The organism is Stenotrophomonas humi, assembly GCF_001431415.1.
Classification (GTDB): domain Bacteria; phylum Pseudomonadota; class Gammaproteobacteria; order Xanthomonadales; family Xanthomonadaceae; genus Stenotrophomonas; species Stenotrophomonas humi.
The window spans coordinates 1-55,030 of the sequence record NZ_LDJI01000022.1 but is presented as its reverse complement, the minus strand read 5'-3'; the positions used below and the strand labels follow the sequence as shown (position 1 = coordinate 55,030).

Here is a 55,030-nt window from a genome sequence, read left to right as displayed (position 1 = left end):
TGGCGAGAACGGCATGGGCCGTCAGGCTTATGGCAAGGGCGGCGAAGACCTCATCATCACCGTGCCGGTCGGTACCGTGGTGATCAATGTCGCCACCGATGAAGTCATTGGCGACATGACGGTTCATGGCGATCGTCTGCTGGTGGCCAAGGGCGGCAAGGGCGGCCTGGGCAACATGCACTTCAAGAGTTCCACCAACCGTGCGCCGCGTCAGGCGCTGCCGGGCGAGGAGGGCGAGGAGCGCCTGCTCAAGCTGGAGCTGAAGCTGCTGGCCGACGTGGGCTTGTTGGGTTTCCCGAATGCCGGCAAGAGCACCCTGATCCGTGCCGTTTCGGCAGCGACGCCGAAGGTCGCTGACTATCCGTTCACCACGCTGTACCCGAATCTGGGTGTGGTGAAGGTGGAGAACTACCGCAGCTTCGTGATCGCCGACATTCCGGGCCTGATCGAGGGCGCGGCCGACGGTGCAGGCCTGGGTGCGCAGTTCCTGCGTCATCTGCAGCGCACCCGCCTGCTGCTGCACCTCGTGGACATTTCGCCGATGGAGGGTGGCGTGGAAGGCATTTCGCCGATCGAGCAGGTGCGCGCCATCGAGCGCGAACTGGGCAAGCACGATCCGGAGCTGCTGCAGAAGCCGCGCTGGCTGGTGCTCAACAAGGCCGACCTGATGTTCGAGGACGAAGCCAAGGTCGCGGCCGAGCAGATCGTCAAGGAGCTGGGCTGGAAAGAGCCTTGGTACCTGGTGTCGGCGCTGGGTCGTGAAGGCACCTGGCCGATCATGAAGGACATCATGGCCTTCTTCGATCACCAGAAGCTGCTGGAAGCCGAAGAGCGCGAGGCGCAGGGCGGCTGAGGATTGCCTCTTGTCGCAGGTGCCTGACGAACAGCAAAAACCCGGTGAAAGCCGGGTTTTCTGCACCTGCTGCTTCTGTTTCGCGCTTGAAGCGTCTCTCCCGCAAGGTGGGGGAGGGGGTGAGGGCGCTCTAGCTTTAAAGCCAAAGCCAAAGCCAAAGCCAAAGCCAAAGCCAAAGCTCCCCCATCCGTACTTCGGGCGCCTTCCCCTGCAAGCGGGAGAGGGTGGGGCTGCTGGATGTCTGCGCTTGGCCCAACAAAAAACCCGACACAAGGCCGGGTTTTTCATGTCGGGAGCCTTGCGGCACCCGCTGATCGCGCGAATCAGGCGGCCTTGATGGCCTTGATGCGGGCGGTCAGGCGGCTCTTGTGGCGCGCAGCCTTGTTCTTGTGAATCAGGCCACGGGCGCTGAAACGATCGAGAATCGGCTGGGCGACGGCGAAGGCTGCCTCGGCGCCAGCGGCGTCGTTGGCGTCCAGAGCCTTGATCACCTTCTTGACGGCGGTGCGCAGCATCGAACGCTGAGCCGTGTTGCGCGCGTTGCGCACAACGGTCTGCTTGGCGCGCTTCTTGGCGGACTTGATATTGGCCACGGTGGTGGTTTCCTGAAAATCGGTGTGGTGGGAACAGCAAGCACGCAAGTATGATGGCAGGTCAAATGAACGTCAAGTCGAGTTGTCAAGGGGAAGTTTAGTGAGTGGTCGGTTGCTCAGGTCCACGGCGGTTTTCAGTGCCATGACCTTCCTTTCGCGCGTCAGCGGGCTCGTTCGGGACCAGGTTTATGCGCAGGTTTTTGGTGCCAGCGCCGCGATGGATGCTTTTGTCATCGCGTTCAGGATTCCCAATTTCATGCGTCGGCTCTCAGCCGAAGGCTCGTTCTCGATGGCCTTCGTGCCGGTGCTGGCCGAGTACAAGGCCAAGGGTGACCACGCGGCGGTCAAGGCGCTGGTGGACCGGGTAGCCGGGGCGCTGACCGCATCGATGCTGGTGGTGACCGCGCTGGCGCTGCTGCTGGCGCCATGGGTGATGCGGGTATTCGCGCCGGGCTTCGATCCGGACGGCGAACAGGCCCGTCTGGCCACGCTGATGCTGCAGATCACCTTCCCGTACGCGCTGTTCATATCGCTGGCATCACTGGTGGGCGGGGTGCTGAACAGCTACCAGCGCTTCGCCATTCCTGCGCTGTCTCCGATCCTGCTCAACATCTCGATGATCGCTGCGGCGCTGTGCCTGGTGCCGCACATGAAGGCCTGGGGCTACGAGCCGGTGCTGGCGCTGGCCTGGGGCGTGTTCGTGGCGGGTGTGCTGCAGCTCGCCTTCCAGTTGCCGTCATTGGCCAGGCTGGGCCTGCTGCCGCGACCGCGCCTGGATTTCGCGCATGCAGGCGTGCGAAAAATCATGAAATTGATGGTGCCGACGTTGTTTGGCTCCTCGGTGGCGCAGGTCAATCTGCTGCTCAACACCCTGGCGGCCTCGCTGCTGATGAGTGGCAGTGTCACCTGGCTTTACTACAGTGACCGGCTGCTGGAGTTCCCGCTGGGCATGTTCGGTGTGGCGATCGGTACGGTGATTCTGCCGCACCTGTCCGGGCGTCATGCGGCATCCGATCCGGACGGCTATTCCAAGGGGTTGGACTGGGGCTTCCGGCTGTGCCTGCTGATCGGTGTTCCGGCATGCATCGGTCTGGTGCTGTGCGCCGAGCCGCTGCTGGCCACGTTGTTCCAGTACGGCCGCTTCTCGGCGCAGGACATGCGCATGAGCAGCCTGAGCCTGATGACGCAATCGCTGGCGGTGCCGGCCTTCCTGCTGGTGAAGGTGCTGGCGCCGGCCTTCTATTCGCGGCAGGACACACGTACGCCGGTGAAAGCTGCGCTGGTATCCATTTCTATGAATGTCGCCTGCACCGCGCTCTTCTTCCTGGCGATGCTGTGGTTCAGTCCGATGGGGCAGGCGGCGCTTGCTGCAGCCAATGGCTCCTGGCTGGGCGCACTGAAGCAAGTGGAAGGGGCGCACGCCCTGCTGGCGTTGGCCATCGCCGTGGCGGGCTGGGTAAACGCCTTGCAGCTGTGGTGGTACCTGCGTCGTGCCCGGGTGTATCAGGTCCAGCCGGGCTGGGGACGCTTCCTGGTTCAGCTGGCGGTGGCCAGCGTACTGATGACGGCGGTGGTGCTCGGGCTGCGCTTGTTCTGGGCGGACTGGGCGCAGTGGGTCTGGTGGGAGCGTGGTTGGCGACTTCTGGCCATGGTGGGTGCCGGCGGCCTGGTTTATGCGGCAGGTCTGTTGCTGACGGGATATCGCCCCCGTGAACTGCGCGGGCATTGAGGCGACCGCTATACTTCCGGGCTACACACGACAGAACCGGCCCGTATGGGCTGGATCCGGATGGAATGAGCAGGCTTTTTAGAGACGTCGAAGGCGGGGTGTTGTTCCCGCAGGGAAGCGTGGTCTGCATCGGTGCTTTCGACGGCCTGCACCTGGGCCACCGGGCGCTGGTGCGCCACGCGGTCGCCCGTGCGCGCGCATCGGGGGTGCCGGCGGTGGCGCTGGCTTTCGAGCCGCTGCCACGCGAGTTCTTTGCCAGGGACAACCCGCCGCCGCGACTGATGCTGGCGCGTGACAAGGTGGCAGCGCTGCGTGGGCTCGGCGTGGATGGCGTGGGTCTGCTGCGCTTCGACGCCAAGATGGCAGCCATCACGGCCGAGGATTTCGTGCGCGACATGCTGGTGCGCCGGCTGGGGGCGCGTGAAGTCTGGATCGGTCCCAAGTTCCACTTCGGAAACCGCCGTGGTGGCGATATCGCACTGCTGCGGGCCATGGGGGATGCGCTGGGCTTTGTTGCCGGCGAGATCGAACCGGTGCATCTGAACGGCGAGCGCATCTCCAGCACCCGCATCCGCGAGCTGCTGCGGGAGGGCAACTTCGCCCACGCCGGTGACCTGCTGGGGCGGCCGTATGCCATCGGCGGTCGGGTGGTGCGGGGGCAGCAGCTGGGCCGCACGCTGGGCTTTCCAACCGCCAACTTGCGATTTCCGAAAACACCCGCACTTTCTGGTATCTACGCGACGTGGGTGCACGGGGTTTTCGAGCAGCCGTGGCCTTCGGTGTCGAGCTTTGGCACGCGGCCGACGGTGCAGGGCGTGGAGCCTTTGCTGGAGGCGCACCTGTTCGATTTCCAGGGCGACCTTTATGGTCGCCACATCGAAGTGGAGTTTGTCGCAAAGTTGCGCGACGAAGAGAAATTCAATGATCTGCCGGCGCTGACCGAACAGATGCACCGCGACGCCGAACAGGCGCGTCGCATCCTTTCCGAACACAGATTGCGAGCCACTGCGTGAGCCAGGACTACAAAGCCACCCTTCATCTGCCGGCAACCGAATTCCCGATGCGTGGCGATCTGCCCAAGCGCGAGCCGGGCATTCTGTCGCGTTGGGAGGACGAGGGCCTGTATGCCCGTCTGCGCGACAACGCGCAGGGTCGCCCGCTGTTCGTGCTGCACGACGGTCCGCCGTATGCCAACGGGCAGATCCATCTGGGCCATGCGGTCAACAAGATCCTCAAGGACATCATCGTCAAGTCGCGTTATCTGGCCGGCTTCGATGCGCCCTACGTGCCGGGCTGGGACTGCCACGGCCTGCCGATCGAAATCGCGGTCGAGAAGAAGTGGGGCAAGGTCGGCGTCAAGCTGGATGCCGAACAGTTCCGCCAGAAGTGCCGTGAGTACGCTGAGGAGCAGATCGAGCTGCAGCGGCGGGACTTCAAGCGCCTGGGCGTGATCGGCGACTGGGACAACCCGTACAAGACGCTGAGCTTCGATTTCGAGGCCAATGAGATCCGTGCACTGTCCAAGATCTTCGCCAACGGCCACATCGTGCGCGGTGCCAAGCCGGTGCATTGGTGCTTCGATTGCGGCTCGGCGCTGGCCGAGGCCGAGATCGAATACCAGGACAAGACCTCGCCGGCCATCGACGTGGCGTACGCCGCGCGCGATTCCAAGGCGCTGGCGGCCAGCTTCGGTGTTGAACTGCCGGCCGGTGTGGAAGTGGCGGTGCCGATCTGGACCACCACGCCATGGACGCTGCCGGCTTCGCTGGCCGTGTCGCTGGGTGCGGATATCGAATACGTGCTGGCAGAGGGCCCGGCCCATAACGGCCAGCCGCGCTGGCTGGTGCTGGCATCGGCGTTGGCCGAGCGTTCGCTGGCCCGCTACGGCGTGGCCGAGCGGGTCGTGCACGGCCATGCCAAGGGTTCGGCGCTGGAGAACCAGTTGCTGGCGCACCCGTTCTACGCCAACCGCGACATCCCGCTGCTCAACGGCGACCACGTCTCCGACGAAGACGGTACCGGTGCGGTGCATACCGCTCCCGGCCATGGTCAGGAGGATTTCGTGGTCAGCCAGCAGTACGGGCTGATGGACCGGTACAACGCCGGCCAGATCAATCCGGTCGACGGTCGTGGCGTATACCTTTCGTCGACGCCACCGGCGGGCGAGGTGGAACTGGCTGGCGTGCACCTGTGGAAGGCGCAGCCGTTGATCGTCGATGTGCTGCGTGCCTCCGGTGCGTTGCTGGCATTCGTCGAGATCCAGCACAGCTACCCGCATTGCTGGCGGCACAAGACGCCGGTGGTGTTCCGCGCTACCCCGCAGTGGTTCATCTCGATGGACAAGGCCAACCTGCGCAGCGATGCGATGGCCGCGATCGACAACGTCGGCTGGTTCCCGAGCTGGGGCAAGGCGCGCATCGGCAGCATGGTCGATGGTCGTCCGGACTGGTGCATCAGCCGCCAGCGCACCTGGGGCGTGCCGATCGCACTGTTCACCCACCGCGAAACCGGTGAGCCGCATCCGCGTACCGTCGAGCTGATGCAGCAAGTGGCTGACCGCGTGCAGGCGGGCGGCATCGACGTCTGGTATTCGCTGGATACGGCTGAACTGCTGGGTGAGGAAGCGTCGCAGTACGAAAAGGTCACCGACATCCTTGATGTCTGGTTCGACTCGGGTGTCACCCATGAAGGCGTGCTGCTGGAGCGTGGTTTCGGCAAGCCGGCCGATCTGTATCTGGAAGGCTCGGACCAGCATCGCGGCTGGTTCCAGTCCTCGCTGCTGACCGGCGTGGCCATCGACAAGCATGCGCCGTACAAGCAGTGCCTCACCCATGGTTTCACCGTGGACGAGCACGGCCGCAAGATGTCCAAGTCACTGGGCAATGGCATCGAGCCGCAGGACATCATGAAGACGCTGGGCGCGGACATCCTGCGCCTGTGGATCGCCTCGGCCGACTACAGCAATGAAATGTCGCTGTCGCAGGAGATCCTCAAGCGCAACGCCGACGCCTATCGCCGTCTACGCAACACCGCGCGCTTCCTGCTCGGCAACCTGGACGGTTTCGACCCGGCCCAGCACCTGGTGGCCCCGGCCGACATGGTCGCGCTGGACCGCTGGATCGTGCATCGCGCCTGGGAAGTGCAGGAGAAGATCAAGGCCGCCTACACCAGCTACAACATGGCCGAGATCGTGCAGCTGCTGCTGAATTTCTGCAGCGTGGATCTGGGCTCGTTGTATCTGGACGTGACCAAGGACCGCCTGTACACGATGCCGACCGATTCGCGTGGCCGCCGTTCGGCGCAGAGCGCGATGTATCACATCGCCGAAGCGTTCACGCGCTGGGTTGCGCCGATCCTGACCTTTACTGCCGACGAGCTTTGGGGCTACCTGCCGGGCGAGCGCAAGGACAACGTGCTGTTCGCCACGTGGTACGAAGGCCTGGCCCCGTTGCCGCAGGATGCGCAGCTTGGCGCGGCCGATTTCGATCAGCTGCTGGCACTTCGCGAGCAGGTGGCCAAGGTGCTGGAGCCGATGCGTGCCAATGGCGCCATCGGTGCGGCACTGGAAGCGGAGATCACCGTGGCGGCAAGTGAAGAGCAGGCCGCGCGCTGGCAGCCGCTGGCCGAGGAGCTGCGCTTCCTGTTCATCAGCGGTGACGTGAGCGTGCGCCCGGCGACCACCGATGAGGTGTTTGTCAGCGCGCAGCCGACCGAGAAGGCCAAATGTGTGCGTTGCTGGCATTACCGTGCTGACGTGGGCTCGGTGGCGGCGCATCCGGAACTGTGCGGCCGCTGCGCCGGCAATATTGACGGTGCTGGCGAAAATCGCCGCTGGTTCTAAGCAGGGCCTCACGCGAAGCGGGTGGGTGGCGAAAAGCGCCCCATCCGCTTCATCGCAGTCCACTACAGGCGTATTACATGCAAGCAAAGGCTGTTAAACCCAATGCGTTGATCTACCTGCTGGTATCCGTCGCCGTGATCGGTCTGGACCAGTGGAGCAAAGCCTGGGTGCTGTCCAGCCTGCCTGAGTTCCAGGCGGTCAAGCTTCCCATCAGGTTCCTTGGGGAGTACTGGAACTGGTACCGCACCTACAATACCGGCGCCGCGTTCAGTTTCCTCAGTGATGCCGGCGGTTGGCAGCTGTGGTTCTTCACGTTCCTGGCAATCGCTATCAGTGGCCTGATGGCGTTCTGGCTGTCGCGCACCCCGCGTGCCAACTGGCGGACCGCATTGCCGTATGCACTGGTGATCGGGGGTGCCATCGGCAACGTCATCGACCGCCAGATTCACGGTCACGTGGTTGATTTCATCCAATGGCATATTGGTGATTACAACTGGCCGTCGTTCAACATCGCCGACTCGGCGATCGTGGTCGGTGCCATCGGTATCGCTTTGATGGGCTTGCTTGACGGCAAGGCCGAAAAAAAAGCCGGATGATTCCGGCACCTGTTCCCGCATTTGCGACCGTCAGCGGTCGGAGTCGTTGAAGATGGACGTATTGCTCGCCAATCCCCGTGGTTTCTGTGCCGGTGTAGACCGTGCCATCGAGATCGTCAAACGCGCCATCGAAACCCTGGGCGCGCCGATCTATGTGCGCCATGAGGTAGTGCATAACCGTTTCGTGGTGGATGACCTGAAGGCGCGCGGCGCCATCTTCGTCGAGGAACTGGACGAAGTGCCGGATGGTAATACGGTCATTTTCAGTGCGCATGGCGTCTCGCAGGCGGTGCGTACCGAGGCGGATCGCCGTGGCTTGAAGGTGTTCGACGCGACCTGTCCGCTGGTGACCAAGGTGCACCTGGAAGTGGCCCGCCACTGCCGTGCCGGCCGTGACGTGGTGTTGATCGGCCACGAAGGGCACCCGGAAGTGGAAGGCACCATGGGCCAGTGGAGCCGCGAACGCGGCACCGGCCAGATCTACCTGGTCGAAGATGTGGACGACGTGGCAACGCTGGTCATCGATCAGCCGGAGAACTTCGCCTACACCACCCAGACCACGCTGTCGGTGGACGATACCCGCAGCATCATCGATGCGCTGCGCGCGCGTTTCCCGGCGATGCAGGGCCCGAAGAACGACGACATCTGCTACGCCACGCAGAACCGCCAGGACGCCGTGCGCGATCTGGCCAAGCGATGCGATCTGGTGCTGGTGGTCGGTTCGCCGAACAGCTCCAACTCCAACCGGCTGGCCGAACTGGCACGCCGCGAGGGGGTGGAGTCCTACCTGATCGACGGTGCGCACGAGATCGACCCGCAGTGGGTGATGGGCAAGCGGCACATCGGCCTGACCGCCGGCGCGTCCGCGCCGCAGGTGCTGGTGGATGGCGTCATTGCGCGTCTGCGTGAGTTGGGCGCGGAAGGTCTTTCGGAACTGGATGGTGAGCCCGAGTCGATGGTGTTCGCCTTGCCCAAGGAATTGCGGCTGAGGCTGGTGGACTGACTCAACGGTCCAGGCCACATAGGGAGGTGTGGTGTGTCCAATGGATATCGTGCGGGATGGTTGGGGAAGTGCGCTGTGCTGGCGCTGTGCGTGGCAGGATCGCCCGCAGCGGTAGCACAGCAACCTCCGGTGGCGGGGCCCTTGCCTGCAGTGTTGGCCCCCGTGCCTGCGCACCCGGATGAAGCTGTCGCGGGCGAAACGGCGCGGCGCTATCAGATGTTGCTTCCCGGTTATCGCTGGCAGCTGAGCTCGGCGCTGGATCGTGATGGAAAACCGTACAGCTGGTTTTCGTTCGGCAAGCACGCGCCTGTTCTCGAGTTCATGCGAGAGGATGCTGCCTCGTCGTCCACAGCTTCGTTGCTGGTATACAGCCAGCTGTGCCAGCGCCAGGTGGATGGCCGTCTGACGCTTCGGCGATTCCAGATGCAGGGCGCCGACCCGCAGCGGGACGTGGCCTGGGAGCTGACGTTGCGCCGCGCGGCACATGAGCGTGTGCCCGCGCTGACCTGCCAACAGGCTGCCTACCGCACTGAACAGCGTCTTGTGCAGATGCTCTCGGGTGGTCACGCCCTGCGCATGCGGGTTGATCAGACGAAGAACGACCGACCGCAGCTCGAAGTCCAGGATGGCTTCGGAGGGGTGCTGCGCTTCGAGGGCCGAGCTCTGGGCGAGGCGGACCGGCTTCAGTTGCAGGCGCCTGAACTGCTGCTGCAGGTCAAGGAAACTCCCGCTCCATGCAGGGTGACGTGGCTGCCGGGCGAGCGCTGCCTGCGGTTCCGTGAGGTGCTGCTGGGTACCGCTGGCGCAGACGGTGCCCATGTTTCGGATTGGACGGACACGGTGCTCGGCGTTGACCGCTATTCCCATGTGGCTGGCAGCGAGGTGATGCTGCGGGTCAAACGCTATGGAAAAGCCACTGCCGGTGCCGATGATCATCCGGCGTATCGTGCCGAGCGTCTGCTGTGGACGCGCGGCGCGGACCTGGGGCCGGACACGATGCCGGCCGTGGCCGGTGTGACGGCCGCGTCCGTGCTGGATCCTGATGCGGCGATGTTCTTCCCCGCATTGCAGGTTCGTTTTGCCAGTCGCGACCGCAGCCTGACGGCGGCGGCATTTGCTCATCTGTACTACGGCAATTGGTTGCAGCGTGAGTTGGGTCCCACGCGCCTGGATGCGGAGTCGGGTTTTCCTTCCACCGAGGCGATGATGGAGGTGGCGGAGTATCTGGCGCTTCGCAGGCAGCTCCATGCGTTGGCCCAGGCTGATGCTTCAGCGGCCGGTGCACTGAACCCGGTCGACGTCCGTAAGCAGGGATATCGTGACTTTCTGGGGCGCTACCCCCTGCATCTGAATGCGCTGGAAGACCTTGCGACAGGCGAGGGTGCAGCGGCGGCTGAAGACCCGGATGTCCGGTTTGTCTTCGATGGCCTGCTCGACGCGATTCTGGCTACCGGCGATGGCGCAACGTGTGACTCGGCGTATGTCGTCACCACATCGGCCGACATCGGCGTGGTGCTTCGCCGGTTGTCGTTGCCACGCCGCCCCGACGAGGATCTCAGGCAGGGCGCTGGCTGCGTGCGTGCGGGCGTCGGACAGGCGGTGAAGTACTTTCTGGCGCTGGATCTGCAGTAACGGCGAGGTGGGGCTGGGTGCGACGGCCAGTTCCGGTGCGGCTGGGCGATTGCCTGTTCATCCGTGCCGAGGGCGCATGTTTGCGGGCTCAGCGGCGTGCAGGTCGCGGCTTCGGAACAATTCCGCCCCAGGTGCATTGACCTTCAAGTTCAGGTTCGCCTACAATTCGCGGCTCGCCGGAATAGCTCAGTTGGTAGAGCGGCGCATTCGTAATGCGTAGGTCGTAGGTTCGATTCCTATTTCCGGCACCAGTAACAGAAAGCCGACTGCATGCAGTCGGCTTTCTGCTTTTCCGGGTGCGTGAAAGTGCGCGCGGTGCGACAACATGTCGCACGCCGGAGAGCGGCTTTGCTGTGTGAAATCATTGTCAATGCCTATCTTAAGTGCTGTACGAAGCCTAAAATTGCGTTGCTGAAATCTGGCACTCCCCTGCACGCGTTCCCCCGGCGGCATTCTCCGGGCGGGCGTTCGCGTTAGCGCGCATGGGATGCCGGATCAGGTACTCCCTCGCAATTGGATCGACCGATGATTCCGTTGAAAACCCTTGGGCGCATGCTGCGCCCGGGCCTTATTGTTGCCATGGCCGTCATGATGACGGGCTGCGACTGGGCCTTGTTTGACCCCAAAGGCCAGATCGCCCGGGACGAACTCACGCTGCTGATCACCTGCACGGTGCTGATGCTGCTGGTCGTCATCCCGGTGATCGTGATGACACTGGTGTTCGCGTGGAAGTACCGCGCATCCAACACCAAGGCCCGTTATGAACCCAACTGGTCGCACTCCACCGCCATCGAAGTGGTGGTCTGGTCGATCCCGTGCATGATCATCCTGGTGCTGGCAGTGCTGACCTGGCGCTCCTCGCATGCGCTTGATCCGTACAAGCCGTTGGAATCCGACACCAAGCCGGTGCAGATCGAAGCGATCTCGCTGGATTGGAAGTGGCTGTTCGTTTACCCGGAAGAGAACATCGCCGTGGTCAACGAGCTGACCTTCCCGGTCAACACGCCGTTGAACTTCAAGATCACGGCTGATTCGGTGATGAATGCGTTCTTCATTCCGCATCTGGGCAGCATGATCTACTCGATGGCCGGCATGGAAACCAAGCTGCACCTGATCGCCGACGAGGCGGGCAGCTACGAAGGCCGTTCCTCGCATTACAGCGGTGCGGGCTTCAGCAAGATGCACTTCATTGCCCACGCAGTGAGCAATGAGGAATACCAGGCCTGGTTGGCGAAGGTACGCGGCGACGCCAAGGTGATGGACCAGAAGTCCTTCACCGAACTGGCCGCCGAGAAGAACCATGACTACTACCCGGTGACCTACTACGGCAGCACCGAGGCAGGTCTGTTTGGCGCGATCATGGCCAAGCACATGGGCGAGAGCCACCACTTCGGCATGAAGCATGACGGCAAGGCGAAGTCGCACGAGGCCATGGGCCACGAAGCGATGAACCATGAGTCGATGGATCACGACGCCATGGACCATGAGGCAATGAACCACGAGGCCATGGGCCACGAAGGTCACGATGCCGCTGCCGCTCCTGCCGCCGTCGAGGCCGCTGGCCACGCCGGTCACAATGCAAACGAGTCCGCCGAAGCCGCAGCTGCGGGCAACGGCCCCTCGGGAGAATGACGATGCTTGGAAAACTCTCTCTTGATTCACTGCCGCACGATCCAATCGTGCTCACCACGCTGATCGGCGCGATGCTCGGTGGCCTGGCCGTTGTTGCGGCCATCACCAAGTTCAAGCTGTGGGGCTACCTGTGGAAGGAGTGGTTCACCTCGGTGGATCACAAGAAGATCGGTGCGATGTACCTGATCGTGGCGTTCGTGATGCTGCTGCGCGGCTTCTCAGACGCGATCATGATGCGTGCCCAGCAGGCCATTGCCGCCGGTGGTGCCGAAGGCTACCTGCCGCCGCACCACTACGATCAGATCTTCACCGCGCACGGCGTGATCATGATCTTCTTCGTGGCCATGCCGCTGATCACCGGTTTGATGAACCTGGTGGTGCCGTTGCAGATCGGCGCACGCGACGTTGCCTATCCGTTCCTGAACTCACTGAGCTTCTGGCTGTTCGTCGCAGGCACCGCCCTGATGATGATCTCGCTGTGGATCGGTGAATTCGCCGCGACCGGCTGGCTGGCGTTCCCGCCGTTGTCGGGGTTGGAGTACAGCCCAAGCGTCGGTATGGATTACTACATCTGGGCACTGCAGGTCGCAGGCCTGGGTACGACGCTGAGCGGCATCAACTTCTTCATCACCATCCTCAAGATGCGTACCCCGGGTATGCCGCTGATGAAGATGCCGGTGTTCAGCTGGACCGCACTGGTCACCAACCTGTTGATCATTGCCGCCTTCCCGGTACTGACCATCACCCTGGTGCTGCTGACCCTGGACCGTTACCTGGGCACGCATTTCTTCACCAACGATGGTGGCGGCAACGCCATGCTGTACATCAACCTGATCTGGATCTGGGGTCACCCGGAAGTCTATATCCTGGTGCTGCCGGCATTTGGCGTGTTCTCTGAAGTCATCGCCACGTTCTCGCGCAAGACGCTGTTCGGCTACAAGGGCATGGTCTACGCGACCTGTGCCATCGGCGTGCTGTCGTTCCTGGTGTGGCTGCACCACTTCTTCACCATGGGCTCGGGTGCCAACGTCAATGCCTTCTTCGGCATCACGACGATGATCATCTCGATCCCGACCGGCGTGAAGATCTTCAACTGGCTGTTCACGATGTACCGCGGTCGCGTGCACTTCACCTCACCGGTGCTGTGGACGATCGGCTTCATGGTCACCTTCACCATCGGCGGCATGACCGGCGTGATGTTGGCGATCCCGGCCATCGACTTCGTGCTGCACAACTCGCTGTTCCTGATCGCGCACTTCCACAACGTCATCATCGGTGGCGTGGTGTTCGGCATGTTCGCCGGCATCACCTACTGGTGGCCGAAGATGTTCGGCTTCAAGCTGGATGAAACCTGGGGCAAGCGTGCGTTCTGGGGCTGGTTCATCGGCTTCTATGTGGCCTTCATGCCGCTGTACGCACTGGGCTTCATGGGTGCAACGCGTCGCCTGCAGAGCTACCCGAACATGGAGTACCAGCCGTTCTTCATCGTTGCCGCCGTCGGCGCCGCGATCATCGCCTTCGGCATCCTGTGCCAGGTGATCCAGATCGCCGTGTCCATCCGCGACCGCAAGAAGAATGCCGACCTGACCGGCGATCCGTGGGATGCACGTACCCTGGAGTGGGAAACCGCTTCCCCGGTGCAGTTCTACAACTTCGCCGTCCTGCCCAAGGGCGAGGAGCTGGACGACTTCTGGCAGCGCAAGCAGCGTGGCGAAGCGTGGCCGAAGCCGGCCAAGTACAGCGACATCCACATGCCCAGGAACACCGGTACCGGTGTGGTCATCGGCGCCTTCAGCCTGGTGCTGGGCTTTGCGATGGTCTGGCACATGTGGGTGTTCGCCATCATCGGCCTGGTCGGCATGATCGGCACCTTCATCTACCGCACCTTCGACAAGGACGTGGACTACTGGGTGCCGGCTGCTGAAGTCGAACGTATCGAAAATGAACACCGCAAGCACCTGGTTGCCCAGGGCCTGGTGAAGACCGAGGTGAAGGCATGAGCCACAACGCCCACACGATGACCCACGGTTCCGCCGCGCACGCGGCGGGCCATGGGGATGATCATCACGAGCATCACGACGCCGGCGAGAACACCGTCTTCGGTTTCTGGGTGTACCTGATGAGTGATCTGCTCATCTTCGCCACCCTGTTCGTCACCTACGTGGTGCTGTCTGGCGGCACCAACGGTGGCCCGGCGGCGAAGGACCTGTTCGACCTGTCCTTCGTGGCATGGGAAACCGCGCTGCTGCTGGTGTCCTCGCTGACCTTCGGCCTGGGCATGATTGCCCTGCACCAGTCCAAGAAGGGCCTGATGTTCTTCTGGCTGGCCGTTACCTGGCTGCTGGGTGCCGGCTTCATGGGCATGGAAATCTGGGAGTTCAACCACCTGATCCACCAGGGTCACGGCCCGGACAAGAGTGCTTTCCTGTCGGCGTTCTTCGCCCTGGTCGGTACCCACGGTCTGCACGTCAGTGCCGGCATGCTGTGGCTGCTGGTGATGCTGATCCAGCTCAAGAACGATGGTCTGACCCCGCGCAACAAGACCCGCATGGCGTGCCTGAGCCTGTTCTGGCACTTCCTGGATCTGGTCTGGATTGGCGTGTTCTCTGTCGTCTACCTGTCGGGAGCTATGTAATGTCCGCACATGACAATCATGCACACGGTGCCGGCGGCGAGAGCCACGGCAGCGTCAAGTCCTACCTGGTTGGCTTCCTGCTGGCAGCCGTGCTCACCATCATCCCGTTCTGGGTGGTGATGAGTGGCGGGCTGTCCTCGAGCTTCGCCACCGGTGCGGTGATCGTGGTCGCCGGCATCCTGCAGCTGCTGGTGCACCTGGTGTTCTTCCTGCACCTGGACCGCTCCTCGGCACAGCGCTGGAACGTCAGCGCCGGCCTGTTCACCCTGGTGGTGATCGGCATCATCGTGCTGGGCACGCTGTGGGTCATGTGGAACATGAACTACCACATGATGGGCTGAGCCATCAGTCCGTTACCGCAGTAGAAAGAGGCCGCCGTGAGGCGGCCTTTTTCGTGAGTGGGCTGAAGCCGGAGTGGAACGCGCGCGGTGCGGGCCCGCGCACCCATCGAGCTGCTCGAATCGACGATGCAGCGGGCTGCCTCACGGGCGGCAGCCCCGCGCTGCCATGTATTCCCCAGTGCGCTTCACTCACTGCCGCTCTTTGCTACCCTGTCCCTCTTTCGGACTAGTCCCCGGTATTTCTATGGTGTGGTTGCGTGTCGCTCTGGTTCTGCCGCTGGTTGCCATCAACACGGTGGTGCATTGCCTGCCGTTGTTCGTGGTCGCGCTGGTGAAGGCAGTGTTGCCGTTTGCAGCGGTGCGCCGGGCCTGCAATCCGCTGCTGACCGGTCTGGCGGAGAGCTGGATCGGCGTGAACAGCGCCATGATCCGGATGTTCACCCGGACCCGTTTCGAGGTCAGCGGGCTGGCCGATCTTGATCGCGATGGCCACTACCTGGTGCTGGCCAACCACCAGAGCTGGGTGGATATCCTGGTGCTGCAGAAGGTGTTCAACCGTCGCATCCCGCTGCTGCGCTTCTTCCTGAAGCGTTCGCTGTTCTGGGTGCCGATGCTGGGGCTGGCGTGGTGGGCGTTGGATTTCCCGTTCATGGGTCGCTACACGCGCAAGCAGATCATGAAGAACCCGGAGCTGGGGCGCCGCGATATGGAAGTCACCCGCAAGGCCTGCGAGAAGTTCAACAGCATCCCGGTGGCGGTGATGAACTTCGTCGAAGGCACGCGCTTCACCCAGGAAAAGCATGACGGGCAGAATTCGCCTTTCAAGTATCTGCTGAAGCCCAAGTCGGGCGGCGTGGCATTCGTGCTCGACGCGATGGGCAAGGGCCTGCACGCGCTGCTGGACGTGACGATCGTCTACCCGAAGGGCATCCCGTCGATGATCGACCTGATGGCCAACCGCCTGCCGGAAGTGAAGGTGCTGGTGCGCAAGCTGCCGATTCCGGCCGAGCTGATGGGGGGCAACTATCAGGACGATCGCACCTACCGTGCGCAGTTCCAGCAGTGGATGAACAGCCTGTGGGTGCAGAAAGACGCCGAGATCGCCGCGATGCTGGAAGGCAAGGCCTGACGCCATATGACGGTCATCGAACGACAAAGGCCCCTTCGGGGCCTTTGTCGTTTTCAGGGGGATGGGGTGGTCTAGCGGTAAACGCGTTCGCAGCGTGTCTCGACGACCCGCTGGCCGTTGCGTTCCTGGTTGCGGCCCTGGACATTGCGGCCGACCAGACCGCCTGCCACCGCACCTGCAGCGGTGGCGACCTTGCGGCCACTGCCACCGCCAACCTGGTTGCCGAGCAGGCCGCCGACCACCGCACCGGTGGCGGTGCCGGCGATACGGTTCTGGTCACGGGCATTGTTGGCCACTTCGACCTTGCGGCATTCGACCCGGCTGCCATCGTTGAAACGGCGGCCTTCATCGCGAGGGCCGTAGGTCTGCGCCTGGGCACTGGCGGCGACCAGCATTCCCAATCCGACGAGAGTGGTGGCAAGTGTGTTGTGGAAAGTGCGCATGATCTTCTCCTCCGAGTGTTGGCAACCGGGATGGGGATCCCTGGCGACAACCCTGCGCGCTTGCGGGAAAACCGGAAGTGAAGGCCGGGCACCCGGGTTGAAGCGGGGTTCATCCTGCATGGCTTTCGGCAACTGAACGCAGCGCGGCTTGGGTGTAGAGTGCGCGCCTGACCGTCATCTTCAACGAGGTACCGCATGAATACTGTTGCCGCTTTCTATCCGGTGGGTACGCCGGGCCAGCCGTGGGGTGCGTCCGAACGCGCGCAGTGGTTGGAGCGCCAGGTGGTGCAGCGCAGTCATGCCGATGAAGTGGTGGCGAAGATCGATGCATTGCGCGAACGTTTTGACGTGTCGCAATACGGTGAACTGGATTATCCAAGCGGTCGTTATCCGTTGTTGGCGGTGCGCAGCCGCAACTGGAACGATGCCTTGCCGGTGATGCTGGTCACGGGCGGCGTACATGGTTACGAAACCAGCGGCGTGCAGGGTGCGCTGCAGTTCATCGATCAGCATGCGGCTGACTATGCCGGGAAGTGCAACCTGCTGGTTGTGCCGTGCGTAAGCCCCTGGGGCTATGAGCGTGTCCAGCGTTGGAACGCATTGGCGTTGGACCCCAATCGTTCATTCGTGCCGAACAGTCCTGCACCGGAATCGGCTGCGTTGATGGCACTGGTGGCACCGTTGAAGGGCCACATCGTGATGCACATCGATCTGCACGAAACCACCGACACCGACGAGAGCGAGTTCCGTCCGGCATTGGCCGCGCGCGATGGCAAGCCGTTCGAGCCGGGCGAGATTCCGGATGGCTTCTATCTGGTGGATGACAGCGACAACCGTCAGCCGGCGTTCCAGCAGGCGGTCAATGCCGAAGTGGAGAAGGTCACGCATATCGCCCCGGCCGATGCGCGCGGCGAGATCATTGGTTCGCCGGTGGTGGCTCCGGGCGTGATCGAATACCCGCTCAAGGCGCTGGGGCTGTGCGCCAGTGTCAGCGGTGCGCGTTACACGACCACCACCGAGGTCTATCCGGACAGCGCCAAGGCCACGCCACAGCAGTGCAATGACGCGCAGGTGGCGGCGGTGATCGGTGCATTGGATTTCGCACTGCTCAAGGGCTGAGAGTGATTGCCGTTCGATGAGGGGAACGCGCTTTCTCCTCTCGAGCGACATGGGGCTGGACAGCGCAACCCGTCCCGGCTTCACACAATCACTGCGCGCCAGCATGGGAGCATCACAGTATGAAACGACGACTCGTGATGTTCCCGATCCTGGTCTCGGCCAGCATGAGTGCATGGGCCGGCGAGGCGCCCGAGTACGACCGCCCCGGCATCGGTTTTTCCACCAGCACGGTGGGCAAGGGCGTCTTCGTCTGGGAGCAGGGGCTGCCCGATGGTAGTCGCGACCGCAGCGACGGGGTCACCACAACGGCCTGGACAGCCGACACGCTGCTGCGGCTGGGTTTATCCGCAACCACCGAGCTGCAGCTGGGCGCTGACACCTGGGGCGGCCTCCGGGTACGCGGCGCTGGCATTCGCGAGCGTGATACCGGCAGCGGTGACGGCAGCGTCGCGCTGAAGTGGGCGCCGGCGATGCAGGGCGAGCAGTTCTCGCTGGCATTCAAAGGTGGTGCAACGCTGCCATGGGGCCGTGCACCGCTGGGCGACGGCTGTCACGACTATGACCTCGGGGTCACAATGGCCTGGGGATTGCCGGCCGATACCAGCCTGGCGCTGTATGCCGACCGGCAATGGGGTGACAACGGCAGCGGCTGGCTTTTCTCGCCGAGCTACGGCTTTCCATTGGGAGAAAGCGCGTCGGCGTATGTGGAAGGCGGTTACGGCACCGGCGCGCAGTACATGCGTGCGGCCGGTGCCGGCGTGACGTGGATGGCCACGCCACGGCTGCAGCTGGATGCCTCGTTCCTGCGCGGGCTGGACAACGAAACGATCGACTGGCAGGGCGGCGTGGGCCTGGCCTTGTACTTTGATTGATGGTCCCGCTCAGCGATTGACCGCAGGGCCATACACGCCGCTGTAGCCGGCGGCGCAATTGCTGGTGCAGTCGCTGGTGAGCATGTTGCGGACAATGACGCCGCTGTTGTTCTTCGAACGGAAGTGGCCAACGCCATTGCTGGTATCACCGCCACCGAAGTTGTAAGGGCTGCCGTCGCTCCAATCCCAGTCGAAACTGTAAGCGCTGCTGCCTGCGCCCACGTCCACCTGTGCGTAGACATTGGTGGACGTGTTGAACAGTGCGCCATCACCGCAACCGGCGCTGTAGCTGGTGGTGAAGCAATGCACCTGATCGCGAAGCCCGGCGGTGATCGTATAGAAGCGAATGCTGCTGTAGCTGGCCGGGAAGGTGCGCAGGCTGCCCGAGCCGCTGCCGGTCCAGCGGTTGTAGCCGTAGTAGGTCACGCCGGTACTCGGATACAGGCCGAACGTGTAGTAGTTGTACGGGAAGACATAGGCCTCGGCATTGCAGGTGGGTGCCAGGGCCGATTGATAGCCGGTGCTGCGGCAGGTCTGCAGGCCGCGCAGGCCGCCGGCGATGTTGATGAAACGACGCACGCTGCCCTGGTAGCCGTGGTACTTGATCGTCGCCAACGCCATCGTCGAACCCAGCGAATGCGTCACCAGGTCCACCTGGCTCTTGCCGGTATAGGCATTGACCTTGTCGATGAAGGTCTTGATGACCTGGTAGGTGGCCGGTGAGTGATAGTTGTTCTGCGGCGCGGCGCGCTCGCTGGCGCTCAGGTAGGTGATGCCGAACAGTTCGCAGTCGTTGTATCCGGCTGCCTTGAGTTCGGCATAGGTGGACAGCGGCGGCGTGCCGTAGCCGCTGACTGCGCCGGCAGGCATGTCGAAACTGATCGCGCTGTCGCCGTTGCCCGGGATGAACACCACCGGGGTCCGGGTGGCGGTGCAGGTACCACCGCCAAAGCCGCCCTGGCCGACGCCGGGGTTGAAGCCACCTGCGTACTGGGTGGCGGCACCGGTGCAGGTGTAGCCGTTGTTGCTGCCGCAATCCAATGCGGCGGCATTGGAGGGGAGCATGAGTGCCAGCGCGCCTGCGAGCGGAACGGCGACGGCGCCGAGAAACCATGAAGCAACGACGGGAATGGATCGGATGATCGACATGCGGCAGCTCCGGGCAGGTGGGTCCTGATGGTCCGGTCAGCATCCAGCTGCGGGCGGCGGTGCGGCACTGTCCATTGGGGCAACTTGCAGCGCAGCAAAGTGCCGGGTGGTGAGTGGCCGGTGCGGCTTACTTCCGTTTCCGCACCAGCATGGATGAGGCCTGCAGGATCGCGCGGGTCAGCAGCGCCATGGTCTTCACTTCGCCCTTCCAGTGCTGCCAGTACAGCGGTACATCCTCCCAGGCACGGGCTTTCACGTAGACCAGCCGGCCGCTTTCCAGTTGCTGCTGCACCAGCGGCAGCGGGTTCATGGTCCAGCCGAGGCCGCCGAGGTTGGCGTGGACGAAGGCGCGGGTGGAGGGAATCCACCAGGTCGGTGCGTTCAACGGCTGGTCGATGCCGGCAATGCGCCGGGCATAGCGGGCCTGCAGGTCGTCCTTGCGGTTGAACACCAGCACCGGTGCCTGGGCCAGCGACTGGGCGTTCACACCCTTGGCGAAGTAGCGCGCGTGGAACTCCGGCGTACAGGTTGCGGCATAGCGGATGCTGCCCAGCTCGTGGATCTGGCAACCCTGCACGGGCTCGGACAAGGTCGTGACCGCACCGAGCACGGCGCCTTGGCGCAGCAGCGCGACGGTGTGGTCCTGATCCTCGGTATGCAGGTCCAGGGTGGTGCTGGTGGTCTGGGAGAAGGAATGCACGGCCTGCGGAAACCAGGTTTCCATGCTGTCGTGATTGACCGCCACCGGGATGCTGGCGCGCGGCAGCTCGCTGTCGGAGATGCCGATGCGCTCGAAGGCATCCCGCTCCAGCAGGGCGGTCTGTTCGGCCAGCTGTACCAGCACCTGGCCTTCCAGCGTGGCCTCGGTGGGGATGCTGCGTTTGACCAGCAGTTTTCCCACCCGGTCCTCCAGCGCCTTGATCCGTTGCGATATCGCCGAGGCGGTGACGTTCAGTGATTGGGCCGCGCGTTCGAAGCTGCCTTCGCGGATGACCGCCGCCAGTGCACGCAGTTGCGAATGGTCGATGCGCATGAATTAAGTTTCGCTAAAGATGGTTAACGAAGTTTAGCTCTACTTTTTGATGCTGCATTGCGACAATTGCCGCGTCCGGTCGTGCCGGTGGGTACTTCCCGCTGCGACCCTCCCCCGAAAAAAGGCAGTTCCCCCATGTTTTCTGTTGTTTCCGCCCAAGCCGCCGGCAGCGCCTGGCTCAGTGGGGCAGGTATCGGTATCGGTCTGTTTGCCATTGTTGGTGCGCAGAGTGCGTTCATCCTGCGCCAAGGCATCATGCGCCAGCACGTGATTCCGATCATCGCCACCTGCTTTGCCATCGATGCGGTCTTCATCCTGGCCAGTGTGACCGGGTTGCGCACGCTTACCGAGCAGATGCCGTGGTTGACCACGGTGCTGTTGTGGGGCGGTGTGGCGTTCCTGAGTTGCTATGCGGTGATGTCGGCCCGGCGTGCGATGCAGGGTGGCGGAGGCATGCAGCTGGATGACAATGCCGAACAGTCCCTGCGGACGGCGTTGATGGCCGCAGCGGGCTTTTCGATCATCAACCCGCACTTCTGGCTGGACATGATGGTGATCGGCTCCATCGCCGAGAACTTCGGTGAATCGCGCATGGCATTCGCGGCGGGTGTGGTTACCGCCAGCGGCGTGTGGCTGACCGCACAGGGGTTGGGTGCACGGCTGCTGGCACCGCTGTTCACCAAGCCGTCCACCTGGCGCGTGCTCGATGGCACCATCGCGGTGATCCTGAGCGTGCTGGCGTTGACCCTGGCGCTGCGTGGGGTTGGCTGAGCGCAGGCAACGGCCATTGCGGGCAAAGACAGGGCGATCATGCGGAAAGCGTGATCGCCCTTCTTGTATCCCTTGTTGCCCGCTTCAACCGAGCAGATGCCTTCATTGGCGCCGCTGGCTGAACATCCATTCCCAGACGGCAGGATTTCGGTAGGTCGGATCCCAGGCGTTGTGCTGGGTGTCCGGATACTCGGTGTAGCGGAAGCCAGCCTGCCGTTTCTGGCTGGCCTCTGCGATGGCCCGATCGTCGCGCGGGGGCACCAGTGCATCGAGCGCGCCATGGAACATCCACACCGGTACCCCATGCAGGCGTGAGGCAACGGTTTCATAGGGATCGGCGCTGCCGGCCACCTGATCAACCACCAGGCCGGGGCGCTCCGCACGCGGTGCCAGGAGCGCGCCGCAGATCGGCATCACCGCGGCGAACTGCGTTGGCCGGGTCAGCGCCAGTTCCCAGGTGCCGTACCCGCCCATGGAAATGCCGCTGATGTAGTTGCGTGCAGGGTCGGTGGCGAATTCGGCATTGGCCGCATCCAGTGCCGCCAGCGCCATGCGCGCGTTGCGGCCACGCCACTCTTCGTCATCTGGCACCTGTGGGAACACCACCAGTGCCGGGAAGCTGTCCTTGTGCTGAGTGATCCACGGGCCGACGCCGGCCTGCGTGGGCTTGATGCCGTCGTCGCCGCGCTCGCCCGAGCCATGCAGGAACAGCAGCACCGGCAGCGGTCGTGGCACGTGCGCGGCTGGCACGAATACCCGGTAGCGGAACTGACGCCCTTCGATTGCCAGTTCACGGGCAACGAAATAGCCGCCCGGATCGCCAGTAACGGTGGAACTGCTGGCGCAGCCAGCCAACACGGACAGGAACAGCAGCATCAGGGTGCGTCGCATCGGGGCCGGCCATGGCGGGAAGGTCGCCGCAGCCTAACCCAACACCGGCAGCAGGCAGCAGGCGATATGCCAGAATTGTGGGCCAACGCCGTGGCTGCCACGGCAGCACCTTCTGGAAGATGCCCGCATGAGGAATTTGCTGATCGTCACCCTGGTCACGCTGCTGGCTGCCTGCAGCCAAGGCCCGCGTGGCACCTACAGCGATTCGGCGCAGCTGTTGCGTTATACCTTCGAGGCCGACGGCAAGGCCTCGGTGTCGCTGTTGGGCCAGGTGCAGCAGGCGCGGTATGTACGCGAGGGCGATACCGTGACGGTGCATGTGCCGGGATCCGAGGGCGAGCCGGTGGCTTTCACCGTCAACGAGGATGGCTCGTTGCAGGGGCCGATGGGGGTTCGCCTGGAGCAGATGAAGCCGTGATGCCGTGATGCCGTGCGGAATGGTCAGCGCCAGTCAGCACCGGGCTGTTGAAGAAGCCGAGCTGGCTGCCGATATGACATGCATTGGTCCGCATCGGCGTTTCCCACTTTCGGCATGGTGATCTTTTCGGCAATCCTGGCAGCAGTGATCGTGGGCGGTATCGCCTGGTTCTGGCTGCGTGGCCGTGTGCAGACGGCTACGCCGAGCGGCAGGACACGCGACGTCGCGCCCGTGGAAACCGACTTGCCGGTTGCCATTGCAGCGGTGGCCGTCGGTGACCTGCAGCGGCGTTTTCTGCTGCATGCGCTGGCCGTGGCGGACGATGCGCCATTGCGTGTGCAGCGCGCGGTGGTTGACGACGTGGATGCCGCGCTGACCCGCGCCGATCTTTCCTCGCGCTATACGCCTCGCCGCCCGAACCTGCTGCCGCAGCTCATCCAGAGCGTCAATGACAGTGCGGCGTCCTCGCGCTCGATCGCGCGCATCATCGGCAGTGACGCGGTGCTTGCCGCCACCTTGCTGCGCATCGCCAACAGCCCGCTGTATCGATTGCAGCGGCAGGATGTGCAGAGCATCGAGCGTGCGGTGACCCTGATCGGCAACGATGGCATCCGCCAGATCATTTCCGCCGCACTGGTGCAGCCGGTGATGCAGGCCGCCAGCGGCGAGGATGCGGTGTTCGCGCGCCAACTGTGGGATTACACCCTGGTCCTGTCGTTGGCTGCGGCTGACCATGCACGCAGCATGGAGCAGGAAGACGGCTTTGCCGCACAGTTGGCCGGGCTGCTGCTGGGGTTGAGCGGGGCGATGGTGATGCAGGCCACCGCCGACGTGCTGGCCCGCTCGCCGCTGCGCACGCGCGAGGCGGGGACCTTGCTGGAGGCGCTGGAGCGTTGCACCGTACCCACGGCGATACGCATCGCCGAGCACTGGAAACTGGCGCCGCCGATCATGCAGGCGTTGCGGGACGTCGATGCGCAGGTGCCGACCGGATTGGCGCGGTCGCTGCATGTGGGCCGCCTGGCGGCCAGTGCGGCCATGCTGCATGCCGGTGGGCGCATGTCGGAGGAACAGGCATTGGCCGCGTTGTCGACCAAGCTGCCGCCGCATGTCGTGGTGTGGCTGTGGAAGCGGGTGAACCGGCAGGCACCTGCCGGCAACAGCTGAGCAGCGATTACGCCGCTACAGCTGCGACTCCAGTGGCAGCCAGCTGATCACGCGGGTGGTGGCCCGCTGCAGCAGCGTGGTGTCCGGCTCGGTGCGATAGGTGATCGGCGGTGTCGCGCTGCGGTCCAGCCAGCGCAGATCCGAGCCCTTGCTCAGGTATACCCAGTAACTCAGATCGGCATCCGACAGGCGCAGGTATTCGCTGCGCAGCCGCGCGGCCAGTACCGGGTCATCGAACAGCACGCCCATCTCGGTGTTGAGGTAGGCCGAACGCGGGTCCAGGTTGAACGAGCCGACAAAGCCGCGGCGGTCATCCACCACGAACGCCTTGGTATGCAGGCTGGCACCGCTGCTGCCAAAGGTTGATGCACGCCCGGTGTGGCCATGCGATTTCAGTTCGTACAGCTGCACGCCACCGGCCAGCAGTGGCCGGCGGTAATGCATGTAGCCGCTGTGCACGGCGGCCACATCGTTGGCCGCCAGCGAGTTGGTGATGATGCCGACCTGCACGCCGTTCTTCACCTGGCCGATCAGCGCCTTGGTGCCGGCGGCACCGGGCACGAAATAGGGCGAGATCAGCAGCGACTTGTGCCGGGCGCTGCCCAGCTCCTGTGCCAGGTGCGTGACCAGCCAGTCACGGGGATCGGCATCCTTGCGCTTGCTCGGGGGGTCGGAGCGGATATGCACCTGCGAGGTCCAGTGCAGTGCCAGCCGGTTGCCGAGGTAGCTGTCGTCCAGTCGCGCGCGGACCCGCTGCAGGTAGGGCACCGCTTCCTGCTCACGGGCTTCGAGCTTGGCCTGGTCGATGAAGTTCTTCATCTGCTGCTTGGTGTTGTGTTGCAGCGCGCTGATCGGCACGACTTCCTGGCTGTTCCAGAACGTGTCGAATATGCGGCTGGCGTCGGCGGCCACCGGGCCGGCCAGCAGCAGGTCCAGATCCCGGAAGTTCACGTCCGGACGTGCGTCGAAATACTCTTCACCGATGTTGCGGCCGCCGACGATGGCCACCCGGCCATCGGCGATCCAGGCCTTGTTGTGCATGCGGTAGTTGATGCTGAAGGCACGTTGCACCATTTCCAGCAACCGCCACAGGCCGTCACGGTTGCGGAACGGGTTGTACAGGCGGATCTCGATGTTGGGGTGGGTGTCCAGCGCCATCATCTGCGCGTCGAGCCCGGCGGCATTCATGTCGTCCAGCAGCAGGCGCACGCGCACACCACGTTCGGCGGCCTGGTAGACATCGTTGGCGAGCAGGTGGCCGACCATGTCGTCGTGCCACATGTAGTACTGCAGGTCCAGGCTGCGCCCGGCCTGGCGGGTGACGATGGAACGTGCGGCATAGGCTTCCAGTCCCTCGGACAGATAGACCGCGCCACTTTCGCCGGGATGCTCTGCCAGCATCGGTGCCAGCGAGCGGTCGATCAGGGTCTGATCGGGCTGCAGCGGCATCGCCTGTGAGGGAGTGCCCAGCGCCTTGGGGGTGAGATGGTCGCCGAGCAGCAGGCCGCTGGCGACCAGCAACAGCAGTGCGGCGATGATGTAACCGAACAGGCGCAACAGCTTGCGGCCACGGGAGCGGGTAGTTTCCATGCGCGCATCCTAGCGAGGTTCCGGGTTGCGGGTCAGGGTAATCGGGCAACCGTGACGTTCCGGAGGTGTCAGCGGGGGGAAGCTGGGAGAGAATCGGGGTTTGCGTTCCCTGGGCTTTGCCAATGATCGACCGTTCCCGTTCCTTCCGCGCACCGAGCCTTGTGGTGCAGATCGTCATCGGCCTGCTTGCAGGCATCGTGCTGGCGATGGCCTGGCCACAGGGGGCGACGGCGGTGGGGCTGCTCGGCACGGTGTTCATTTCCGCGCTCAAGGCCGTGGCACCGGTGCTGGTGCTGGTGCTGGTCACCGCCTCCATTGCCAACCACAAGCATGGGCAGAAGACCAACATCCGCTTCATCCTGGCGCTGTATGTGATCGGCACGCTGGCGGCTGCGTTGGTCGGTGTAGCTGCCAGCTTCCTGTTCCCCAGCGTGTTGAACCTGAAAGTCGCCGCCGAAGCCGGCATGACCGCCCCGGGCGGCATCGGTGAGGTGCTCAAGACGCTGCTGATGCAGGTCGTCGACAACCCGGTGCATGCGCTGCTCAACGCCAACTACATCGGCCTGCTGGCCTGGGCAGTGGGCCTGGGCATGGCGCTGCGTCATGCCAGCGCCGGCACCCGCACGCTGGTGGGTGATCTGTCCGACGCTGTCACCTGGTTGGTGCGTGCGGTGATCAAGCTGGCGCCGCTGGGCGTGTTCGGCATCGTCGCTTCGCTGCTGGCCGAATCCGGCCTGGGAGCGCTGAAGGGCTACCTGCAGCTGTTGTATGTGCTGATCGGCGCGATGCTGTTCATGGCCTTCGTCGGCAACCCGCTGATCGTGGCGCTGGTGACGCGTCGCAATCCGTACCCGCTGGTGCTGCGCTGCCTGCGCGAGAGTGGCATCACCGCGTTCTTCACCCGTTCTTCGGCGGCCAACATCCCGGTCAACATGGAGTTGTGCCGCAAGTTGGGCCTGCACGAGGAAACCTATTCGGTGGCCATTCCGCTGGGCGCGACCATCAACATGGCCGGTGCGGCGATCACCATCTCGGTGCTGACCCTGGCGGCGGTCAATACGCTGGGCATCACGGTGGACCTGCCGACCGCGCTGCTGTTGAGCGTGCTGGCGGCCATCGGTGCCTGTGGTGCATCCGGTGTGCCGGGCGGCTCGCTGTTGCTGATTCCGCTGGCCTGCGGTTTGTTCGGTATTTCCAATGACGTCGCGATGCAGGTGGTGGCGGTGGGCTTCATCGTCGGCGTGGTGCAGGATTCGGCCGAAACCGCATTGAATTCGTCCACCGACGTGGTGTTCGTCGCTGCCGCCGAGCAGGCACGCGGGCGAGGCTGATCGCATGCGCGAGCGGCTTACGCCAGCGGTACGGATTGGCTTGTCGATAGCGCTCGCCACGGGCTTGTATGGCATTTCCTTCGGTGCGCTGGCAGTGGCGTCGGGTTTCAGCGTCGCGCAGACGGCGGTGCTGAGCCTGTTGATGTTCACCGGTGGCTCGCAGTTCGCTTTCATTGGTGTGATTGCCGCAGGTGGCGCGGGTAACGCGGCATTCGCGGCGGCGACGCTGCTGGGCATCCGCAATGCGGTGTATGGCGCGCAGATCAACCGCATGTTGATGCCGCGTGGGTGGCTGCGGCCGCTGGCCGCGCAGGTCACCATCGACGAATCCGCCGCCACTGCCGCCAGCCAGAGCGAGCCGGCCGAGCAGCGGCGTGGGTTTTGGGTGGCGGGTATCGGCGTGTACCTGCTGTGGAATCTGTTCACCCTGGTGGGCGCGTTGCTGGGAGATGCCTTGGGCGATCCGCGCCGCTGGGGCCTGGATGGTGCAGCGGTGGCGGCGTTTCTGGCATTGCTGTGGCCGCGTCTGCGCTCGGGTGAGCCTGTGGCCATTGCCATCGTCTGCGCGCTGGTGACGATGCTGGCGCTGCCGTGGGTGCCGCCGGGTGTGCCGATCCTGCTGGCCGCAACGGTGGCGGCGATCTGGGGCTGGTTCGGGCAAGGCCCGGCCGACGAAGGACTGGAGCCGGATGTGGCGCCGGTGTCGGACAAGGAGGCGTCACGATGACCTTATGGGGTTGGATCATGCTGGCCTGCGTGGCCGCCTGGGCGCTCAAGTTCGTCGGTTATCTGGTGCCGGTGCGGTGGATGGAATCACCGCGCATGAGCCGCGTGGCAGGCACCTTGACCATTGGCTTGCTGGCATCACTGACGACGATGAACGCCTTGTCCGCCGGGCAGGGGCTCGCATTCGACGCGCGCATGGGCGCGCTGCTGGTCGCAGCCGTGGCGCTGGCGTTGCGCGAGCCGTTTCTTCTGGTGGTGGTGCTGGGGGCGGTTGCCGCCGCGCTGCTGCGCTTGTTGTAACGCCGGCCTGGCGGGGATGCCACGCCGCGCAATGCCGGCGCTCGCATGAATCGGCGGCCGGCGGTGTCGCAATTCCGCGGAGGGCGCGGGTGTCAGGTTTCCGCGTGACTCAGAACTTCTGGCTGGACATCAGGAAGCGCCACTGGCCTTCAGGCATCTTGCTCAGGCCGATGCGGCCGATGCGCAGGCGGCGGATATGCGTGGCCGTCAGGCCCACTTCGCTGCACATGTACTGCAACTGGCCCGGGCGCACATCCTTGATGGCGAAACGCAGGCGCTGCTCGCTCTGCCAGCTGACCTTGCAGCTCGGCAGGCTGCGGCCTTCGTAGATCAGGCCCTGGGTCAGGCGCGACATCGCCCAGGGGCTGGGTTCGCCTTCCACGTCCACCATGAACTCCTGCTCCAGTGACGGGCCGGTTTCGATCAGGTGCCGGCGCACGCGCCAGTCCTGGGTCAGCACCACCAGCCCGTTGGCAACGTCATCCAGTGGCATCGGCACTTCCAGTCGCTGGAAATGGCGGCGCAGCAGATGCTGCTGGCTGGAGGCGTAGTCGGTGAAGTGGCTGCTTTCCTGGATCAGCGCCAGCAGGCCACCGGCGCCCACGCCGGCGGGCTTGTTCAGCAGGAACGTAGCCGGCTCGGCGCCCTCGGTGTTGGCGTTGTCGGCCAGCGTCACCACTTCTTCGGTGACCATGGTCTGCGGGGTTTCCACCACCACGCCGTCCACGCTGACCCAGCCGCCTTCAATGTACTGCTGGGCCTGGGCACGCGAGCATTGCAGCTGCGCGGACAAGCGCTTGTCGAGACGGATGGGCGAGGTCATGGATACGGTGTTCTACGGCGGGCGGGGAGTGTAGCGCCGATGCGTCGCAGTCGCGAACACAGGGGTCAGCGCGGTTCGTGTTCCAGCGCGGTCAAATACAGGCGCATATCGAACTCCAACTGGTGGTAATCCGGCTCCATGTGCAGACACAACTGGTAAAAGGCCTTGTTGTGATCGGCCTCTTTGATGTGCGCCAGCTCGTGCACCACGATCATCCGCAGGAACTCGGCCGGGGCCTCGCGGAACACGCTGGCAATGCGGATTTCACGGCTGGCCTTGAGCTTGCCGCCGTGGTTGCGCGAGATGGCCGTATGCGTGCCCAGCGCGTGCTTCACCACCTGCAGCTTGGCGTCGTAGAGCACCTTGCCCAAGGGCTGCGACTGGCGCAGATGGCGGTCTTTCAGCGTCTGCACATAGTCGTACAGCTGGCGGTCGTTGCGCACTGCGTGCGGCTGCGCATAGCGGCGGCGAACCGCCTCGCCGAGCTTGCCTTCTGCCAGCAGCTCGCGGGCGCGTTGCTGCAGGGGTTCGGGATAGCCATTCAGGTACTTCAGGGTCTGCATCGTCGGTGTACGGATTTGCGGGCGGGGTGGGGAGCCGATGGGTATCATGGCAGCCATCGGCAACAGAACACGAATACGACGATGGCAAAGGCAAATCCGCTGCAGGAACAACTGCTCAAGGCTGGGCTGGTGAAGAAATCCCAGGTATCCCAGGTGGCCCGTGAACAGGTCAAGGCGCGCCATGGCAAAGGCCCGGCGGCGCCGACCGAAAGCCAGCGCGAGGCCGACCGCGTGCGTGCTGAAAAGGCTGAAAAGGACCGCGAGCTGGCGGCTGAGCGTAATGCCCTGCGCCGTGCCGACGAACTGCGCGCGCAGGCGCGGCAGATCATCAGCGACCGCAAACTGCCGCGTGGCGGTGAGTTGGAGTACCGCTTCAACGACGGCGAAATCATCCGGACCCTGCTGGTCAGCGAGGCCCTGCGCAAGCAGCTGGCGGCCGGTGCGCTGGTGGTGGTGCGCCATGGCGATGGGTTCGAGCTGCTGGCACGGGTGGCTGCCGAGCAGGTACGCACGCGCGCTGCCGAGCTGATCGTGCTCGACCACGGCCAGAGCGAGGACACCCCCATCTCCACCGGCAATGCCGAGGACGATGCCTACTATGCCCAGTTCCAGGTGCCTGACGATCTGATGTGGTGAGCGCCTGTGGTATTGGCCGTTGTGGCAACGTTGACCTTGCACTCTGGCAACTGCGCTAGGCTGGATGCCGGTTACTACGGAGCATCCAGCCATGGCCACCGGTTGGGCGGGCGATACCGCCGTTCAGGATCAAATTGACGCCACGGTAGAGGACGCGATCAAGCGTGCGCGCAGCCGCATGCCCAGCGGCCCCAGCCTGGAACATTGCGAGGAATGTGACGCGCCCATCCCCGATGCGCGGCGCAAGGCGGTGCCAGGCGTGCGCCTGTGTGTTGCCTGCCAGCAGGCACACGATGCCGAAGATGCCAGCGCCAGTGGTTATAACCGGCGCGGCAGCAAGGACAGCCAGCTGCGCTAGTGCTTGCCGTTCTGCGGCAGCAGTTCGTTGAGGTACTGCTTCTGGACCACTGGCCGCACCAGGCGTGGTCGTTCCATCAATACGAAGCGCACACCCTTGACCGTCTGCGGCGCGGCCTTGGCAGCGAAACCGAATTTCTCGTAGACCGGTACCGCCACTTCCGAGGAATTGACCGTGTAGTCGCGACGGCCGTGGACGTGCAGCGCGTGTTCCCACAGCCTGCGGGCGATGCCTTGATGCCGCGTGCTGCGGTTCACGAACAGGTGATGGATATGGCTGCCGTCACGCATCGCGATCATGCCGCACAGCTGGTCATCGCGCTCGAGGAGATAGTGCGCAAACTGCGGTGACGCCAGGCGCTGGGCAAAGCTGTCGGGCGTGAGCGTGGCAAGAAAGGCATGGGCACTGGCGCCGGTAGCAGCGTCGAGCAGGTGCCGGGCCAGCGGGGTGACCAGTGCGCTGAGTGCGCCGGCATCAGCAGCGGTCGCATCGCGAAGTGTGCTGGTTGAGTCCATCGGCCGCCCCTGTCTGCCCTGTCCTGCGCCGAGCATAACGGCAGTGGAGGTGGCCGGGTGCGAAGGCTGCCGGGTATCAGTGTCGGGTGGCGGGTACCCGGAAACTGCCGCTCCAGCGCAGCAATGCAAACGTGCACCACAGCCAGCCGGCCGTGGCGATCAGCCCACCGACCAGGCCGATGTGCTGCATGCCCAGGTGCAGGCTGACCTGGCTGCCGATCAACGCACCGGCACCGATGCCGATGTTGAAGATGCCGGAGAACAGCGCCATCGCCACATCGGTGGCGTCGGAGGCCAGGGTGAGCACCTTGGACTGCATCGACAGCGCGAAGGAGATCATCGCCACGCCCCACACCGAGACCAGCACGTACAGCATCCATGCATTGCCCAGGCCGGTGCGCAGCAGCAACAGGCAGGCAGCCAGGGTGCCGATGGCGGTCAACAGGAAACCGCGCGGCCAACGCAGGCCGTAGCGCGAAAACAGCACGCTGCCGATGAAGCCCATGCCGCCGAACAGCAGCAGTACCAAGGTAGTGACGTGGGCATCGAAGCCGCCGATCTTCTGCACGAACGGCTCGATGTAGCTGTAGCCGGTGAACTGTGCCGAGATCACCACCGCCACCAGCACGTACAACGCCATCAGCGCCGGGCGTCGCAGCAGCAGCGGGATGCTGCTGGCCGAGCCGCTGTTCTGGCTGGGCAGGGCAGGCAGCAGGCGCGCCAGCACCAGCGACACCAGCAGCGCGACGCCGCCGATCGCCATGAAAGTAACGCGCCAACCCAGCCACTCACCGACAATGCGGCCCAGCGGAATGCCAAGCACCATCGCCACCGAGGTGCCGGTGGCCAACAGGCCGAGTGCCTGCGGACGCTTGCCTTCGGGCGCCATGCGCACCGCCAGCGATGCGGTGATCGACCAGAACACCGCATGTGCAAGTGCGATGCCGATGCGGCTGGCCATCAGGACCGGATAGCTCCATGCAATGCCGGACAGCACATGGCTGGCGATGAACAGCGCGAATACACCCAGCAGCAGTTTGCGCCGGTCGAAATTGCGGGTGAGCAGCATGCAGGGCAGCGAGGTCAGTGCCACCACCCAGGCATAGATGGTCAACATCAGTCCGACATGCTCGATGGGCATGCCGAACGCCCCGCCGATATCGCTCAACAGCCCCACCGGGACGAACTCGCTGGTGTTGAACACGAATGCGGCCAAGGCCAGCGCGATGACGCTGAACCAGCGTTGGCGATCGCTCGGCTCGGCCGGGATCACGGCAACGGGCGATGTGGTGTCTGCCGGGCAGGCAGAGCAGGGAGAGTTGGCTGAGGAGGACATCGTTTACGAAGGGTGCGGTCGGAAAGACCGGGGAATCAGTGACGATTTTCGCATGTTGCGGCGCAGCACGAGTGAAATGCTGTGATTCATAGGGCGGCTGGCTGGTTGACCGGCAGCGGCTCAGCGCGCACGGGGTGAGTGCAAGGGCGTTGCGGGCTCACCGAAAGCCAGAATGCCAAAGCCCCTCTCCCGCACGCGGGAGAGGGGTTGGGGTGAGGGCGCTCTAGATCTTCAGTACTTGCTCTCAGTAGAAACGGCTCAAAGCCCAAAGCTCCCCTCATCCGCTCCTACGGGGCACCTTTTTCCGCAAGGGGAGAAGGGAGGGAACTCTTTCTCGGCTCCAACTGCGACCGGTCTTCCCTCAACCATCCCCTTCGATCACCCCGTGCACTGGCTCCCCCCCGCGCCAGCGACGCAGGCCGCGCTGGAAGAACAGGCTGTTGGGGATCTGCATCAAGGTGCCCTCGGCCGGGCCACCGATCTCATGCAGGGTGGTGTAGATCAGGTTGATGTCCACCACGCTGCCTTTCAGTCCCGGCTTCTCGCCGTTTTCCAGCAGTTCGATCTGGTCGCCCAGGCGGAACGGGCGGGTGGTGAAGATCAGGAACGTGCAGAACACGTTGGACAGCACGCTCCACGCCGCGAAGAACGCCACCGCGCCCACTGCGGCAAACCCGGTGAAGGCGGTCCACAGCACCGATGGCTGCACCCCAATCCGGTCCAGCACCGCCAGCGCCGTGACCGTCCAGATGATGAAGCTGGACAGCCGGCGGATGGCCATCTCGATGGGCTGCGGCAGGGTGTAGTGGCGGCCCAGGCGGGACAGCAGGCGGCGGGTCAGCAGGCGCAGCAGCAAGGCCACCAGCAGGATCGCGACGATGTTCAAACCGGTGGTCAGCGGGCCGATCCAGTCATGCATCGAGGGTGGCAGGTACTGCTTCATCTTCAATCTCCTTGCTGACTGCAGGCACCCGGGGAGTCTGCAGTACGCCGGTCTGCTGGCGTGGTGGTTATGCCGGGTGTCCGGCGCTCACCACCGCGAAGGGGTGAGTGGATGCCCGGAACATGAATCGGCAACGGTGGGGGAGGCGATTGTCGGCGATGCGGGCGCGGGCTGCCAACGCGCGGGTGTTTAAACCTTTTGCCCGGTTGCTGCATCCAATGGATATGCTCAACGCCACCGTGACCGCCGCCCCTTCATCGCCCGCCGTGGACGACGCCGCGCTGGCCCGAGCCGCCGCTGCCGGCGATGTGCACGCCTACGAGCGCATCTACCGCCGCCACGCGCCGAAGTTGAACGCGTTGCTGTGGCGACTGTGCGGCGGCAATGCCAGCCGCGCCGAGGATGTGCTGCAGGAAACCTTCATCCAGGCCTGGCGCAAGTTGCCGCAGTTCCGCTTCGAGAGCGCGCTGGGCACCTGGCTGCATCGGCTGGCGGTGAACACCGCACTGATGGAACTGCGCGCCAGCGCCACCTTCGAATCGCTGGATGTCGGTGAAGACGGCATGGAGCAGTTGTCGGAGATGGCCGCCCCCGCGCGCTGCAATGCTGCCGGGATGGATCTGGAACGCGCGCTGCAGACCCTTCCGCCGCGCGCCCGCGCAGTGCTGGTGCTGCACGACATTGAAGGCTGGAAACACCAGGAGATCGCCACGGAACTGCAGATGGCGGTCGGGAGTTCCAAAGCACAGTTGCACCGCGCCCGTGGCTTGCTGCGGGTGCGGCTTGGAGAAGTACGATGAATCAAAACGACGAAAACGAGTACGACAACGACGACCTGGTCCGCCGCCTGCGCGAACTGCCGGCCGAGCGTGTTCCGTCGGCGGTGGTCTGGCAGCGCATTGCCGCTGAACTGCAGCAGCCCCGGCAGCCGCTGCCGGTCGTGGTGACGCCCTCGATGCTGCGTCCGGTCGTTCACAGGGAACCTCGCCATTGGCCGTGGTATGCCGGCGCCGCAGCGGCGGTACTGGCGCTGGTCGGTACGGTGGCGTTGTGGCTGCCGCAGGATCGTCCGCGAGTGGCGTCGCCCCTGCAGGCGCAGGCCAATGCCTTGACCCATGAGTATCGGCTGGCCATCGCCACGATTCCGCAGGACAGCGTGCCCGCCGAGCTGATGCCGGCACTGCAGGAGCTTGATGCCAGCGCCGGCGACATCCGCCAGGCCATCGATCAAAGCCCGCAGGCAGGTTTCCTGCTCGGGCAACTGCAGCGCACCTACGCGTTGCGTCTTGAACTCACCCGGCAAGGCCTCAGTGGCGCCGGACTTTCCACCTGAAGGAGCAATCCATGAAAGCCTCTCTGAGGAATGTGCTGGTCGCCACGCTGCTGTTGGCGCCCCTGTCGTCAGCCCTGGCGCAAAGCACGGTCAACCAGCGCCTGCCGCTGTCCAGCGGCGGCCGGGTTGAACTGAGCAATATCGCCGGGTCGGTCACCGTGCGCGGCTGGGATCGCAATGAAGTGCAGCTCTCCGGCACATTGGGCGACGGGCAGCGCCTGGATGTGGAGAACAGTGCCAACCGCGTGCAGTTCAAGGTGGTGTATCCGCAGAACGGTCGCAGCAGTCGTGGCGCGACGCTGGAGTTGCGGGTGCCGCGCGCTGCTCAGCTGCAGACCAGTACGGTGAGTGCCGGGGTGGATGTGGCCGATGTCGACCTGCGCCGCCTGCAGACGACGACGGTCAGCGGCGCCATCACCGCCAACGGACAGGCCGAGGAAGCCGAACTCAATACGGTCAGTGGTTCAATCCGCACGCAGTTGCGTACCACGCGCCTGGACGTGCGCACGGTGAGTGGGGGTATCAATACCGCCGGTGGAAGTGGTGGTGAAGTCACCGCCAATTCGGTGTCCGGTGGTATCAGCCTGGACCTGTCGGCGGTGCAGCGGCTCAATGCGGAAACCGTTTCGGGCAACCTGGGCGTTCGTAGTTCCGGCCTGCAGCCGGGGGGGCGCATCAGCCTGCAGACGGTGAGCGCGCCGGTGACGCTGACGCTGCCGGCACGTACCTCGGCACAGTTGAAGGTCAACACCTTCAGCGGGGACATCAAGTCCGACGTAGGGCAGGTGGAGCGCCCCCGCTATGGTCCCGGCAGCAGTCTGGATGCGCGTATCGGCGGTGGAGATGGTGATATCTCCATCAACGCGCATTCGGGCGATGTTCGGGTGAGTCTGAGCGGGCGGTGATTCAGCGTTCGATGTAACTGAGGAACGAGAAAAATTCGAACTCCATCCCTTCTCCCGTTTACGGGACGACAACTCGGCAGGACTGCCGAGTTGCACGGCGAAGCCGCCCAGCGGGTGAGGCACAAGGATGTGCCGAATGCAGGTGCCCCGAAGGGGCGGATGAGGGGAGCTTTTTGGCTTTGGACGGCCTTGATTGAAAGCCAACGCCGAAGATCAAAAGCGCCCTCACCCCAATCCCCGCTCCGCGCCCCGGCCCTTGCACTGGCGCAAGGGCACTCATCAGATCGCGAACCAATGGTTCGCAAACGACCCTCTTCGTCCCGCTCGCGGGAGAGCGGCTATGTTTCGCTCCGCCCGGGAGTGAGCTGGGCTGCGCCTCAGTCCTGCGCTGCGGCCAGCGCCAATCCCTGCACCACGCCGAACGACGGATCACCGTGCACCAGCGTCGCACCCGGGAACGCCGCCGCTGCGGTGCGCTGCACATAGCCTGCGCGTGACATGCCGCCGGTGAGGAACACCGCCGCCGGGTCATGGCCGATGTCTTCGCGCACCTGTTTCAACAGGGTTTCCAGCTCGCTCAGATAGTTGCCTGCCGCCGCCGTGAGATGCGGCGCATCGGTTTCCACATTCAAACCGGGCTCGATGAAATCCAGCGCGCTGGCGTGGCTCTCATTGCTGCTCAGCGCGATCTTGCAGTGCTCCACCGCGCGATACAGGCGCGCGGTGTTGCCGGTGTCCTGCAGTGCCTGCAGGCGCGGCCCGTACGGTGCATCGACGGCGGCGTAGTCGTGGTGGCGGAAATCGCGCTGGCGCGGCATGTCCTGCACCATTGCCGCCTCCACATAGTGATGCGCCGGCACGCGGGTGATGCCGCGCCCGAACAGCGGCATGTACCCGGCCAGGCTCAGCGCGAGGTCGACGTCGGTGCCGCCGCGCGCGATACCCCAGGCGCGATGGATCTGCGGTGCCTGGCTGCCGCCGACGCTGGCGTGAGCGATATCGGTGGTACCACCGCCGACGTCCACGATCACCGCTTCATGGCGGCTGTCGCTGACCGCGTGGTAATGCATGGCGGCTGCGGCAGGTTCTTCCAGGAACTCCACTTCATCGAAACCGGCCGCCAATGCGGCGCCGCGCAGGATGTCCAGCGCCTGGGCGTTGCCGGCCTCACCGATGGAACTGCGGAACTGCACCGGGCGGCCGAGCAGCGCGCTGCGCACGTTCTGGCCCAGCTGCTTGGAGGCGGTCAGGCGGATGTGTTCGAGGATGTGCGTGGCGATGCCGGTGATGGTCTGCTTGGCACGCGGATGCAGGTTGTAGCCCAGCATCGATTTGGGGCTCTGCACCAGATTGCCTTCGTTCTCTTCGAAATAGGCCTCCAGCGCATCGTCACCGTAGACCGCGTTCTGCAGCAGGCTGGTGGAGCTTTGCGGCTCGCGGATGCATTCTTCCATCCATTGCCGGCGCACCACGCGCATGGCGTCGCTGCGCAGCTGCTCATGGCTGCGGTTGGTGCCGGCCGCACGTGAGGCGCGGCGGCCGGAGTCGATCAGCTCTTCCAGCTGCTGTTCCAGCGCCGGGGTGAGCGCGAAGTCGTTGGGATCGCGCATCACCTCGGGGAAGTACACCGTGGTGCGGAACTGCAGCGCATCGCCGAACTGAACCGGGACCACCTTGCCGTCAACGTGGGCGGCGGCGGCGGAATTGCTGGTGCCGAAGTCAATGCCAAGTTTCATGGGGCGGGGGTGTCTGCAGCTAAAACGGCCGCGCACTTTACTACGCGACAGGGCCGGGGGCATGAGCGCGGGCGTGGGCGGCTACAATCGGCGGCCCCTTTCATGTTCCGGGAGCTGTCATGTCCGTTTCTTCCTGCCCGCAGTGCTCGCTGCAGAACGTCTACCCCGATGGTGCGCTGTGGATCTGCGCCGATTGCGGCCATGAATGGACGCCCGGTGAAGCGGCGGCCAGCGCATTGGTAGTCCGTGACAGCAATGGCAACGTGCTGGTCGCCGGCGATACGGTCACGGTCATCAAGGACCTGAAGGTGAAGGGCTCCTCGATCCCGCTCAAGCAGGGAACGGTGATCCGCAACATCCGTCTGGTCGAGGACGATGCCGAGAACATCGAAGGCAACTCGGACAAGATCAAGGGCCTGGTGCTGAAGACCTGCTTCCTGCGCAAAGCCTGAGAGGCAGGAGACAGGGGCGGGGAGGGCTGTGGGAGGTGCAGGGGCCGCGCGTAACAATGCACCCCTATCGGTTCCACATTCCCCGTTCCCAACGTCCTGTTCCCGGCCCCATCTCAATGCGCGGCATGCCGCGCCTCCAGGCGCCGGATGCCGTCCAGCTTGGTCTGATAGATGGCCCGCTGCTCGTCGCTGCCGCCCAAGGCGCGGGCGCGGGCCATTTCGCGTTCGGCCAGGCGGTTGTTGCCGCTCAGAAAGTAGGCCCGCGCCAGCCCGAAATGGAACTGATGGGCGCGCCCGTACAGCCGCACAGCCTTGTCGTAGTAGTGCACCGCCAATGGATAGTTGGCGGCGCGCTCGGCAATCACACCCTGCATGAACTGGTAGAACGGGTCCTTGCTGCGCGAACGCTCCAGCCGCGTCTGCAATTGTGCGGCACGGCGCGTATCGCCCATTTGCAGGTACAGCTTGGAGGCGTTGTGCAGGGACGGCGCGTGGTCCTTGTTGATTGACAGTGCGGTCTCGAAATCATGGCTGGCGGCGGTCAGGTCGTTGACTCGTGACTCCAGTACGCCCAGGTTGCTCCAGGCCGGCACGAAGCGTGGTTCCATCTGCAGCGACAGATCGAAATAGCGGCGGGCGGTGGCGTAGTCGTGTGCGGCCAGCTGGTCGGCGCCGCGGTTGTTGTAGAAATGCGCCAGGGCGCGGCGGTCGGTGATCTGGCGCGGACCACGGCTGTCGTAGAGCACGTTGCTGTCCAGGTCCATGGTGGCGGTGCGGCCGTTCACGCGCAGCCCGGCGTTGACATGGCCGGCATTGAAGATGAGCCCCTGCTCCTGGTACCAGGTGACCACCTGGCCGACCTCCTGCACATGCGCCTCCAGCCCGACTTCGCGGGCCAGGGCGACGAACAACAAGGTGAAGGACAGGCAGTTGGCGCGGCGCTGTTGCCAGGTCTCGGCGATGCTCAGGGTGGCCTCGGTGTCGTATTGCAGGCCCAGCCCGTTCGGCTCGAAGATCAACTCGACCAGCCGCTGCAGGCGTTTTTCCGGAGAATTGGTGGTGTCGATCACCCGTTCGCGCAGCAGCGCCTTTATCTCCGGCGGCACGATCATGATCTGTTCGGGTGCCGGGATGTCCACGGCAGCCTGCGCCGGCGGCGCCGGCGAAAGCGAGGTGACGGCAAGCAGAGCAAATGCGTTCCAACCGATCATGGCGACCACCCGGAAGTTGCTGCGGCAGTTCGAGTGTATGCCTGTGAAAGCAGGCCGGCGTGAGTGTCGGATCACGCGCGGCGAGGGCGGTTGGGAATCGTTCGGCAACGGACGGCGCGGCTGTCGGCGGAGGCGGTGTTGCCCGCATCGATCAGGCTTCCCGGAGCGGTGCTGATCCGGCATGGGCAGGCAAAGCCCGCAATCCACAGGCCATGTGGATCAGCACTTGGTAAACATGTGGATAACCTTCGGCAGGCCCCGCAGCGCCTGGCTCGCCGAATGCTGGCTATATTTTGTCCAGCAGGCATCCCGGTGAGGGGTGGGGTCTGCTAGTATCCGCGGCCCCAGTCAGTATCGGCGGCCGCTACCTGCAGGCCAGCCGGCGGCTTTCGACGCGAAACCATGAACAAGTTCCTTCCCTCTGACCAGGCACAGCTCTCGCTGGGCATTGGCAGTGACATTCCCACCGAGCGCCTGTTCTTTGCGGTGCTGCCGGACCCGCTCACCGCTGAGCGGGTCGCCGAGCTGGCCGAAGGGCTGCGGGACGAGCACGGGCTGGAAGGGCATCCGTTGGCGTGCGAGCGCCTGCACATCACCCTGCATCACGTCGGTGACTACGCCGGTCTGCCGCCGAGCCTGTTGGCCAAGATGCGCCAGGCTGCCAGCCGGGTGCGGATGCCGGAGTTCGAAGTCTGTTTCGACCAGGTGGGCAGCTTTGCCGGCAATCGCCAGAACCCGTTCGTGCTGCGCAGTGAGTACGGCGCCGAACTGCTCACCGGCCTGCACGAAGAACTGGCGCGCTGCCTGCAGGGCGTTGGCGGCAAGACCGATCCGCGTTTCACCCCGCATATGACCCTGTTGTACGACAAGCGCCGCATGCCGATCCAGCCGGTGCAGCCGCTGCGCTGGTTCGTGCGCGAATTCGTGCTGATCCGCAGCTTCCTCGGTCAGAGCCGCTACCAGCTGGAAGGTCGCTGGCAACTGGGCTGAGAGAAAGGAGTGGGAGACGGCAACGGCTGGCTCCGCTTCTGCACTTGCTTTGCCTCACTCCTCTTCACTCACTTCTGCTCGTAGGGCAGGATGCGTGCATGGATACCCAGTCGCTGCCGCTGTCCCTTCCACCGCAACAGTTGGCCGAACTCGAAGCGGCCTATGCGCAACCGCCGCGTGCATATCACAACGTCGGCCATGTGCAGGCGGTGCTGCATCACTACCGTGACGTCGCCGGTGGCCCAGGCTGGGAGCAGCCGCGCGAAGTGGCAATGGCGGTGCTTTACCACGATGCGATCTATGAAGCGGGGCGCAGCGACAATGAGCTGCGCTCGGCGCAGTTGGCCGTCGCCGCGATCCAGCGCTGGTTGCCGGAGGCGGGTGTGGATGCTGCCCGTGTGGCCGGACTGATCGAGCTGACGGCCCGCCATGGGCAGTTGCGGGCGGATGAGCTGGACGCCGATGCGGCCCTGTTCCTGGACAGCGACATGGCCATCCTCGGCGCGCCGCCGGACGTATTCGATGCCTATGATCGCGGCATCGCCCAGGAGTACAGCGGCAAGGTGCCAGGCTTTTTGTTCCGTCTCAACCGGCGCCGCTTCCTGAAAGGCGTGCTGGCGCAGCCGCGGATCTTCTTCAGCGATTTCTTCCATGAACGTTATGACGCGGCGGCTCGCGCCAATTTGCGCCGCGTCACCGGATGAGCGGGCACCGAATGGCTAAAATGCGCCGTACCGTGCTGCCGAGCCGGCCCAGATGGCCGTTGCGATGAATCCGAACCCCGCTGTCGATCCCGATCCCCGTCCGCTGCCGCCTGAGGCCCCCGGCCCCAACGAGTGCTGCGGCAGCGGTTGCCCGCTGTGCGTGCTGGATCTGTATTCCGACGAACTGGGCCGATACCGTCAGGCATTGGCCGAATGGAAGCTGCGTCACCCCGACGCGCTGGACTGAAACGGCCGTCCTGACATTCCTCCTGCGTCCGCAGGCGTAGGCTGCAACTTCCCGATCCAGAGAACTCATCCATGGTGCGTGCGTTGTTGGGCATGGTGGTGGCATTGGCCGTGCATTCGGTGCCGGCGCTGGCCGCCGGGCAGGTCAGCCACGGACGTTTTGAAGACGTGCCGGTGCAGATGCCCAAGGGCTCGCCGCAGCGGGTGGTGTTGTGGTTTGCCGGTAGCGACAAACCGGCACAGCGACAGATGCGGTTGCAGGCACTGCGCGACGACGGCGCGATGGTGGTGGATATCGACACCGCGCATCTGCAGCGGGTGTTGGCGAAGGAAAAGGGAAGCTGTGGCTTCTCTGCAGGTGATGTCGAGAACTTCTCGCGCTATGTGCAGGCGTACTACCGCGTGCCGACGTATCGCCTGCCGATCCTGGGCGGTGACGGCGACGGTGCTGCATTGGCATATGCAGTAGCGAGCCAGGCCGCGCCGCAGGTGTTTGCCGGCCTGCTGACCGAAGACTTCTGCCCGCAATGGCGCGCCGGGCAGATGACCTGCGGCGATGCCATCAATGGTCGCGCGCTGAAGCCGCAGCCGCTGCGTTTTCCGTGGTTGTCGGCGGCCCCGGGGGCATATCACGCATGCCCGGCGGCAAGCGTGGATGCATTCATCGCAACGGTGCCGATGGCACGCCAGTTCCAGCGCACGCGCAATGGCAATGCCCTGCCGGGTGAAGTGGCGGCCGCACGTGTGCTGGGCGCGCAGCACGGCGTCAGTCTGCCGCCGGTGCCGCAGGAACTGGACGGCTTGCCGCTGGTGGAGGTGCCGGCAGCCGGGCAGGGCGATACCTTCGCGATCTTCGTGTCCGGCGATGGCGGTTGGGCCGGTCTGGACAAGGACGTGGCCGATGCGTTGGCGCAGGCAGGGGTTTCCGTGGTCGGCGTGGATTCGCTGCGCTACTTCTGGAGCGAGCGCACGCCAGCGGGCTTCGCCGCTGACCTGGATCGCATCGCGCGGCACTACGCGCGCCAATGGCAGCGACCAAAGCTGGTGCTGGTGGGCTTTTCGCAAGGAGCCGATGTGTTGCCTGCGGCGATCAACATGCTGCCGGAAAGTACATCGTCAATGCTGCGCATGACCGCGTTGCTGTCGGCGGGCAGCCATGCCGACTACGAATTCCACGTCAGCAACTGGATTGGCGGGGGCGACGACGACGGCCTCCCGATCGCGCCGGAAGTGGCGAAGCTGTCGCCGCAACGCACGCTGTGCATCTATGGTGGGGACGACGATGGCGCACTGTGCCCGCAGCTGCCAGCGGGCAGCGCACAGGTCGTGAAGCTGCCGGGTGATCATCATTTCCAGGGCGACTACGCCGCACTGGCGCGGGTGATCCTGCAGCAGCTGAAGGTGCCTGCGAAACCTTGATTCACCGCTCACCGCTGCGGGTCGAGCGAGATCAACCGGGTAACGTCGAGCAATGCCGCTGGCAGGTGCATGCCACCGGGTGCGGCGAGGTAGCGCGGACGCCAGTCGGGTGAGAACTTCGACTTGAAGCGGCGAAGTCCACCGAAGCCATAGAAGCGCTCGCCATGGCGTGCCACCAGGTTGGCGAAGCGGTTCCAGCGGCCGGCCAGGCGGTGTTCGGCCAGGCCGGTGAGCGGCGCCATGCCCAGCGAGAAGCGGGTGTAGTTGTTGGCCGCGCCCCACAGGAACAGCTCGATGAACAGGAAGTCCATCGTGCCCTTGGGCGCATCGGGGAGGTGGCGCATCAGGTCCACCGACAACTCATGCCCGGCCGGTGCCTGCCAGACATTGGCGAAGGCGACGATGCGGCCCTCGGCCTCGACCAGCGCGACCGGGAAGCGGCACAGATAGGCCGGGTCGAAACTGCCCAGCGAGAACCCTTTCTCCTCGCCTGACTTCTCTTCCAGCCAGCTGTCGGAGATCGCCTTCAATGCCGGCAGCAGTGGCTGCACATCCGCAGCACCCACCAGCCGGAAGCTCAACGCCGAGCGCTTGCCGCGATTCCACGCTTGCCGCAGATCGGCACGGGTGCTGCCGTTGAGGCTGAAGTCCTGCAGCGGCACCATGGCTTCTTCACCGAGCTTCACCAGCGTCAGCCCCAGGTCCAGGTAGGTCTGCCAGTGGCGATCACTGGTCTGGTAGAACACCGGGCGCAGGCCGAGGCGGTCGGCTTCCTCGCGGAATTTCCAGATCAACTCGCGCACCACCGCCGGTGGCCCGACCGGATCGCCCATCGACACCAGCGAACCGCCGTAGCGCTGCATCATCACGAAGCCATCGCCATGCTCGCTGCGCAGGATGGCTTTGTCGCCGGTCATCGACAGGCAGGCCTGGGTGTCATGCGCTTGTGCCAGCACGGGGCGTAGTTGTTCCAGTGTTTCGCTTGCCGGTGCAGGCAGCGGGCTGCGGGTGCTGTGCAGCAGGCGCGCAAGCCCGAACACGATCACCACCAGGCTGATCAGCAGCAGCGCACGCAATGCACGCGGCGCATTGCCGGACGTGGCGAACTGCCACCACAATTCGTTCTGGTATTCGACGTGGCTGTAGACGAAGAACAGCAGCCACACTGTCGCCACCAGTACCAGCGCGACGTTGCGCAGCCACGGCCATGACCAGGCTTCGTCGAGCAGCGCACCTTCGCGATAGAACTCGCGCCGCGCCGCCCACAAGGCGATGGCTGCCAACGGCAGCGTCAGCGCGACCAGCGCGTGCCCGCCACGCAGCCAGACCGGTATCGGCAGCCCGACACACAGCACCAGCGCGATCAACCAGGCCACATGGCTGCGCCGTTGCAAGCCTTGGCCGATCAACAACAGCGCGACGCCACCAAGGCTGCCGAGCAGATGCGAGGTTTCCACCAATGGCAACGGCGCGGGCAGGATGCGATGGCGCGGTACCGGCAAGGTGCCGTCGATCACCAGCAGGGCGCCTACCGCGAACACCGCCAGCGCGATGATCTGCGGCAGCCATGGCCGCAATGCACTCCATGCTGCCCCGGCACCACTGCTGATCGGCCGGCGCACGCTTGCGACGGCGGCGAGCAGTGCTGACAGCAGCAACGGCAACAGGTAATAGGTGACGCGGTAAGCCACTGCCGCGGCAAGAATGGCGGCGGGTGCGATCTGCGGCAGCAGCTTGAGCAGGCTCCACTCGAACACACCCAACCCGGCCGGTACCGTGGAGAGCAGGCCGGCCACCACCGCCACCAGATACAGTCCGACAAAACCGATGAAGCCCACTTCGCCTTGCGCCGGCAGCAGCACGTAGAACGCGGCCGATGCCAGGCCCAGTTCGACCACGCTCAGCAGGGTGACTTCCAGTACCGTGCGTCGGTTGGGAATCCAGACGTGATGAGAGCGCCAGCCAATGCGGCGTCCGTCCCGGCCCACCACCACCAACATCACCCCGAACAGCACCAGCAAGCCGATGCCCAATGCACGGACGACGGGGACGGCGATCGGCAGCGCGCGCGCGGCAGCGCCGGGCTCCAGCCAGAGCGCCAGACCGAGCAGCAACCACGCACCGAACACGAAGCCCAGCGTGGACATCAGCACCACCTGGCCGATCTCGGCCAGGCTGAGCCCGGCACGGCCATAGCTGCGCAGGCGGATGGCACCACCGGTCAAGGCGGCAAAGCCCAGCGTCTGCCCGGCGGCGTGGGCCAGGAAAGCAGTGATGCCGATGCGGCTGGCGGGCAAACGCCGCTGCGCGCGGCGCAGGCCGATGGCGTCAAAGCCGATCAGGCACGCGTAGCTGGCCATGCCCAGCAGCGTCGCGATCAGCAGCTGCGTCCACGACAGCCCTTTCAGCGCCGTGCGGATCTGGTGATAGCCATGCTCGTCGAACTGCCCCGCCAGCGCGTGCAGGGCCAGGCCCATGATCGCCAGCGTGATGGCAATGGCAGCCAGCCGGCGCCAGCCCGCGGTGTTCTGATCCAGTACGACGGGTGGAACGCTCATGCGCTGCGACGATCAGGTGGTGCGCCGGACGGCGCGGGTCGACAAGACTATCGCCAGTGCGTGACGGCGACGCAAAGCCGAAGCGTGCGCATTGTTTGTTCCTTCAGCCACCATCGGCAGCGCAGGGCCCTAGACTTGCCCGATTCCATGCCGGGTTCCGGACATCCATGCAGGTCAATCGACATCCCACGCTGCGCCGGCATCAGATCGGTCTCGCCTTGGTCATGATGGCGCTGTTGCTGTTTGTTCTCTGTGCCACTTGGCTGCAGTTCGCACGTGCGGACCTGGATTGGGCCTGGGCCACCTTGAGCCTGTACCTGCATGGTCCGCATGGAGTGCTGCTGCGCGTGGCGTACTGCCTGCTCGCGCTGGCCATCGGCTTGTTGGCATGGATGCTGCACGCCCAGGCGCAGGGTGTGGCGCGTCGCGCGCTGCCGCCGGCACTGTTCACCGTCGCCGGGCTCGGCCTCGCCGCCGTGGCGATTGGCGACAGCTGGCTGCCGCAGCACGCGCCCCTGTTGGCGCCGCTGGTGCATGGGCTGTCGGCACAGACCGCCTTCCTGTGCGTGACCGTTGCGATGCTGCTGCAGGCCTGGTGTTTCGGTCGCGACCCACGCTGGTCCTCGCTCCATCGCTGGAGCTGGTGGTGGGCGTGGCTGGCGTTCGCCGGTCTGTGGCTGCATGTGCTGTGGCGTGCGAGCCCGCGCGGGCTGGGGCAGAAGCTGGTGGTCGCGCTGCTGGTCGGCTGGCTGCTGATGGTGGCGATTGCCGCATGGCGACGCCTGCACAAAGGGCCAGCTGAAACTTTCGGTTCGGGTCACAATGGCGACACCATCCAACCGAGGGAAACGACCCCATGATCGAACGTTTCGATACCGGCCCGCGCATGTCGGAAATGACCATCCACCACGGTGTGGCCTACCTGGCCGGCCAGGTGCCGGAAGACACCAGCGCCGATATCGTCGGCCAGACCGAGCAGGTGCTGCAGGCCATCGACGACCTGCTGCGTCTGGCGCCGACTGACAAGACCCACATCCTGCGCGCCGAGATTTTCCTCGCTGACATGGCTGATTTCGCCGGCATGAACCAGGCCTGGGACAAGTGGGTGGCCAAGGATGCAACGCCGGCCCGCGCGACCGTGGAGGCCAAGCTGGCTAATCCGGCGTGGAAAATCGAGATCGTCATCACCGCCGCGGTGCCGTAAGCGGCGTTTGTGATCCGCCCCGGATGCTGCGGTGTCCGGGGCAGCCCCGGCATTGATGCCGGCGTCAGGGTGGCAGGGAAGAGAATGAAACGTTTTCTGATGTTTGTCGTGTCCTGCGCGCTGCTGGGAAGCGCGGTTGTGCTGCACGCGGCACCGGCGCTGGATGCGCCGTTGACGAAGATGATCTACAAACGCGCACCGCTGGCGCGAGTTGAACCGCTGGACTACCCGCAGTTCCGCTTGATCGACGCCGAACTGCGCAACACGGTGCGACGCCACGGTGATCGCAGCGTTCCCAACACGTTCTGTGCAGTGGGTTATCGCCTTGATGGCGGCACGATCGAGACGGTGTTGATCTGGGACAACGCGCAGTGGTTGATCCGCTGGTGGGGCGGCGACGAACTGGCGACCTCGGAAGAGCGCTACGCCGTCTCCGCGTCGTTCTCAGCAGTGACCGACCTGCGGGCGGATGTGGTCGAGGATGCACGTTTTCCGCTTGGTACCCGGACGGTGGTGCGCGCCGATGCACAGGCGTTGATCGCCGATTGTCGACAGCATGGCCGCCAGTACACGGTGCCACCGTTGCCGCCGAAGGCCGAAGACGACGAATTCTGAAGCTGCTGCCGTGCAGGTGCGCGGCCTGGATTACCGCGGTTCGAGCACGATGCAGTCCACCGGGCATGGCGGAATGCACAGCTCACAACCGGTGCACAGATCAGCCAGCACGGTGTGCATGTACTTGGCGCCGCCGACGATGGCATCCACCGGGCAGGCCTGGATGCATTTGGTGCAGCCGATGCAGTCGGCTTCAACGATCAACGCCACCTGCGGCGGCTTGTGCTCGCCACGGCTGCGGTCGAACGGAAGGGCGGCCACGCCCAATACATGTGCCAATGCGCGCGCGCCGGCATCGCCGCCGGGCGGGCAGTGATCAATGCCCGCTTCGCCGCGTGCCATTGCCTCGGCATACGGACGGCAGCCGTCGAAGCCGCATTGCCCGCATTGGGTTTGCGGCAGCAGGCGGTCCAGGCGTTCGACCAGGTTGTTCGATGTTTCCTGCATGCGTGGCGTCGGGCTGCGCGAAAAGGGGGATCAGGAGAGCGGTTTGCCGCGGTACCAGCGCTCATGCGCCAGTGCCAGCATGGGCTTGTCTTCACGGCTGTCGCCGTAGGCATGGATGCGCTGGTAGCGGCTCAGGTCGAACAGCTTGCGGATACGCGCCACTTTGCGCGGGCCACAATCGTCGTTGGCATAGCGGCCGGTGAGTCGGTTGTCCTGTACTTCCAGCGTGTTGCAGATCATCTGCAGGCCCAGAGCATCGCACCAGTGCTGCAGGTACAGATCCAGCGAGCCTGACACGACGACCACGGTATGGCCCTGCGCCTTGTGCCACTGGATCTGTTCCAGCATTTCCGGGCGGACCAGGTCGGGCAGCTGTTCGCGGGCGTAGTCGCGTGCCATCTGGGTGATTTCACCGGCATGGCGGCCGGTGAACACCTGTGCGGTGACGCGGCGACGGATACGTTCGGCCGAGATCAATTTCAACCGGTATGCCAGCAACCACGGCCCGATCCGCCACCACGCCTGTGCGCGCTGTTCCGGGGTGGCCACACGCCGCAGGAACCGGCTGTACGTGTCACAGACGGTGATGGTGTGGTCGAAATCGAACAGGGCCAGCTGCATGGTCCGCTCCGGGAGAGGGGCGCGCCAAGGCGCGCCCACTGCATCAACGAACCGGCATGCCCGGCAGGGCGCCGCCGTCGGCATCCAGCAGTGCCAGTGCACCACCGTCGAAACCGGCCGACAGGATCATGCCTTCGCTCAGGCCGAAGCGCATCTTGCGTGGGGCCAGGTTGGCGATGAACACCACGTTGCGGCCGACCAGCGCTTCGGGTTCGGCGTAGCTGCCGCGGATGCCCGAGAAGATCTGGCGCTGGCCCAGGTCACCGGCATCCAGCAGGAAGCGCAGCAGCTTGTCCGAGCCTTCGACGAAGCCGCACTCCAGCACCTTGCCGATGCGCAGGTCGAGTTTGGCGAAATCATCGATGCCGATGTACGCCGAGGCTTCACCGTCGGCCTTGGGTTCCGGCTTGGCCTCGACCTTTGCCGGCTTCTCGGCCTTGGCAGGCTTGGCGTCGGCGGCCGGCGGGGCGGTGAGGGTGTCCTTGGAAGCGTCGGTCATGGCGTCAATCATTTTCGGGTCGATACGGGTGAACAGCGGCACGTAGGTGGCGATGGTGTGGGCGGTGAGCGGCTTGGCGATATCGCCCCAGCCGGTCACTGGTGCGTTGAGGAAGGTTTCGGCCTGCAGCGCGGTGGCCGGCAACACCGGCTTGAGCGCGGCCACCAGCACGCGGAACAGGTTCAGCCCCTGGCTGCAGACTGCCTGCAGTTCGGCATCGGCGCCTTCCTGCTTGGCGATGACCCAGGGCTTGGTGTCGTCGACGTACTTGTTGGCTTCATCGGCCAGCGCCATGGTCAGGCGGATGGCGGCGGCCGGGTCGTTGCGCTCGTAGGCTTCGCGCACCGGTGCCAGTGCTGTGACAAAGCGGTCGTACTGGGCCGGATCCGGCAGTGCGTCGGCCAGTTTGCCGTCGAAACGCTTGGCGATGAAACCGGCGCAGCGGCTGGCCAGGTTGACGAACTTGCCGACCAGGTCGGCATTCACGCGCGCGGTGAAGTCGGACAGGTTCAGGTCCAGGTCGTCCACGCCGCCAGAGGACTTGGCTGCGAAGTAGTAGCGCAGTGCTTCCGGGGCCAGGCCGGCATCCAGGTAGGTGCGGGCCATGACGAAGGTGCCGCGCGACTTGCTCATCTTGGCGCCGTCCACGGTCAGGTAGCCGTTGACGTGCAGGCGGGTCGGTGCGCGCAGGCCGGTGCCGTGCAGCACTGACGGCCAGAACAGGCCGTGGAAATTGACGATGTCCTTGCCGAGGAAGTGGTGCAGCTCGGTGCTGCTGTCGGCGGCCAGCACGGCGTCGAAATCATCGCCGGTCTTCGCACACAGGTTCTTGAAGCTGGACAGGTAGCCGATCGGCGCGTCCAGCCACACGTAGAAGTATTTGCCCGGCGCACCGGGAATCTCGAAGCCGAAGTAGGGCGCATCACGCGAGATGTCCCACGCGCGCAGGCCGCCTTCGGCGTCCAGCCATTCGGCCAGCTTGGCCTTCACGCCCGGCACGGCCACATCGCCGGCCAGCCACTGGCGCAGGAAATCCTGGAAGCGGCCGACTTCGAAGAAGTAGTGCTCCGAATCACGCATTTCCGGGGTCGCGCCGGAGACGACCGACTTGGGGTCGATCAGGTCGGTCGGGCCGTAGGTGGCGCCGCAGACCTCGCAGTTGTCGCCGTACTGATCGGGCGACTTGCACTTCGGGCAGGTGCCCTTGATGTAGCGGTCCGGCAGGAACATGCCCTTGGCCGGGTCGTAGAACTGGGCGATCGAGCGGCGGCTGATGTTGCCGGCAGCGTCGAGCTTGTTGTACAGGGCCTCGGTCAGCTCGCGGTTGGTGGCCGAGTTGGTCGAATCGTAATGGTCGAAGTCCACGCCGAACGCCGCGAAGTCGCGCTCATGGCCGGCCTGGATGTTGGCAATGAAGGTTTCCGGGGTCACGCCGGCCTTTTCGGCAGCCAGCATGATCGGTGTGCCGTGGGTGTCATCGGCACAGACATACCAGACCTTGTCGCCCATCATTCGCCGCGCGCGCACCCAGACATCAGCTTGGATGTAGCCAACCAGGTGGCCCAGGTGGAGCGGGCCGTTGGCATAGGGCAGGGCGTTGGTGACGAGCGCGGTACGGGTCATGGCCATCATTTGCTACAGGGGAACGCGGGATTATCGCATGACCGAAAACAAGCAGCCCCGGAGGGCCGGGGCTGGATGTGCTTCCTTCACCCGGCGGGAGAAGGCACCCCGAAGGGCGGATGAGGGCAAGCGCAGCGGAGCGCTGGGAAAGTCTGCCTCAAAGGTGCCTGCGCTATCGCACCCTCACCCCAACCGCCGCTTCGCGCCCCGGCCCTTGCGCCAGCGCAAGGCCGTTCGTGGGGCACCGAACCCGTGGTTCGCAAGCTTTGCCCCTCTCACCCCATGAGGAGAGGGGCAAAGGCAGGTTACTGGTCGCGCAGCCAGGTCTGGGTGCGGCAGATGAAAGCGATGCAGCCGGAGACTTCGAGTTTGCGCCCGTTTTCGACCAAGGCGATCTTGGAGCTGTAGGTCTTGCCTTTGGCCGGGTCCAGGATGGTGCCGTTGGCCCACTTGTTGGTGCCGTCCGGGCGCAGGTTCCAGAGGATGGTCATGCCCTCGATGGGCTTGCCCTTGTTGGCGCCGTCGCACTTGTCGCAGACCGGGTGCGGGCCTTGGGCCGACTGCAGCACCTGCAGGACCTTGCCATTCAGGGTGCCGTTGCTGGCCTGGGCGATTTCGACGATGGATTTCACCCGGCCGGTTTCGTCATCAATGGTTTTCCAGCGGCCAGCGGCGCTGTCCGAGGCGCTGGCGGAGAAGCCGGCAGCCATCAGCGGCAGGGCCAGCAACAGGGTTTTGATCGTAGTGCGCATGAATCCCCTCCCAGGGTGTGTTTCAGCAATCGGCGGCGCCGGGTACGGTGCCGAATGTAACCCCATTCGACGCCGTACGGAATCCGCGGTGCAGCAGATTCTTACGCCAGGCGGGGTGTGCGCTGTGGCCAGCAGGCTGGGCATGTGTGGGGTATCACTTGGCGGCTCCCTTCTCCCGCACGCTGTGCGAGGCCGGGGCGCGGAGCGAGGTGCCCCGAAGCGGGCGGATGAGGGGCTTTGGCTGTTGCTTCCTTGGCGCTTCCACTGAAGGAAGGCAAAAGCCGAATCACCAGCTGCCCTCACCCCAACCCCTCTCCCATGAATGGGAGAGGGGCTTCAAGCAAAGGCTTCGGCAGGGCTTACTGCAGGGTCACCCGCTTGCGGTTGTCTGCGGAGACCCGGTCGATCAGCTTGTTGTACGGGTCGAAGCCCGCCTCGCTGGGGATCTGGTCGACGGTGACGGTGATGGTCGGCGAGCTGTCCGTGATGTGGTGGCGCTGCAGGTACAGCACCTTTTCATCGCGTTCCTTGCCCGACGGCCCCTTGGCGAATACGCCCACTTCGATCCAGTCGTCCAGCGTGCCGGGGGTTTCCTTGCCCACGCCGTCGGCATAGCGCTTGTCCGCGTGCAGTTGCAGGGTGACGTCGTAACGACCATCCGCGCGCTTCTTCGTGGTCGCCTCGACCACGCGGTTGTCGTAGAAGCTGATCCTCTCGAACAGGTCGGTGATCAACGCCTGCTGTTCGGGCTTGGCTTCGGCGCGGATGAATTCCAGCAGCTCGGCCGACGTGGTGTACGGCGGTTGCTGGAAGGCCTTGGCCTGGATGAAGCGGCTCAATGCGCGGTTCAGTGCTTCCTCGCCCATTTCCTCGCGCAGGCGATAGAACACCACCGAGCCCTTCCGGTAATGGATGTACTGCTGGTTCTCCACGCGGTACAGCGGCAGTTCTTCCACGTCCTCGCCGCCGCGCCCGGACAGATAGCTGTCCAGTTCGTCCTTCAGGAACTGACGCATGTGCGTACGGCCATATTCCTTCTCCATCACCATCAATGCCGAGTACTGCGACAGCGATTCGGAAAGCACGGTGGCACCCTGCACGTTGGCACCGATGACCTGGTGGGCCCACCATTGGTGCGCGACTTCGTGTGCGGTGACATAGAACACATAGTCGATGTCGTTTTTGTCACGCAGGTCGGCGATGAAGCCGATCGACTCCGAGTACGGGATCGTATTGGCGAAGCTTTGCGCGAACGACTGGTAGCCCGGGAACTCGATGATGCGCACCTGGCGATGCTGATACGGGCTGAAGTTGGCTTCGTAGTACGCCAGTGATTTCTGCACGCCCTCGATCATCCGGTCCACGTTGTACGGATGTTTGGGGTCGTAGTAGATCTCGATCGGGATGTCCTTGTACGTGGCTTTCTTCACTGCCCAGCGTGCCGACAGATAGGCGTAGAAATTGAGCATCGGGCGGTCCATCGCGTAGCTGAAGCAGCGGCGGCCATCACGTTCAAACTCCTTCTGCAGGTAGCCCGGGGCCAGGGCGATCTGGTCCGGCGCGGTACAGATGGTGGTGCGGAAATCCAGCCAGTCCGAATCGTTGGAGATGTAGGTGTTGGCGCGTGCCGCTTCGTCCTCCAGCTTGGGCATGCGCGTGGGTTCGCCGAGGTCGCGCTTGCGGCGCTCGTTGCGGTCGCTGATCTCCACGCCGGTGTCATAGCCGAATGCTGGCAGCACGCGGCTGTTGAAGAAGCTGCCGTTGCCGACGATCTGGCTTTGCGCCTGGTCAGAGGTGATGCCGTTGGGGTGGATGTCCACGGTGAAGGTGATGTCGCGTTCTTCACCCGGCTGCAGTGGCGTGTCCAGCGTGTAGATGCGGTAGCCCAGTTCTTCATCGTGTTTGGTCAGCTTGGCGCCGCCCATGTCGATGGCCGTCAGGGTGGGGCCGTCGCCCATCGCCACGTGGATGTCGGGAATCGCAGCAGCATGCGTGTTGCGCACGCGGTAGCGACCATCGATGCGTACCGACTGGGTTTCCGGATGCAGGTCGACGTTGTTGTCGATGGCGATGATGCGTGGCTGCGGCAGGTCCTTGTACTTGCTGTACTCACGCTCGTAGCGGGCCTGTCGGTCGAGCATCTGATCCGGCGAGACGAACTCGTTGCGGATATTGGTGCTCCAGTACAGCCAGCCAGCGCAGGCCACGAAGGCAACCAGCGAGACCGCCAAGGCAGCGCCGAGTTTGCCGCTCAACCGCTGGCGGGCCAACTGCAGACGTTGCCGCCAACCCGAATCCACGCCGCGTACCCACAGGGCTGCGCAGAGCAGCAGCAACACCAGAAGGAACAGCGCCCAGTAGCCCTGGAATGCCAGCTGGCCGGTCAGGAAATGGCCATAACCATTCATGTCCGAATACGGGGCGATGGGCCAGCTGCCGAAGTTGTACAGGTTCTGGGTGTAGTCGAGCATGCCCAGCACTGATTGCCCGATCAGCATCAGGATCAGCAGCGCATAGCCGAGGAACTTGTTGTTGCTCAACACCTGCAGCACCAGCGCCATGCCACCCATCAGGATGTAGACCACCGAATCCAGCGACAGCGTTTTCAGGTACAGCATCGGCTCGATCTGCGTGTAGCCCTTGCTCAGCTGGATGACGATGGCGGTCAACCCGCCAACTGCCTGGAAGGCGGCAACCACGGCGACCAGGGTGAGGAACTTGCCCAGCAGCGGCACCCAGTTGGGCACCGGCATCGCATCGCTGATGCCGGCAATGCGCGCGCTGCGCTCACGCCACACCAGTTCGCCGGCGTAGAACAGGACGATGATGATCAGCAGGAAGCTGTAGCTGTTCTGCAGTGCTTCCAGCATCTGCGAGGTCACTGGCCAGCTGGGCGTGCCGTACATGGTCTTGCGGAACAACGCGCTGGGGATGAAGTTGGCCATGCCCAGCACCAGCAGCACCAGGAACGGCGCACTGCGGAACACGCCCATCGCGTCGAAGCCGACCTGGCGCAACAGCTGCTTCCAGCCCGTGGAGATGTTGAAGACCGGCGTGACCTTGGGCGCGACAACGTTGGAACGCTTGCCGTCGGTGGTGGCAACGCGGGCGGCCTTCTTGCCGCGTTTACGGCCAGTGCCGCTGCGCTCGGTGCGGAACAGCGCGAAGGTGGCGGCGAACAAGGCGCCGGTCACCGCCAGCCACAGCACGCGGTTCTCCAGCAGATAGCCGGTGAAGGCGGGCAGGCCGGTGTTGCGTTCCTCTGCCGACCAGTAACGCATCGCCTGCGACATCGCGCGCATGCCGAGCGGATCCAGCAATGAAGACAAGCGCAGGTTGTCGATGTCGGCCAGGATCGCGCGGCTGACGCCATACAACACGAAGAACACGATGACGCCGATGTACACCCACAGGATGCTGCGGGTAGTTACCGCCAGCACCGCCAGCAGTGCGGTGGTGAACAGTACGTTTGGCAACACCATGAACACGAACGACCACAGGTACGGCTGCAGCGACACCGGGCCAAGGCGGGCTGCATCGATCCACGGCATGAACTGGGCGATGAACAATCCCACCGCGATGATCACGTACATCAGCAGGCTGGCCAGCAACGCCGCGCCGAGGCGGCCCAGCAGGTAGTCGCGGCGCTTGATCGGGCTGGAGAACACCAGCTCGGCGGTTCCCAGTTCGAAATCACGCAGCAGCGCGTTGCTGACGAACAGCGTGACCACCAGCAACCCGAGCAGGGTGAAGGAGGTCATGAAGGTGGCAACCACCGACGGTGCATTGCGATGTACGTTGCCGATGCTGCCGCCGATCTGGATGGCATCACTGGAGGCCGCACCGAACGCCAGCAGGGCGAACAGCACCGCCAGCAGCCACAGCAGGGGAGAACGAAGCTGCTCGCGCAGCTCGAAGCGCAGGAAGGCGAAGGTCATGGGTCGTCTCCGTCAGGCGGCTTGCGCTTGCAGGCGCAGGCGCTGGAAGTAGACATCTTCCAGACCCGGTTCCACCGGCTCGAAGCCCTGTTCCGGACACGACTGGCTGAAGACATGGATCACCGGGTGCCCGCCCATCAGACGCGTGGACAACACGGTGAAGCGCGATTCGTATTCGGGCAGCGCGGCCTTGGTGACCTGCTTGCGCCAGACCTGGGCCTGCAGTGCGGCGATGGCGTCGGCCGGGCGACCGGTCAGCAGTACCTGTCCCTTGTTCATGATGGCCATGCTCGGGCACAGGTCGGTCACGTCCTCGACGATGTGGGTGGACAGGATCACCGCCACGTTCTCGCCAATCTCGGCCAGCAGGTTGAGGAAGCGGTTGCGTTCCTCCGGATCGAGGCCGGCGGTGGGTTCATCGACGATCACCAGCTGCGGATTGCCCAGCAGTGCCTGGGCGATGCCGAAACGCTGGCGCATGCCGCCGGAATAGGTGCCGAGCTTGCGCTTGCGTGCATCCCACAGATTCACCTGCTGCAGCAGGCCTTCGACCACTTCCTTGCGCTGCTTGCGCGCGGTCAGGCCCTTGAGCACGGCAAAATGGTCGAGCAGGTCCAGTGCGCTTACCTTCGGATAGACCCCGAAGTCCTGCGGCAGGTAGCCCAGCTTGCGCCGCAGCGCGTCCTTGTCGCGGAGGATGTCGATGCTGGCGCCATCGGCGGTGGTCAGTGTCGCGCTGCCGGCGTCGGCCTCCTGCAGCGTGGCCAGGGTGCGCATCAGCGATGATTTGCCGGCGCCGTTGGGGCCGA

Annotated in this window: 53 protein-coding genes and 1 tRNA gene (1 of these 54 cut by a window edge); 34 read left to right on the top strand and 20 right to left on the bottom strand. The window is 64.5% G+C overall.

Translation table 11 applies throughout. The annotated features are described in order from the left end of the window. On the top strand, positions 1-853 hold the 3' portion of the coding sequence (obgE, locus tag ABB26_RS12210; protein WP_057634521.1) for a GTPase ObgE. Its footprint begins 206 nt before the window's first position; only the last 853 of its 1,059 coding nucleotides appear in the window; its start codon lies off the left edge, out of view; it ends in the stop codon at positions 851-853. A gap of 323 nt (positions 854-1,176) precedes the next feature. Here the strand turns inward: obgE and rpsT are convergent, their stop codons facing one another. Next, positions 1,177-1,446: a 30S ribosomal protein S20 gene (gene rpsT / locus ABB26_RS12205; RefSeq protein ID WP_057629708.1), complete on the bottom strand. Its 270-nt coding sequence runs from the start codon at positions 1,444-1,446 to the stop codon at positions 1,177-1,179. 112 nt (positions 1,447-1,558) lie between these two features. On the opposite strand from rpsT, the gene murJ reads away from it, so the two are divergent. The 12 genes from murJ to ABB26_RS12145 all read left to right on the top strand — a co-directional run bounded on the left by murJ (position 1,559) and on the right by ABB26_RS12145 (position 15,984). After that, the gene (murJ, locus tag ABB26_RS12200; protein WP_425477259.1) at positions 1,559-3,175 is read left to right on the top strand and encodes a murein biosynthesis integral membrane protein MurJ; all 1,617 of its coding nucleotides are present in this window, start codon (positions 1,559-1,561) and stop codon (positions 3,173-3,175) included. A 65-nt stretch (positions 3,176-3,240) separates the two neighbouring features. After that, positions 3,241-4,188 carry a bifunctional riboflavin kinase/FAD synthetase gene (locus tag ABB26_RS12195; RefSeq protein ID WP_057634518.1) on the top strand — a complete coding sequence of 316 codons (948 nt, stop codon included), beginning with the start codon at positions 3,241-3,243 and terminating at the stop codon, positions 4,186-4,188. After that, complete coding sequence (ileS, locus tag ABB26_RS12190; RefSeq protein ID WP_057634516.1) at positions 4,185-7,016, top strand: isoleucine--tRNA ligase; 2,832 nt, start codon at positions 4,185-4,187, stop codon at positions 7,014-7,016. The genes ABB26_RS12195 and ileS overlap by 4 nt, the downstream gene beginning before the upstream one ends. Before the next feature lie 77 nt (positions 7,017-7,093). Continuing rightward, positions 7,094-7,612: a signal peptidase II gene (gene lspA / locus ABB26_RS12185; RefSeq protein WP_057634511.1), complete on the top strand. Its 519-nt coding sequence runs from the start codon at positions 7,094-7,096 to the stop codon at positions 7,610-7,612. Positions 7,613-7,664: 52 nt separating this feature from the next. Further along, on the top strand, positions 7,665-8,615 hold the full coding sequence (ispH, locus tag ABB26_RS12180) for a 4-hydroxy-3-methylbut-2-enyl diphosphate reductase (RefSeq protein ID WP_057634509.1): 951 nt from the start codon (positions 7,665-7,667) through the stop codon (positions 8,613-8,615). A gap of 216 nt (positions 8,616-8,831) precedes the next feature. Beyond that, complete coding sequence (locus ABB26_RS19025) at positions 8,832-10,247, top strand: DUF4919 domain-containing protein (protein ID WP_152982660.1); 1,416 nt, start codon at positions 8,832-8,834, stop codon at positions 10,245-10,247. Positions 10,248-10,422: 175 nt separating this feature from the next. Continuing rightward, positions 10,423-10,498 (top strand) — tRNA-Thr (locus tag ABB26_RS12170). A gap of 274 nt (positions 10,499-10,772) precedes the next feature. Next, entirely contained in the window at positions 10,773-11,879 is a 1,107-nt protein-coding gene (gene cyoA, locus ABB26_RS12165) for a ubiquinol oxidase subunit II (protein WP_057634506.1), read from the top strand. A 2-nt stretch (positions 11,880-11,881) separates the two neighbouring features. Then, the gene (gene cyoB / locus ABB26_RS12160; protein WP_057634504.1) at positions 11,882-13,879 is read left to right on the top strand and encodes a cytochrome o ubiquinol oxidase subunit I; all 1,998 of its coding nucleotides are present in this window, start codon (positions 11,882-11,884) and stop codon (positions 13,877-13,879) included. Then, complete coding sequence (gene cyoC / locus ABB26_RS12155; RefSeq protein ID WP_057634503.1) at positions 13,876-14,514, top strand: cytochrome o ubiquinol oxidase subunit III; 639 nt, start codon at positions 13,876-13,878, stop codon at positions 14,512-14,514. Before cyoB ends, cyoC begins: the two co-directional genes overlap by 4 nt. Then, a complete protein-coding gene (gene cyoD / locus ABB26_RS12150; RefSeq protein ID WP_057634501.1) occupies positions 14,514-14,855 on the top strand; it encodes a cytochrome o ubiquinol oxidase subunit IV in 342 nt (113 codons plus the stop codon). The genes cyoC and cyoD overlap by 1 nt, the downstream gene beginning before the upstream one ends. 244 nt (positions 14,856-15,099) lie before the next feature. Further along, complete coding sequence (locus ABB26_RS12145) at positions 15,100-15,984, top strand: acyltransferase (protein ID WP_057634498.1); 885 nt, start codon at positions 15,100-15,102, stop codon at positions 15,982-15,984. Positions 15,985-16,055: 71 nt separating this feature from the next. On the opposite strand, the gene ABB26_RS12140 is transcribed toward ABB26_RS12145, so the two are convergent. Then, complete coding sequence (locus ABB26_RS12140; protein ID WP_057634496.1) at positions 16,056-16,427, bottom strand: glycine zipper 2TM domain-containing protein; 372 nt, start codon at positions 16,425-16,427, stop codon at positions 16,056-16,058. A gap of 195 nt (positions 16,428-16,622) precedes the next feature. Between ABB26_RS12140 and ABB26_RS12135 the strand changes: the two genes are divergently transcribed. Both ABB26_RS12135 and ABB26_RS12130 read left to right on the top strand, forming a co-directional pair. Beyond that, on the top strand, positions 16,623-17,546 hold the full coding sequence (locus ABB26_RS12135; protein ID WP_057634493.1) for a M14 family metallopeptidase: 924 nt from the start codon (positions 16,623-16,625) through the stop codon (positions 17,544-17,546). A gap of 119 nt (positions 17,547-17,665) precedes the next feature. After that, the gene (locus tag ABB26_RS12130) at positions 17,666-18,418 is read left to right on the top strand and encodes a transporter (RefSeq protein ID WP_083490811.1); all 753 of its coding nucleotides are present in this window, start codon (positions 17,666-17,668) and stop codon (positions 18,416-18,418) included. Between the two features lie 9 nt (positions 18,419-18,427). Here ABB26_RS12130 and phaZ7 read toward each other — a convergent pair whose 3' ends face one another. Continuing rightward, entirely contained in the window at positions 18,428-19,567 is a 1,140-nt protein-coding gene (gene phaZ7 / locus ABB26_RS12125; RefSeq protein WP_057634488.1) for an extracellular native short-chain-length polyhydroxyalkanoate depolymerase PhaZ7, read from the bottom strand. A 127-nt stretch (positions 19,568-19,694) separates the two neighbouring features. Continuing rightward, positions 19,695-20,600 (bottom strand): LysR family transcriptional regulator ArgP, encoded by a 906-nt coding sequence (locus ABB26_RS12120; RefSeq protein WP_057634486.1) that lies wholly within the window; start codon positions 20,598-20,600, stop codon positions 19,695-19,697. Between the two features lie 135 nt (positions 20,601-20,735). On the opposite strand from ABB26_RS12120, the gene ABB26_RS12115 reads away from it, so the two are divergent. Then, entirely contained in the window at positions 20,736-21,371 is a 636-nt protein-coding gene (locus ABB26_RS12115) for a LysE/ArgO family amino acid transporter (protein ID WP_057634484.1), read from the top strand. Positions 21,372-21,473: 102 nt separating this feature from the next. Here the strand turns inward: ABB26_RS12115 and ABB26_RS12110 are convergent, their stop codons facing one another. Further along, on the bottom strand, positions 21,474-22,262 hold the full coding sequence (locus tag ABB26_RS12110) for a carboxylesterase family protein (protein WP_057634482.1): 789 nt from the start codon (positions 22,260-22,262) through the stop codon (positions 21,474-21,476). A 127-nt stretch (positions 22,263-22,389) separates the two neighbouring features. On the opposite strand from ABB26_RS12110, the gene ABB26_RS12105 reads away from it, so the two are divergent. Together ABB26_RS12105 and ABB26_RS12100 are read left to right on the top strand one after the other, a co-directional pair. Beyond that, a complete protein-coding gene (locus ABB26_RS12105) occupies positions 22,390-22,680 on the top strand; it encodes a hypothetical protein (RefSeq protein WP_057634480.1) in 291 nt (96 codons plus the stop codon). A gap of 78 nt (positions 22,681-22,758) precedes the next feature. After that, the gene (locus ABB26_RS12100) at positions 22,759-23,847 is read left to right on the top strand and encodes an HDOD domain-containing protein (RefSeq protein ID WP_083490810.1); all 1,089 of its coding nucleotides are present in this window, start codon (positions 22,759-22,761) and stop codon (positions 23,845-23,847) included. A gap of 15 nt (positions 23,848-23,862) precedes the next feature. Here ABB26_RS12100 and ABB26_RS12095 read toward each other — a convergent pair whose 3' ends face one another. Next, positions 23,863-25,437 (bottom strand): phospholipase D family protein, encoded by a 1,575-nt coding sequence (locus ABB26_RS12095; RefSeq protein ID WP_057634476.1) that lies wholly within the window; start codon positions 25,435-25,437, stop codon positions 23,863-23,865. Positions 25,438-25,559: 122 nt separating this feature from the next. Between ABB26_RS12095 and sstT the strand changes: the two genes are divergently transcribed. The 3 genes from sstT to ABB26_RS12080 are packed head-to-tail and all read left to right on the top strand — an operon-like array spanning position 25,560 to position 27,794. Beyond that, a complete protein-coding gene (gene sstT, locus ABB26_RS12090; protein ID WP_057634474.1) occupies positions 25,560-26,768 on the top strand; it encodes a serine/threonine transporter SstT in 1,209 nt (402 codons plus the stop codon). Between the two features lie 4 nt (positions 26,769-26,772). Continuing rightward, positions 26,773-27,495 (top strand): AzlC family ABC transporter permease, encoded by a 723-nt coding sequence (locus ABB26_RS12085; RefSeq protein ID WP_057634472.1) that lies wholly within the window; start codon positions 26,773-26,775, stop codon positions 27,493-27,495. Beyond that, positions 27,492-27,794 (top strand): AzlD domain-containing protein, encoded by a 303-nt coding sequence (locus ABB26_RS12080; protein ID WP_057634470.1) that lies wholly within the window; start codon positions 27,492-27,494, stop codon positions 27,792-27,794. The genes ABB26_RS12085 and ABB26_RS12080 overlap by 4 nt, the downstream gene beginning before the upstream one ends. A 109-nt stretch (positions 27,795-27,903) precedes the next feature. On the opposite strand, the gene ABB26_RS12075 is transcribed toward ABB26_RS12080, so the two are convergent. Both ABB26_RS12075 and ABB26_RS12070 read right to left on the bottom strand, forming a co-directional pair. Beyond that, positions 27,904-28,617 (bottom strand): RNA pseudouridine synthase, encoded by a 714-nt coding sequence (locus tag ABB26_RS12075; RefSeq protein WP_057634468.1) that lies wholly within the window; start codon positions 28,615-28,617, stop codon positions 27,904-27,906. A gap of 65 nt (positions 28,618-28,682) precedes the next feature. Next, on the bottom strand, positions 28,683-29,180 hold the full coding sequence (locus tag ABB26_RS12070; RefSeq protein WP_057634466.1) for a M48 metallopeptidase family protein: 498 nt from the start codon (positions 29,178-29,180) through the stop codon (positions 28,683-28,685). Positions 29,181-29,261: 81 nt separating this feature from the next. Between ABB26_RS12070 and ABB26_RS12065 the strand changes: the two genes are divergently transcribed. After that, positions 29,262-29,816 (top strand): DUF2058 domain-containing protein, encoded by a 555-nt coding sequence (locus ABB26_RS12065; RefSeq protein WP_057634463.1) that lies wholly within the window; start codon positions 29,262-29,264, stop codon positions 29,814-29,816. Between the two features lie 91 nt (positions 29,817-29,907). Continuing rightward, entirely contained in the window at positions 29,908-30,174 is a 267-nt protein-coding gene (locus ABB26_RS12060) for a DksA/TraR family C4-type zinc finger protein (RefSeq protein ID WP_057634460.1), read from the top strand. On the opposite strand, the gene ABB26_RS12055 is transcribed toward ABB26_RS12060, so the two are convergent. The 3 genes from ABB26_RS12055 to ABB26_RS12045 form a co-directional block, all read right to left on the bottom strand. Beyond that, on the bottom strand, positions 30,171-30,689 hold the full coding sequence (locus tag ABB26_RS12055; protein WP_057634459.1) for a GNAT family N-acetyltransferase: 519 nt from the start codon (positions 30,687-30,689) through the stop codon (positions 30,171-30,173). The two genes, ABB26_RS12060 and ABB26_RS12055, sit on opposite strands and share 4 nt — an antisense overlap. Positions 30,690-30,765: 76 nt before the next feature. Then, complete coding sequence (locus ABB26_RS12050) at positions 30,766-31,962, bottom strand: sugar transporter (protein ID WP_057634457.1); 1,197 nt, start codon at positions 31,960-31,962, stop codon at positions 30,766-30,768. Positions 31,963-32,386: 424 nt separating this feature from the next. Further along, positions 32,387-32,968, bottom strand: a complete 582-nt coding sequence (locus ABB26_RS12045) for a mechanosensitive ion channel family protein (protein ID WP_057634454.1) — start codon at positions 32,966-32,968, stop codon at positions 32,387-32,389. Between the two features lie 224 nt (positions 32,969-33,192). On the opposite strand from ABB26_RS12045, the gene ABB26_RS12040 reads away from it, so the two are divergent. The 3 genes from ABB26_RS12040 to ABB26_RS12030 are packed head-to-tail and all read left to right on the top strand — an operon-like array spanning position 33,193 to position 35,206. Then, positions 33,193-33,768: an RNA polymerase sigma factor gene (locus ABB26_RS12040; protein WP_057634607.1), complete on the top strand. Its 576-nt coding sequence runs from the start codon at positions 33,193-33,195 to the stop codon at positions 33,766-33,768. Then, entirely contained in the window at positions 33,765-34,301 is a 537-nt protein-coding gene (locus tag ABB26_RS12035) for a hypothetical protein (protein WP_057634452.1), read from the top strand. Before ABB26_RS12040 ends, ABB26_RS12035 begins: the two co-directional genes overlap by 4 nt. An 11-nt stretch (positions 34,302-34,312) precedes the next feature. Beyond that, the gene (locus tag ABB26_RS12030) at positions 34,313-35,206 is read left to right on the top strand and encodes a DUF4097 family beta strand repeat-containing protein (RefSeq protein WP_057634451.1); all 894 of its coding nucleotides are present in this window, start codon (positions 34,313-34,315) and stop codon (positions 35,204-35,206) included. A gap of 377 nt (positions 35,207-35,583) precedes the next feature. Here ABB26_RS12030 and ABB26_RS12025 read toward each other — a convergent pair whose 3' ends face one another. After that, on the bottom strand, positions 35,584-36,942 hold the full coding sequence (locus tag ABB26_RS12025; protein WP_057634450.1) for an Hsp70 family protein: 1,359 nt from the start codon (positions 36,940-36,942) through the stop codon (positions 35,584-35,586). A 119-nt stretch (positions 36,943-37,061) separates the two neighbouring features. On the opposite strand from ABB26_RS12025, the gene ABB26_RS12020 reads away from it, so the two are divergent. Then, positions 37,062-37,394: a zinc ribbon domain-containing protein YjdM gene (locus ABB26_RS12020; RefSeq protein WP_057634448.1), complete on the top strand. Its 333-nt coding sequence runs from the start codon at positions 37,062-37,064 to the stop codon at positions 37,392-37,394. Positions 37,395-37,507: 113 nt separating this feature from the next. On the opposite strand, the gene ABB26_RS12015 is transcribed toward ABB26_RS12020, so the two are convergent. After that, a complete protein-coding gene (locus ABB26_RS12015; RefSeq protein ID WP_152982659.1) occupies positions 37,508-38,605 on the bottom strand; it encodes a tetratricopeptide repeat protein in 1,098 nt (365 codons plus the stop codon). Positions 38,606-39,007: 402 nt separating this feature from the next. On the opposite strand from ABB26_RS12015, the gene thpR reads away from it, so the two are divergent. The 4 genes from thpR (at position 39,008) to ABB26_RS11995 (ending at position 41,964) form a co-directional block, all read left to right on the top strand. Then, positions 39,008-39,595 (top strand): RNA 2',3'-cyclic phosphodiesterase, encoded by a 588-nt coding sequence (thpR, locus tag ABB26_RS12010; protein ID WP_057634446.1) that lies wholly within the window; start codon positions 39,008-39,010, stop codon positions 39,593-39,595. A gap of 98 nt (positions 39,596-39,693) precedes the next feature. Continuing rightward, entirely contained in the window at positions 39,694-40,299 is a 606-nt protein-coding gene (locus tag ABB26_RS12005; protein ID WP_057634444.1) for an HD domain-containing protein, read from the top strand. A gap of 64 nt (positions 40,300-40,363) precedes the next feature. Continuing rightward, on the top strand, positions 40,364-40,546 hold the full coding sequence (locus ABB26_RS12000; protein WP_057634604.1) for an oxidoreductase-like domain-containing protein: 183 nt from the start codon (positions 40,364-40,366) through the stop codon (positions 40,544-40,546). A gap of 71 nt (positions 40,547-40,617) precedes the next feature. Then, the gene (locus ABB26_RS11995; protein ID WP_057634442.1) at positions 40,618-41,964 is read left to right on the top strand and encodes a virulence factor family protein; all 1,347 of its coding nucleotides are present in this window, start codon (positions 40,618-40,620) and stop codon (positions 41,962-41,964) included. Between the two features lie 8 nt (positions 41,965-41,972). On the opposite strand, the gene mprF is transcribed toward ABB26_RS11995, so the two are convergent. Beyond that, the gene (mprF, locus tag ABB26_RS11990; protein WP_057634440.1) at positions 41,973-44,522 is read right to left on the bottom strand and encodes a bifunctional lysylphosphatidylglycerol flippase/synthetase MprF; all 2,550 of its coding nucleotides are present in this window, start codon (positions 44,520-44,522) and stop codon (positions 41,973-41,975) included. A gap of 167 nt (positions 44,523-44,689) precedes the next feature. Here mprF and ABB26_RS11985 point away from each other — a divergent pair, with 167 nt between their 5' ends. From ABB26_RS11985 to ABB26_RS11975, 3 genes are all read left to right on the top strand, one after another. Then, the gene (locus tag ABB26_RS11985) at positions 44,690-45,382 is read left to right on the top strand and encodes a DUF998 domain-containing protein (RefSeq protein WP_057634438.1); all 693 of its coding nucleotides are present in this window, start codon (positions 44,690-44,692) and stop codon (positions 45,380-45,382) included. Further along, a complete protein-coding gene (locus ABB26_RS11980; RefSeq protein WP_057634436.1) occupies positions 45,379-45,726 on the top strand; it encodes a RidA family protein in 348 nt (115 codons plus the stop codon). The genes ABB26_RS11985 and ABB26_RS11980 overlap by 4 nt, the downstream gene beginning before the upstream one ends. A gap of 84 nt (positions 45,727-45,810) precedes the next feature. Beyond that, positions 45,811-46,341, top strand: a complete 531-nt coding sequence (locus ABB26_RS11975) for a hypothetical protein (RefSeq protein ID WP_057634435.1) — start codon at positions 45,811-45,813, stop codon at positions 46,339-46,341. 30 nt (positions 46,342-46,371) lie between these two features. Here ABB26_RS11975 and rnfB read toward each other — a convergent pair whose 3' ends face one another. The 6 genes from rnfB to ABB26_RS11945 form a co-directional block, all read right to left on the bottom strand. Beyond that, positions 46,372-46,788: an Rnf electron transport complex subunit RnfB gene (rnfB, locus tag ABB26_RS11970; protein WP_083490807.1), complete on the bottom strand. Its 417-nt coding sequence runs from the start codon at positions 46,786-46,788 to the stop codon at positions 46,372-46,374. Between the two features lie 30 nt (positions 46,789-46,818). Beyond that, positions 46,819-47,409: an HAD family hydrolase gene (locus tag ABB26_RS11965; protein WP_057634433.1), complete on the bottom strand. Its 591-nt coding sequence runs from the start codon at positions 47,407-47,409 to the stop codon at positions 46,819-46,821. A 43-nt stretch (positions 47,410-47,452) separates the two neighbouring features. Continuing rightward, positions 47,453-49,531 carry a methionine--tRNA ligase gene (gene metG, locus ABB26_RS11960; protein ID WP_057634603.1) on the bottom strand — a complete coding sequence of 693 codons (2,079 nt, stop codon included), beginning with the start codon at positions 49,529-49,531 and terminating at the stop codon, positions 47,453-47,455. A 305-nt stretch (positions 49,532-49,836) separates the two neighbouring features. Continuing rightward, the gene (locus ABB26_RS11955; protein WP_057634430.1) at positions 49,837-50,283 is read right to left on the bottom strand and encodes a DUF2147 domain-containing protein; all 447 of its coding nucleotides are present in this window, start codon (positions 50,281-50,283) and stop codon (positions 49,837-49,839) included. A 359-nt stretch (positions 50,284-50,642) separates the two neighbouring features. Further along, positions 50,643-54,221 carry a M1 family aminopeptidase gene (locus ABB26_RS11950; RefSeq protein WP_057634428.1) on the bottom strand — a complete coding sequence of 1,193 codons (3,579 nt, stop codon included), beginning with the start codon at positions 54,219-54,221 and terminating at the stop codon, positions 50,643-50,645. 12 nt (positions 54,222-54,233) lie between these two features. Beyond that, positions 54,234-55,030, bottom strand: a 797-nt coding sequence (locus ABB26_RS11945) for an ATP-binding cassette domain-containing protein (protein ID WP_057634427.1), incomplete at its 5' end; no start/stop codon positions are given.

Excerpts from the sequence above, each read along its gene's own strand:
- cyoC (WP_057634503.1), top strand. The coding sequence starts at position 13,876 with ATGAGCCACAACGCCCACACGATGACCCACGGTTCCGCCGCGCACGCG.
- ABB26_RS12085 (WP_057634472.1), top strand. The coding sequence starts at position 26,773 with ATGCGCGAGCGGCTTACGCCAGCGGTACGGATTGGCTTGTCGATAGCG.
- ABB26_RS12195 (WP_057634518.1), top strand. The coding sequence starts at position 3,241 with ATGAGCAGGCTTTTTAGAGACGTCGAAGGCGGGGTGTTGTTCCCGCAG.
- phaZ7 (WP_057634488.1), bottom strand. The coding sequence starts at position 19,567 with ATGTCGATCATCCGATCCATTCCCGTCGTTGCTTCATGGTTTCTCGGC.
- ABB26_RS12035 (WP_057634452.1), top strand. The coding sequence starts at position 33,765 with ATGAATCAAAACGACGAAAACGAGTACGACAACGACGACCTGGTCCGC.
- cyoD (WP_057634501.1), top strand. The coding sequence starts at position 14,514 with ATGTCCGCACATGACAATCATGCACACGGTGCCGGCGGCGAGAGCCAC.
- ABB26_RS12105 (WP_057634480.1), top strand. The coding sequence starts at position 22,390 with ATGAGGAATTTGCTGATCGTCACCCTGGTCACGCTGCTGGCTGCCTGC.
- ABB26_RS12020 (WP_057634448.1), top strand. The coding sequence starts at position 37,062 with ATGTCCGTTTCTTCCTGCCCGCAGTGCTCGCTGCAGAACGTCTACCCC.
- ABB26_RS12055 (WP_057634459.1), bottom strand. The coding sequence starts at position 30,689 with ATGGACTCAACCAGCACACTTCGCGATGCGACCGCTGCTGATGCCGGC.
- ABB26_RS12060 (WP_057634460.1), top strand. The coding sequence starts at position 29,908 with ATGGCCACCGGTTGGGCGGGCGATACCGCCGTTCAGGATCAAATTGAC.
- ABB26_RS12095 (WP_057634476.1), bottom strand. The coding sequence starts at position 25,437 with ATGGAAACTACCCGCTCCCGTGGCCGCAAGCTGTTGCGCCTGTTCGGT.
- ABB26_RS12135 (WP_057634493.1), top strand. The coding sequence starts at position 16,623 with ATGAATACTGTTGCCGCTTTCTATCCGGTGGGTACGCCGGGCCAGCCG.
- thpR (WP_057634446.1), top strand. The coding sequence starts at position 39,008 with ATGAACAAGTTCCTTCCCTCTGACCAGGCACAGCTCTCGCTGGGCATT.
- ABB26_RS19025 (WP_152982660.1), top strand. The coding sequence starts at position 8,832 with ATGTTGCTTCCCGGTTATCGCTGGCAGCTGAGCTCGGCGCTGGATCGT.
- ABB26_RS12110 (WP_057634482.1), bottom strand. The coding sequence starts at position 22,262 with ATGCGACGCACCCTGATGCTGCTGTTCCTGTCCGTGTTGGCTGGCTGC.
- ABB26_RS12075 (WP_057634468.1), bottom strand. The coding sequence starts at position 28,617 with ATGACCTCGCCCATCCGTCTCGACAAGCGCTTGTCCGCGCAGCTGCAA.
- ABB26_RS12080 (WP_057634470.1), top strand. The coding sequence starts at position 27,492 with ATGACCTTATGGGGTTGGATCATGCTGGCCTGCGTGGCCGCCTGGGCG.
- ABB26_RS12065 (WP_057634463.1), top strand. The coding sequence starts at position 29,262 with ATGGCAAAGGCAAATCCGCTGCAGGAACAACTGCTCAAGGCTGGGCTG.
- ABB26_RS12025 (WP_057634450.1), bottom strand. The coding sequence starts at position 36,942 with ATGAAACTTGGCATTGACTTCGGCACCAGCAATTCCGCCGCCGCCGCC.
- rnfB (WP_083490807.1), bottom strand. The coding sequence starts at position 46,788 with ATGCAGGAAACATCGAACAACCTGGTCGAACGCCTGGACCGCCTGCTG.
- ABB26_RS11980 (WP_057634436.1), top strand. The coding sequence starts at position 45,379 with ATGATCGAACGTTTCGATACCGGCCCGCGCATGTCGGAAATGACCATC.
- ABB26_RS12120 (WP_057634486.1), bottom strand. The coding sequence starts at position 20,600 with ATGCGCATCGACCATTCGCAACTGCGTGCACTGGCGGCGGTCATCCGC.
- sstT (WP_057634474.1), top strand. The coding sequence starts at position 25,560 with ATGATCGACCGTTCCCGTTCCTTCCGCGCACCGAGCCTTGTGGTGCAG.
- ABB26_RS11975 (WP_057634435.1), top strand. The coding sequence starts at position 45,811 with ATGAAACGTTTTCTGATGTTTGTCGTGTCCTGCGCGCTGCTGGGAAGC.
- ABB26_RS12140 (WP_057634496.1), bottom strand. The coding sequence starts at position 16,427 with ATGCGCACTTTCCACAACACACTTGCCACCACTCTCGTCGGATTGGGA.
- ABB26_RS12040 (WP_057634607.1), top strand. The coding sequence starts at position 33,193 with ATGCTCAACGCCACCGTGACCGCCGCCCCTTCATCGCCCGCCGTGGAC.
- ABB26_RS12005 (WP_057634444.1), top strand. The coding sequence starts at position 39,694 with ATGGATACCCAGTCGCTGCCGCTGTCCCTTCCACCGCAACAGTTGGCC.
- lspA (WP_057634511.1), top strand. The coding sequence starts at position 7,094 with ATGCAAGCAAAGGCTGTTAAACCCAATGCGTTGATCTACCTGCTGGTA.
- ABB26_RS11955 (WP_057634430.1), bottom strand. The coding sequence starts at position 50,283 with ATGCGCACTACGATCAAAACCCTGTTGCTGGCCCTGCCGCTGATGGCT.
- ABB26_RS12015 (WP_152982659.1), bottom strand. The coding sequence starts at position 38,605 with ATGATCGGTTGGAACGCATTTGCTCTGCTTGCCGTCACCTCGCTTTCG.
- ABB26_RS11985 (WP_057634438.1), top strand. The coding sequence starts at position 44,690 with ATGCAGGTCAATCGACATCCCACGCTGCGCCGGCATCAGATCGGTCTC.
- cyoA (WP_057634506.1), top strand. The coding sequence starts at position 10,773 with ATGATTCCGTTGAAAACCCTTGGGCGCATGCTGCGCCCGGGCCTTATT.
- ABB26_RS11950 (WP_057634428.1), bottom strand. The coding sequence starts at position 54,221 with ATGACCTTCGCCTTCCTGCGCTTCGAGCTGCGCGAGCAGCTTCGTTCT.
- metG (WP_057634603.1), bottom strand. The coding sequence starts at position 49,531 with ATGACCCGTACCGCGCTCGTCACCAACGCCCTGCCCTATGCCAACGGC.
- ABB26_RS11965 (WP_057634433.1), bottom strand. The coding sequence starts at position 47,409 with ATGCAGCTGGCCCTGTTCGATTTCGACCACACCATCACCGTCTGTGAC.
- ABB26_RS12045 (WP_057634454.1), bottom strand. The coding sequence starts at position 32,968 with ATGAAGCAGTACCTGCCACCCTCGATGCATGACTGGATCGGCCCGCTG.
- ABB26_RS11995 (WP_057634442.1), top strand. The coding sequence starts at position 40,618 with ATGGTGCGTGCGTTGTTGGGCATGGTGGTGGCATTGGCCGTGCATTCG.
- ABB26_RS12030 (WP_057634451.1), top strand. The coding sequence starts at position 34,313 with ATGAAAGCCTCTCTGAGGAATGTGCTGGTCGCCACGCTGCTGTTGGCG.
- ABB26_RS12145 (WP_057634498.1), top strand. The coding sequence starts at position 15,100 with ATGGTGTGGTTGCGTGTCGCTCTGGTTCTGCCGCTGGTTGCCATCAAC.
- ispH (WP_057634509.1), top strand. The coding sequence starts at position 7,665 with ATGGACGTATTGCTCGCCAATCCCCGTGGTTTCTGTGCCGGTGTAGAC.
- mprF (WP_057634440.1), bottom strand. The coding sequence starts at position 44,522 with ATGAGCGTTCCACCCGTCGTACTGGATCAGAACACCGCGGGCTGGCGC.
- ABB26_RS12000 (WP_057634604.1), top strand. The coding sequence starts at position 40,364 with ATGAATCCGAACCCCGCTGTCGATCCCGATCCCCGTCCGCTGCCGCCT.
- cyoB (WP_057634504.1), top strand. The coding sequence starts at position 11,882 with ATGCTTGGAAAACTCTCTCTTGATTCACTGCCGCACGATCCAATCGTG.
- ABB26_RS12115 (WP_057634484.1), top strand. The coding sequence starts at position 20,736 with ATGTTTTCTGTTGTTTCCGCCCAAGCCGCCGGCAGCGCCTGGCTCAGT.
- ABB26_RS12070 (WP_057634466.1), bottom strand. The coding sequence starts at position 29,180 with ATGCAGACCCTGAAGTACCTGAATGGCTATCCCGAACCCCTGCAGCAA.
- ABB26_RS12130 (WP_083490811.1), top strand. The coding sequence starts at position 17,666 with ATGAAACGACGACTCGTGATGTTCCCGATCCTGGTCTCGGCCAGCATG.
- ABB26_RS12100 (WP_083490810.1), top strand. The coding sequence starts at position 22,759 with ATGCATTGGTCCGCATCGGCGTTTCCCACTTTCGGCATGGTGATCTTT.